This is a genomic window from Escherichia sp. E1V33, from assembly GCF_004211955.1.
Lineage (GTDB): Bacteria > Pseudomonadota > Gammaproteobacteria > Enterobacterales > Enterobacteriaceae > Escherichia.
The window spans coordinates 1-57,671 of the sequence record NZ_RHJI01000003.1; the positions used below are offsets into that span (position 1 = coordinate 1).

Below are 57,671 nucleotides of genomic sequence, written 5' to 3' on the forward strand. Positions count from 1 at the left end.
CAGTTTTTGTTGACCACTACAGCCAGACATCAAAGAAGGACAAGACGAGGTGTTCCTGATGATGGAGATCAGGAATTACGATACATCACCTCTGATGATTGTCTCTGCTGATGTTGACGGTAGCGGTAATAAGCTTGTTACCAAGGGCAAAGCAGGCTGGCAGTCTCGTTGTACCTTCAGCTCTGATGCGAACCGAAACGAACCTCTGACTGTTAGACCAGGACAAACCGTATGGGTAATGGTAGGGAATGCCGTACTCCTGAAGGGACTGAATGACCTGATGAATGGTCTTGATTTGAAAAGCCTACATAACTTCGAACCTGATGCCGGTGTTGGAATCTACGAGGTTGGTTTTGTAGATATCCTGAATGAAGCTTTGGAGAAGAAATACGGGAAGAATGCGGAGATTGTGGCTAGCCTTTATACAGGGCCGGATAAGAACAAGCACACCTTCTCTTTCCCTCTGAATCAAGGCAAAGATTTCTTTTCCAAGGATGGGAGTCTCCAACACGATTGGCTCTTGGCGAAATGGATCAAACCGGGCTACAAAACCTATCTCCAGTTAAGCAAGGACTGCGAATCAAAGTTGTGATGGAGATATAAGAGCCCTCTTTTTCAAAAGGTTAAAATGAGGTCCCTATATCTGATTACCGAACCTTAGTTAATAGGAAGTCGTTTTTGTTGGCCGAAACTTATAAGGCTTATTTAATTTTCCTATGCTTGTAAATTGCCTACCCCACGAATTAAGTGCTGCATCTACGGAGAGAGCAAGTGGAACTGAATGATTTAAAAAAACGACTTCAACAGCATCTGGGTGATGGCCTAGTTCTAATCGTTGGTTCAGGGTTATCTTGCGCAGAAGGAGTTCCTGGGATGGGAAAACTCGGGGACCATCTGATCGCCCATGTCGCAGACAATCTTTCCCCTGATGACCTGAAACTCTGGGATGAGATCCACCCCGCGATCGGAACTGATGGTTTAGAAGCAGCATTGCTCAAACGAGCCCCGACACCAGCCCTTGAAGCAATCATTGTCAAATCTACTGGGGAATACATAGCAGCAGCCGAAGCAACTATTATTTCTGAGGTGTTTAAAAACGAGAAAACACTTCGGCTTACAATGTTACTTCCTCATTTATTAAAACCAGATAAAGGCATACCCATTGTTACAACTAACTATGACCGCTTAGTTGAGCTTGCCTGTGAAGAAGCTGGATTAGGAGTTGATACAATGTTCAGCGGGCATTTTGCCGCTCGGCTAGTGCCTCTTGATAGCCATTGGGGATTTTGCCGTGGAGCTAAACTTGTTGGTAAGCATGTGTGATACAAGTTCACACCAAAAGTGAACGTTTTCAAACCGCATGGCAGCTTGGACTGGTATCACCGTAAAGGGAACCCGGTGCGATATACAGGGGATCTTCCTCTTCCTCGTCTAATTATTACACCTGGCTTGAATAAATTCAGGAGCGGCTACGACAGTCCCTTTGACAAGCACAGGGAAAAAGCTAATGACGCAATCGATAAAGCCCGTCGTTTCTTTATCATCGGTTATGGCTTTAATGATGATCATTTGGAAACACATCTCACTCCTCGTATTCGGTCTGGAGTCAGAACTGTCATTTTAACCCATACACTTTCTGCAAAAGCTAAAGAAATAGCTAAGTTAAATAAGAATGTAATTGCAGCGGAGTTTCATAGCGATGCAGGAACTACCGGTGCGCGCTTCATCGTCGATGGTAATGAGATATTTTTCCCTAGTGTTGATTACTGGGATCTTAAAGGATTCGTAGAAGGAGTCTTATCCGCATGACTAGTCCTGCTCTTAAATTTACAGAAAATGAACAAATAGGCCGTGTGGCTGGAGTAGATACCAGCCGTGTGGCTATTGATGTCACCAACTCAGAAATGCTGACACGTGTTGGAATTGGACAGCTTATAGCAATAAAAGGAGCAACACAGGCCGAATTCCTGATTGGAATGACAGATCGCGTTACTCGCTCACTACGAGAAGAACTACCTGACCCAGAAGAGGATGAGTCAGGGATGTTAACCGTATCACCGTCAGACCATATGCAGGCTTTCGTCATTGGCACTTATAGAACTGTTGATGGAGATAAAACGGACATTTTCAAACGAGGTGCCGATAGTTTTCCTCAGATCGATCGCGAATGCTTTGTGATAGAAGGTGTTAATCTTCAGCGTTTTATGGGCATACTCGGTGCCGGTTTACCCAACGAAGAACGCCTTAAATTAGGTACTTTCGTGGCGGATCGGAGTGCTGAGGCTATTGCTAGTGGGGATAGATTTTTCCAGAGGCATGCGGCCATCCTAGGAAGTACTGGTTCAGGTAAGAGTTGGGCTGTAGCCCTAATACTTGAGCGAGCAGCTAAGCTTAAATATCCGAATATCGTTGTGTTCGATATGCATGGAGAGTACGCCACACTTGCTGACAAAAGCAAAGGAGGTTACGCACAACGATTCCGTATCGCCGGACCAGGAGACCTTACTGCACCTAAAGATGATGCACTATTTCTGCCATATTGGTTACTGAATCGAGATGAAATGTTGTCGATGATTCTTGACCGTAGCGATCAGAATGCACCAAACCAGGCCTCTCGTTTCACTCTTCATGTTCGGGATCTCAAAGGCGCAACTCTGGACTCAGCTGGTAAGCCGAAAGTCAAAGAGACATTCACTGTAGACTCACCAATACCTTACGCTATTTCTGATTTAGTTGCTCTTTTAACCAAGGATAATATAACGAAGGGTGTCGGGAAAAATGGAGCTGCTGTAAAGGGGGACTGGGAAGACAAGCTGACACGTTTTCTTTCTAGGCTGGAAGCCAAACTTGATGATCGCCGATATGGTTTTATGTTTTCCCCACCTCCTGAAGCTCTCGATTATGGATGGCTTGCCAAACAGATTATAAAACTACTTCGAGCTGATTCTGGTAACGGTATTAAAATTATCGATTTCTCTGAAGTTCCTGCTGATGTCCTGCCAGTAGTGACAGGAACGTTAGCCCGCCTACTCTATGATATTCAGTTCTGGATGAACGCAAATTCTCGTACTCCAATCACTTTACTTTGCGATGAAGCACATCTTTATCTTCCTGTAAAAGATGACGCCGATTCAGTTCAAAGACAGGCGCTATGGTCCTTTGAACGCATTGCAAAAGAGGGGCGTAAATATGGTTTCTCACTATTAGTTGTAAGTCAGAGGCCATCAGATGTAAGCCGAACAATCCTTTCCCAATGTAACAACTTCCTTGCTCTCAGGCTAACAAATGACAGCGATCAAAATGTTATCAAGAGACTTATGCCTGATTCCCTCGCAGGTCTAACAGCTATGCTTCCACTTTTAGATACAGGTGAGGCTTTGTTGCTTGGGGATGCGGTTCTTCTACCAACACGCATTAAACTTGACCAACCGCAGGTAAAACCAGACAGCGCCACCCGAGATTTCTGGAAAGAATGGGGTTCTCTTAACCCTGATCTAGGCTTATTAGAGGGGGCCGTTGAATGTTTAAGAAGCCAGTCAAGAATTAATAAATAATGCAGTACTCGTCGAGCCTTTTGTAGGGCATGTTTATTTGATTTGAGAAAAATTTAATTGTCAAAAAGTGAATCTGGTAGGCCTGAATCTACCAGCCCAGAGAGTGGTCCATGTACTCGATCAGATAGCGGTAAACCTTGGCTAACCGATAATGCTAGACATGTATAATGGGCTGGATACTCATTCCCCGCTTGTGCAGGACTTTAATTTCCATACGAATCTCAAAAGTGATCATAAGCTCCCCTGTATTCAGAGGAGCAGATTAACCCCTGGATCAATTTTCAACCGCTGGGGTGGATCAGTTTTGCACCGTTGGTAACACTTGTGTGCTACCGGTGAAAACTGCCAAGTCAATTTTGAGCTAATACAATTCAGTCTTAATGACTAAATGGTTTGTTAGCGACAATACATGATGTTTCACATTCGGCAAGTTCGGAGTTACTGTCATAAGGATCTTACAACCACGATCAAATGCATATACTGATCTTCAAAGAAAATGTATGGCTTAAGTGCCTTCAGAACTTTTGTATTCTCTACACCGTCGAGAAAAAAGCTTCATAAACATGTCCACCCTGACTTTAAATAGGATTATATAAGAGTTCTTAGTCATCAATAGGTGAATATTTCCCTTTTTCAACTTTAATAAGATGCTTTTTATTGTAGCAAGTTGACAATGCACAGGCTAAAGCATTCCTTAATTCAGAGCGATCTAATTGCTCAAGATGAATATAGCGTTTACGTAGTGCATCTGTTATCTCATCCAATACTAGTATTTTATCTTGTGGTAATAATGCAACCCAAGCCTGGATAAAAGCTAATGCACTTCTGTAGAGAAGTTTTCCGCCAGGTAATGATTCGCTTAGTACTTTATTTCTATATGGTTTTTCAAATGCCACTCTTCGGGCACTAGCCGCCGCTAACGGTATGGGTAATAATCGTCTCTTTTCTTTTTGAACAGCTGAATTAAAATTATCCTGAGAAATTGTTAAATCAAGATCGCGAATTTTATTAATTTCATATCTGGTTGGGGACGATTCTTCAGTTTTCTTATTGCAAAGCATACAATTGTTCTCAGAATCAAAAGGTATCATCTTTTCACATATGGCACAAATTTTTATTGATAATTGTGTTCCTATGCCTAATGTATTTAATTCGAATTGTTGATTTGCAATGTAATAAACAACTCTCCGTGAATTGCTGAACCAATATATAATTGGGTAAGCGTGGTGGGAATATAAATAATCAACCCACATTTCCGCTGGAGAATTTTCTTCATCAAATTCAATAAGCCAAGAAGAAAGGTTTTTTGACCATGCTAATTTTACAGTGTTGAGTTTCAGATCCCCTTCGCTGAAGAAATTAGCCATAAGAACTTTGGAGGATGAGTTATGTTTTGCTTCATTAATTGCTCTCTGGATTTCCTCTCTATTAATCAGTTTATGCAGAAAGCTATTGTTTTCTCTCCATGCTAATTTCTCCGAATCATAAATTGCAATGAAAGCCGTTGTTGCTCTTGAATAAGCACAAAATAATTGAGCATCCTCCATGTTTTCGGAATCCAGTGTAATAACAACAGGTGATTCCATACCACGAAAACGAGATACAGTTTCAATATTTATATCAAAAGTCTTCATGTCTTTCTGGAGGAAGTTTTTCACTAAATCTGTAGGGACAAGGACGGTTATCTCATCAGATGGTACAGAACTTTCTTTCAGTCGTAAGATTTCATTAAGCAATGCGGAAAGTGGATCGATAACAACTAATTCTTTTAACGTATCTGGTTCGTTATTTCTAGGGGACGTAATTTGATATGATGAAGGCCTGATAGCCATTAAATAATCAGTAACGGCTTTAGGACATCTTAAAACAACAGTTAAGCTGAAGGAAAATTGGGAATTTATTATCCGTTGAAGATCAATGTGATTCGTCCCTTTTTCAAAAGAGAACGTTTGGGTTTCATCACAAAATGCAATAATTCTTTTATTTTCAAACCAACAAAATAAGGTTTCCAACCACGAAGAATGTAACGCCTGTGCTTCGTCAATAATTAAAGCATCATAATCCTTTAGCTTGTTTTTCTTTAATGCACTAAGCAAATCCTCGCAGCATCCTGATTCAAACCAGCCTGCTGGAGACTCGGGCGGCAGGGCTAATCTATTACGAGCCTGATGACATAGTTTGTGCCAGGTAAAAACGTCGCATAATGAAACTGGAGTTTGTTGTCGAATGTATTCAGAAAGACGGTTATTGAAAGTAATAAATAAAACTTTTTTTTGCTCTTTAACCAACCGCCTGGCGAATTCAATTCCAATTAAAGTCTTTCCTGTTCCTGGCCATCCAGTTACAACAAATCGTTGATATTCTGACAGCAGTTCAATGACCTTAATTTGTTCATGTGTGAGTCTTAACCAGAGTTGATTATCATAAATAATTCGGGTTCCCCAGTCAGGCGTGCCATCAAATTGCGGGCATATAGATTTTATTATTAACTGAAGTCGTTCACTTCCTAAATTATTATTTCCTAATGCAGATTTCCAATATTGCATTATCTCCATAGTGTACTTTGCAATTTCCGGGAGTTGGCTTTTGTCAACGAATATTTTTCTAAGTGGTCTTACAGACGTATCAACCATTGCTGTATTTATAACGTTATTATCGAAATAGCTATCAGGAAAAATAAAACCATAACCAATACGCAATCGTAACGTTGTTGCTCCTCCTAGCCAACGAGCTAATCCATGAACATTGTTACGTGTTTGCTTCACTACATCGACATTATTATTTGTTTTGAGATGTACAAAAATAGGGCCATCTACGCTATATATACCACTTTTTACCTCTAAAGCCAAAACACCATAGATACGATGGAGAACAAGAAAATCTATTTCTCCACTTGGAGGTAGTTTCATACCCAAATGTCGGGCCGCTGAACTCAACCACGGGAGACTATGAATCACGGTGAAATCATCGGACAGCCCTTCTTTTAACAGGGCATAGACCGTTTTTTCTCCATAACTATCATTATCAATGGGTCCGAATGCCGGAATCATTTTGGCCATACTAGTATTTCCTTATAACATGCTCCTGACAGAAATTTTCACTTGTCACATCGTCCAGTGATTCGAAATAACTTCCGCTTGTTTTAATATTAACTCCACCGCACCCGGTGTTTTATCTGGCGGATACTTATACCGACGCAGAGTCTGGCGAACCAGGATACGCAACCTCGCACGAACGCTTTCCCGTACCTGCCAGTCAACGGTAGTGGATTGGCGCAGCTTCAGCGTCACTTCTATCGCCAGTTTCTTAAGTACTTCATCCCCTAACTCCCGGACGGCGCTTTCATTTTCTGCAAGTGCGTCGTAGAAGGCGATCTCGTCAGGATTCAGGCCAAGCGCATCATCACGCGCCATTGCGGACTGAAAATCCTTCGCCATCTGGATCAGCTCTTCAATCACCTGCGCCGTCTCAATAGCCCGGTTGTTGTATTTAATCAACACCGCCTGAAGACGTTCAGAATACTTCTTTTCCTGCACTACGTTATTTTTAGTGCGGGACTGGATTCCATCATTAATCAGCTTTTCCAGCAACTCTACCGCCAGGTTGCGATATGGCATATCGTGGACTTCCTGCAAAAACTCATCAGAAAGTAAACCAATATTGGGCTTATCCAGCCCAGCCAGCGTGAAAATATCATCCACGCCATTAGCAATTACGGCATTATCCAGAATCTGTTTCAGCGCGGAGTTCTTCTCGGCCTGGCTTATTTTTTTGTCCACGCTGGTAAATTTGCTGATAGCGGCCTTCACCGCAGACAAGAAAGCAATCTCCAGTTTATAAGGCTGTGCCGCATCCAGCGTACAGCAAAGCGACCAAGCTTTAGTAATTGCCAATACGTTATCAAGAAAACGCTTCTTACCGTCTTCAAGGCCGAGCACGTAGTTTGCAACAGGCACCAACAGCTTTTGTGCGTGAGCTTCAAAGCCGGTGTAGTCAAAACCTGCTGACGTTGCTGTTTTGGCAAACATACCGTGGATGATGTCCAGCTTTTCCAGCATGATTGCCAGCGCTTCTTCGGCATTAATGGTCGCATCGCCTTTACCGTTTGCATCGGTATAGGTTTTCAGCGCCAGTTTCAGTTCATTGGCGATTCCGATGTAATCAACCACCAGCCCACCGGGTTTATCTTTGAATACCCGGTTGACGCGGGCAATGGCCTGCATCAGGTTATGGCCGCGCATCGGCTTGTCGATATACATGGTGTGACAGCAAGGGGCATCAAAGCCGGTCAGCCACATATCGCGCACAATCACCAGCTTCAGCGGATCGTTCACATTCTTGAAGCGGGATTCTAGTCGTTTTTTAGTTTGCTTGTTGTAGATATGCGGTTGCAGCATTGCCTTATCGGACGCTGTACCGGTCATCACAATTTTGATTTGTCCTTTTTCAGGATCGTCATTGTGCCACTCCGGGCGTAGCGCGATAATTTCATCGTAAAGATGGACGCAGATTTCTCGGCTCATCGCGACAATCATAGCCTTGCCGTCCATTACGGTATTGCGCTTCTCAAAGTGAGAAATCAGATCGGCGGCAACCTGCTGGAGACGAGGTTTAGCACCAACCAGTTTCTCCAGACGGCTCCATTCACCTTTGGTTTTTTCACGCAGGTCCAGTTCATCATCTTCAATAAGTTCATCAACCTGATCGGAGAGCGCCGCCAGTTCTTCATGATTGAGATCGAGTTTTGCCAGCCGGGATTCGTAGTGAATAGGCACCGTTGCGCCATCATCCACTGCGTCCTGAATATCATAAATCGATACGTAATCGCCAAATACAGCGCGGGTATCGCGATCCTCTGCCGAAACCGGTGTTCCGGTAAACCCCAGAAATGAGGCGTTGGGCAGCGCGTCGCGCATATGTTTAGCGTAACCGTATTTATAGACGCCGGTTTCCCGGTCCAGATTGGCTTTCATGCCGTACTGGCTGCGGTGCGCTTCATCGGAAATAACAACGATATTGCTACGCCCATTGAGAACCGGATGGGCGTTTTCCCCTTCCTCTGGGGAGAACTTCTGCACAGTGGTAAAGATAATGCCACCAGCATCACGCGTCGCAAGCAGTTCACGCAGTTCTTCGCGGTCATCCGCCTGTACCGGCATTTGCTTGAGCAGTTCCTGCGCCTGACAGAATGTGCCATAAAGCTGACCGTCCAGATCGTTACGATCGGTGACGACCACAATCGTTGGGTTGCCCATCTCCGGCTGTTGTAGCAGTTTGCCGACATAACAACACATGGAGATGCTTTTACCGGAACCCTGTGTATGCCAGACCACACCTGCTTTCTTACTGCCAGGCTGAATGTTGCTGTGCAGGAGCAGTTGCTTACCGGTAGCAGCGACAATTGTCGCCTGCACGGCCTCGCGCACCGCGTGGAACTGGTGATAACCGGCTATTTTTTTAATCAGCCTTTCATCGTTGTTTTCGAACAGGACGAAGTAGCGGATATAGTCGAGCAGCTGTTCCCGGTTAAAGAACCCCCGTACCATAGTTTCCAGTTGCCATTCCAGCAACGGCTTATCATTTTCATTGCTGATGGTCTTCCACGGCATAAAACGTTCTTCCGTGGCCGTCAGAGAACCCACTCGCGCCAGATAACCATCGCTGACAATCAGCGCTTCATTGCTGATAAACAGATCGCGAATTTCATCTTTATAGGTCTGTAACTGGTGGTACGCATCCCAGATATCTACTTTGTCGTCGATGGGGCTTTTCAGTTCAACAACCGCCAGCGGCAGCCCATTAATAAAGCAGATGATATCCGGGCGACGGGGTTGTTTCGTTCCGCTGATGGTCATTTGATTGACCACCATAAAACGGTTGTTTTGCGGCTGGTTAAAATCCACCAGCAGAGCGTGATCGTGGATAAGTTCTTCGTCGCGGCGGTACTGAACCGGTACCCCTTCCAGCAGCCAGTGATGGAAGGCTTTGTTACTGGCAATCAGATCCGGACTTTCAGCACGAGTAATACGGGATACAACCTGTTCGAAGACGTCTGCGGGCAGATGCGGGTTGATTTTTTGCAGGCAAGAGGTTAACACGGGCGTCAGGAACACTTCATGATAGCTGGCGCGTTGCGGGTTACTGCCATCAGGGGCAATATCCGGCCCGTGATGAATTTCCCAGCCTTGTTCGGCAAACCACCCCAGGCAAAGCTGTTCTAAGTCGTCTTCGGTTAGCATCGGTAACGTCCTGTGTTAAACGTGTTCGGCTTCTTCAGTGATAATTTCAGCTTCATCATGCCCGTTAAAGGTTCGCTTAATCAACTGATTAAGTTCCGGTAGACATGTTGAAAAGGCTTTTTCAAATGCCGTCATATGTTCTACCAACCAGTCAACCATCTCCGGCCACATTTCCTGATCTGCGATGCCATTGATGGGCTTTCTGTAAGTAATACGGCAGGATTTCTTATCCGGTAAGGCCTGCCAAACAATTTCATGCCCAAAGCGATTTTCGATTGCGGATTTGCGTTCATGAAGCCAGTCAAACGCGAATGTATTGGTTTGTGCTGAAGGCTTAGCAATCCAAAGCTCAACCCTAATTTCTTTTTTGCTGAAGATAAGATTGTACGAAACGCCACTGATGCCAGAACCTGCACTTAACCAGTGGTCGGTTGACGGGCTGATATTATTGTAGAGTGAACATGAGCTAACGCGGAATTTCTCCAGAGCTAGGGTCCAGAACGCCTTACGTAAATGGTGGCGAGCTTTGGATTCTCCAGTCGTGGACTGCTCCTCAGCCTCTTTCTGCGCCATACCGATCATGTATGATTCCGCTTCCGGCGTTGGGATAACCTGCTTGATATCAATAAACACATCGTTACCATAACGGTAAGGCGTGACCTTAAAGCACTGCACGCGAATATTGAACTGCATTAACCAGAGTGCGGTATTGGTTGCTTCTTTGCGGAAATTTGCTGCGACCATCATGATACGCTGTGAACGATTCTGGTTAATTTGCACCTCTTCCAGGCTATCGTGCTCAAGAAATTCAGCCAGCACGTCAGCCGCAGGACGCGTTTCTTCTGGTTCGTTCTGATCAAGGTAACGCTGGAAGATCTCAACAATATGTTCTTTGCGCAGATTCGCGCAGTAACCCGCATATTTCAGCGCCTGCCAGACGACATCGCGCCCGGAATCATCGAGCTTGTTCTCGATGATCACCAGATTACCGTCTTTGTCGATCGCCAGCAGATCTAATCGCTCTTTGGTGTCGTCAAACCCGGCAAATTCTTTCTGAATGATAAGTAATTCATCATCGCTGCTGCGGGTCAATGCCTGCGGATGCTTCGCCAACCATTCCTGTAAGTGGTAGCGTTCGGTGAAACCCGCGTTAGTGAAGGTGGTTTCCTGAAGCGGTTGCAGGCTATTACTGGGCTGATCGACTTTAAACATAGTCAGCTTCCTTGGCTATTTCCTCGGCGTCCGGTAACGTAATTTCTCCGGAGAGGAGTTTGGGGAGTAAGGTATCGCGGAGTTGTTCCAGTGATTTATTTTGTCTGAGATTGTTATGCTTATAAGCAAATAACTCTCTGACATAATAGTGGAAGCATTTTATTAGGTTTTTGCTGCTGCTATAATCAATAGGAATGATACACGGAGTAGATAGTACATCATCAGCATTAACTGCCGGATATGCTCCACCATCGGCTAAATGGGCCAGGCGTTCGATATTATCCTTAGACGTTGCACAAATATAAATAAACGAACTAAAGTGTTCATGTTTTGGCGTTAATACTGCAAAACCGGTGCTCCCAGTCAGGCCCTCTTCAGCAATAAAGGCATATGAACCATTTCCAGGCCTCACAGTTCCTACAATAGTGTCACCGTTTTTTAATATTCTACGGGCACGACTTGGCGCATCAGAAAATAAGAAATCTTCGGTTGAATGAATAATGCCCCATTTTGTGTTTGCTAAATCAACATACTTTAATGATTCTGGAGCATTCTTCTTTGACCAGGAAGAGTTATTAAGTAATGCAAGATACGATAAGTCCGTACAAAACCATCCAACAGGAATTTCTCCTAATTCACTGTCTTTCATCGCTGGCGGGAACAACTCTGCTATAGCTCTAAGTTCGGCATATTTTTCAGGATACTCTCGCTGAAATACAGCTAAAGAATCAGCATCTTTCCCAGAAATTGCTGTCATGGCAGCAAGTGTTGCATCTTCCTGAGAACCACCAACTTCCAGCGCCGCAAGCTTGGCTTTAACCGGTTCAAAATCTACAAACCAGCTTTTGAACAGGGCTTGTGCCATTTGTTCGAGAGTTTGGTTTATTCCATTGTTATGGAATACTTTCTCTTCCTGTGATTCAATAAACTTACTTATACGATAAGCATCGTCAACCGATAAAACATCAACAGAAATATTACTAATCAGATCTCTACTAACATTTGGAAAAGTTGAGCCTGTAGCCGCAGCCAGTAATTCAGGCAGACAGTCTTCTAATACTGCTTTAACATATGGGGTAGGATATCCGTTTCGTCCCCGTATTGCAGCAAGTCCTCGACCTATACAATATTTTCGGTCAGAATAGTTCATCTTCCCAGTTGTTGAACCACGAACACAAAATAAAATATCGCCTGGTAACGATGTTTTTTTTTCAAACGCAGTATGCTGCACCGGCAGGGGGTAGCGGTCGGTAAATTCAGTAGGCCCATTCAGTAAAGGTAATCCGATCCCCTCATTATTAACCTCTTCACCTTTAGGTGATTGACCCATAATTATTTCTGCGATGTGTGAGAATTGGACCTTAAAACTCATAACCCAGCCCCCCTAAATTCACCTTAATCTGCGCTTCCAGTTTGGCGCTCTCTTCTAACTGGTCTTTGAGCTGTGCCGTCAGTCGCGTCATTTTTTCTGCAAATGGCTCATCATCTCCTGCCTGCTCGGCAGCACCGACATAGCGCCCAGGCGTCAGGACAAAATCATTTTTCTGAATATCTTCAAAGGTTGCAGAAAAACAGAAACCAGCTTCATCTTCATAGTCTTTATCCGCCTGCCAGGCATGGAAAGTATCGGCAATCTTTTTGATATCATCCGTTGAGAAATCACGTAGTACGCGGTCTTTCATAAAGCCAATATGACGAGCGTCAATGAACAACACTTCACCTTTACGGTGCGCTTTTCCGTTACCGCCTGATTTATCTTTGGTCAGTAGCCAGATACAGGCCGGGATTTGGGTGTTGGTAAACAACTGTCCCGGTAAAGCCACCATACATTCCACCAGATCCGCCTCAATAATAGCCCGACGAATTTCCCCTTCACTATTGGTGTTAGAGCTCATCGACCCATTCGCCAACAACAGCGCCATCGAACCTTTCGGTGCCAGGTGGTGGATCATGTGCTGCATCCAGGCAAAGTTGGCGTTACCCTGTGGCGGTGTACCGTACTGCCAGCGCACGTCATCTTCCAGCTTCGCATTCCACCACTCTTTCATATTGAACGGCGGATTCGCCATAACAAAATCGGCACGTAAATCAGGATGCTGATCGTTCAGGAACGTATCGGCGTTCTGTTTACCGAAGTTAAAATCAATACCGCGAATCACCATATTCATCGCAGCCAGACGCCAGGTGGTAGGATTTGATTCCTGCCCATACACGGAGATATTGCGTTTCTGCTCGGCGGCGTTGTAATGCTTTTCATCAGCATGTGCTTCGATAAAGCGATCGCTGGAAACAAAGAACCCACCAGACCCCATCGCCGGGTCATACACGCGGCCATTGTAGGGTTGGAGCATTTCAACAATCAGCGTAACGATGCTTTTCGGCGTGTAATACTGGCCGCCCTGTTTACCTTCCGCCAGTGCAAACTGACCAAGGAAGTATTCGTAAACGTGGCCGAGAATATCTTTGCTCTTCAAATTGAGCTTCACGCCATTGTATTTGGGTTCGTTGAAACTGGTATCGGAGAAAACGTTAATCAGGCTGATTAGCAGGTCGTTACCAAGCTGATAGTGCCCGATACGGTTAAGGATGTTTTTCAGTTTCGGGTTGCTGTTTTCGATAGTATCCAGAGCGATATCAATCAGCTTCGATACTGACGTCATGACGATATCTTTGCCGCTATCGTCTTTCCCCAGAACCGTCCCTACAGGCAGAGCAGCATTGGTTTTAAGCGTTTCCCAGCGAGCCAGTTTGGGTACCCAGAAGACGTTTTTCTCAGTGTAGTAATCCTGAACCTCCAGCTCTTCTGCGATCGCCTGCTGGTACGCCTCTTCTGTGTCGTAATCGTCACGAGACAGCGCGTAAATGTTGTCCGGGTTGGACTTGTCTTCAAACAGTCCTTTCAGTTCCTTCTGGCGGGCGTCAAAGGCATCTGAAACATACTTCAGAAAGATCAGTCCCAGCACCACATGCTTGTAGTTGGCCGCGTCCATATTGGCACGTAGCTTGTCTGCGGCTTTCCAGAACTTTGTATCCAGATCGTTAAGAAATTGCTGTTCAGCGTTGTCCATCAAAACCTCAAAAAAATCATCTGTGCCTGGTTCGGTATCCAGGTTGCGTAAAATCAGGGGAGTTGCCAAGGATCATACCCTGACGTCAGAGCGATACCAAGATGAAGGGCTAGATTCCGCATCAATAACTTGTGGCAAAAGGTAATTACTCTTTTACACTTATGGCGCAAAATGACGGTATTTCTTGTTTCTCTACCGGAGTCTTTTACGCCCTATGACTACTCTCGTTTTTTCCTATTCTCATGCGGATGAAGCACAACGCAATGAGCTAGAGAAGCATTTGTCCCCGCTAAAGCGAATGGGGAAAATTACCACATGGCACGATCGCCGAATCGTTCCTGGGCAAGAGTTTGAACATCAGATTGACCACTATTTTTCGCAGGCAGATATTATCCTGTTGCTAATTAGCAGTGATTTCATCGCTTCTGATTATTGTTATCAGGTAGAGATGACCAACGCACTGGAGCGGCATAAAAAAGGCGAGGCGGTGGTCATTCCGGTGATTTTAAGAGAGTGTGCCTGGCATCAGTTGCCATTCGGCAGCATCATGGCAGCGACAATCGACGGTAAAGCCATAAGCAGGTTTGCCAGTCACGATGAGGGTTACGTTCAGGTCGCCGATGCTGTCTCCCGAGCCATTGCCAATTTGGAAGCGAAAAAGCCGCAGCAGATTGTGCACGCCCCAGCTCCGGCTAACCCAATGCTTCAGGTAACGGATACTGTCTTTACACCGCGTTCGAGCAATCTTTCTCTGCCAAAGAGCTTTACTGACCTTGATAAAGATCGTGCCCGTCGCGAGGGTTTTGAGTATGTCGCTCGTTACTTTGCTAACTCTCTGGACGAACTCAAAAAGCGCCATGCAGGGCTAGACGTTGATTTCCACCGACCTGATAACGATTCCTTCACATGTGCCGTATATTTCAACGGTGGCAAGGTTGGTCAGTGCGGAATCTGGTGTGGCAGTCGTAATATGGGATTCGGGGATATCTGCTACAGTCAAAGCGGTATGACTCGCAATAGTTGCAATGAAAGTCTTAGTGTTGCGGATAATGGGCAGACGCTTGGGTTCCGCACCTTGATGGGATTGGGCTACAGCAACTCAAGGGATTCGTTATTGACTAACGACGGTATGGCAGAGCATTTATGGGATATGTTCTTTAGCCCGATTCAACAGCGTAATCGATAAATGTAGTCCGTATCACCCAAACTGATACGGACTATGCTGATGATCAGCCAAAGCCCAACTCGGTTAAGGTAATTGCAGAATCCTATATTCTGACTCGGATAGCTACTCGTCGTATTTCTCGGTAATGTTATCTGCATGATATAAAAATTGTTGGTGGTTCTATTGAACATGAAATACTGGTTTTAATTTATTCTCGGGATTCATAAATACGACAATATAACCATTCTTCCAGATCGCTTTTTAACCAACGGGACGTTCTACCCAGCTTAATCGGCTTCGGGAATAAGCCATCCTGTATTAGTTTGTAAAACCATTTATCGCTCAGGCCAGTAAGCCGGGTAATGAATTTCATGTCAATAAACTGATCGTCCAGTAAAGCAGGTTTAGTTAGCATGTTGATGTGTCCCGGTAAGGTATATTAACCGGAGCGGTAGCAAACTATTTTACTACCGGCTCCTCCACATCAACGGGTTGTCCTGTAAAAAATTAGTACTGACGCGGTCTTCCACGATTACTTCTTAAAGGTATGTTGTTCTTGTCCACATACACACCTATACCTTTTTGACTGTTTTTTGCCAGATAACTAATAATATATCTCAGGTTGTTTATATCTTCAGGATTGCGATGATCGACAACACGCTCAACGCTGGCAACAAACTCTCTTTTATTTCTGCAATGATGGAAATATCCCTCATTATCGGTACATGCTGCCCACTCATCTCCAATCATCCGAATTAACATGTAAGGATTATTGTGTTTTTGTCCGTTCAGATAAAATACTGCATGGACATGTAGCCCTTTATCAGATGAGCATTCGATAACCCAGTAATAGCCGGTTATTGATTTGTTAGCTTTAATCTTATTAATTAGGTTGTGCATGTCTTTTGCCATTACATCGATACTCTGTTTTTGATATCGCACACTGTTCTTTCTCCAGCCGAAATCAATTCTTACAGCAAGTATTCGTGAGTAACGGTTAAACATCTCATCAAGATGCTCATTAATATCACTGATAATTAACGGGTGCATTTCGTAGTTAGGGTTTGCATTGTAGGTAGTTGTCATGATTTATCCTCTGTAGTGTTCAATAGACAGCGGTATCATGTTTTTTATCAGAAGATAGTTTCTTCAGAGATGAGTTTCATTCAAGCAGGATATATCTGGAATGGAGTAAGCAGGGTAAGGGAGAATACGTTAACACTTCTATAGATAATATTAAAAAACCTTAATTCGATTATCTCCACAGATTGTCCCCCCTTATCAGTCTTCTGACCGTTAAGTAAGGCATTAACTGCTCTTGCACCGCCTGCTTAATGACTCGTGCTTCTGCGCTAAAACCATCCTGCTTCATGACAATGTCACCTGTAATCCCAGATGAAGGTTCTGTCTCGTATAAAAAGATTTTTTATGTGGCAATGCTCATTTTCTGCAAAGTGTAAAGTTCGATTTTTTAGCGTGATAAACCCTATGAAACTGCGTTGTATGCGCAAAAATTGATCAATTTTAATTGCTAAAAAATTACGATTTTATCAGTGTATTATTAGTAATTAATTGACATTTTATCGCATGATTGGTTTAGTTGGTTTTGATAGTTTTAAGCCTTCTCGGGACGTGACAGGGGAACATAATGACGTTGATGGAGTATGAGCGTTGCAGGAAGTACTATCAGTATGTGAGGTATCTGACTGAGCATCTCGATGTGGCTGTTGATATGGAAGTCGTCAATTCCTTCTGTTCACCGGTGCAGTACGTGCAATTAATTCATTTGAAATTAGATCAGTGTTTTGATAATTTATCTCAGAAAAGAAAAGCTATAAGTGAAATGAAGTCGTATGCCACATTGCATATTGTGTCTGAAAAAAAATTCGACTGGATGAAATCAAACAGACGCGTTGCTTGTTTTTCGTGGTTTTGGATTTTTAGTAAACCTGGTTTAGAACTGAAAAAACTTAACTTAACAAATAATAATACTGCAGCATCTAATGCAATACCTTCATTCTTCACTGAGGAGATGTTGGGGCAGTATTCAAGCGATATAGACTTTGAAGCATTAAAGAAACATCAGAGCAAAAAGTTAGATGAAAATAACGTTAAACCGAATGACAGGACATACATAAATGATGCGAGAGCGCCGGGTACGCATGAGGTGAACACTATATCCCGCAGCGCAAATGGTATAAATTTCGAAAGGCTTACCCCTGTATATGACTCAAAAGAAAGTTATGTGCTGTCCTTGATGAAGGAAATTGATAGCTTTAGCTGCAGTGTAAATGAAAAAATTAAAATCATTAATGAACTCTATCATTCTTGGATAAATGTCTTTAATGAATTTCCTTTACCATTTTCATGGATTGATCTGGATGAAGATGAAAATATCTACTGGTTATGGAATTATATGTATAAGAGCTATGTCGGTTGTGATGTACAGCCAGCCACCAGCAGGCAAATGAAGGATTTTGCTATTGCGACCTTTGACTGCTGGACTGGCTGGAATGCAGAACAGGCTGGTATTATGGATGTTAAGGATGGTGATTTTACGCCTGGCAGGGAGATGAGCAGGCAGGAGTTCCTCGTGCGGGCGCGCAATTCCTGGATACAAAAACGCCATCGGGATAAAAAATCCAAAGATAGTTCAGGTATTAAACTGACAGCGCAATCTAAAAAGAAATTAATGTCTTTGCATAAAGCCACTGGCATTGAGCCAAATGTATTACTTAAATCGTTTATTGATGAAGCATGGAAAAAAATGACATCCGATGGAAAGGAGTGATTAAAAATATTATAGATATATATCATCTCCATGAAGACTAATCAGTTAAGGCAGGGCCACGAGGTTCTGCCTAATTATTTTATTTCTCCGGAGATGCTTTTATGCATAACTCAGATAATGTTCAAGCAATTCAACAAACACTGTCAGTTCTGCCTGATTGGGTATCGGAACGTATTTTACAACACATAAATAACCTGACAAATTACGAGCCGGTTATAGGGATTATGGGCAAAACTGGAGCCGGTAAATCCAGTCTTTGCAATGCACTCTTTGCTGGGGAGATATCGCTGGTCAGTGATGTGGTCGCCTGTACGCGTGAGGCACTGCGCTTTCGTCTGCAGGTCGGTGAACGTCTGATGACAATCGTTGATTTGCCCGGCGTGGGAGAAAGCAATGCCCGCGATGCCGAGTATGCTGCGCTGTACCGTGAACAACTACCCCGACTCGATCTTGTTCTGTGGCTGATTAAGGCTGATGACCGTGCTCTGGCGGTGGATGAACACTTTTATCATCAGGTAATTGGTGAGACTTACCGGCATAAGGTGCTGTTTGTTATCAGCCAGTCAGATAAGACTGAACCCACCAGCGGTAGTGGTCAACTGTCCACGGAGCAAAAGCAGAATATCAGCCGCAAAATCTGCCTGCTGCATGAACTGTTCCGGCCTGTACATCCTGTGTGCGCCATTTCAGTTCGGGCTAAGTGGGGATTGCGGATGATGGCTGAGCGGATGATTAAGTGTCTACCGCGAGAGGCCAGTAGTCCCGTGGTGGCGCAACTGCAGACTCCCTTTCGCACAACAGCAGTCCAGGAAAAAGCGCGTAACGATTTTGGTGAAACCGTCGGGGCGGCGCTGGATGCGGTGAGTGCGCTGCCGCTGATACCTGCTCCGGTGCGGGCAGTCATACGCGCGGTGCGCGATACAGTGGTGTCGGTTGCCCGTACCGTCTGGAACTTCTTCTTCTGAATATTTAATCCTGCCAGTAGTTTCCCGAGCCCTGTCGCCTTCATGCGACGGGGCTTTCTTTTATTTGTTTTCCCCATGTTGAGGAGTCTGCTTATGACCCGTCTGGCTTCGCGCTTTGGCGCTGCAAACATTATTCGTCGTGACCGTCCGTTAACCCGTGAAGAGCTGTTTCGCGTGGTACCCAGCGTATTCAGCGAGGACAAACATGAATCCCGTAGTGAAAGATACACATATATACCCACCATCTCTTTGCTGGACAGCCTGCAGCAGGAGGGTTTCCAGCCGTTCTTTGCCTGTCAGACCCGTGTGCGGGACCCGGGTCGTCGTGAACATACGAAGCATATGCTGCGCCTGCGTCGGGAGGGGCAGATCACCGGTAAACAGGTGCCGGAAATTATTCTTCTTAACTCTCATGATGGCACCAGCTCGTACCAGATGTTGCCGGGATTATTCAGAGCCGTGTGTCAGAACGGCCTCGTCTGCGGCGAATCGTTTGGCGAGGTGCGGGTGCCCCACAAAGGGGATGTGGTGAGTCAGGTGATTGAGGGGGCCTATGAGGTGCTGGGGATTTTCGACCGCGTGGAAGAAAAGCGGGATGCGATGCATTCGTTGCTTTTACCCTCGCCTGCGCAGCAGGCACTGGCAAAAGCCGCGCTGACGTATCGCTTTGGTGAGGACCACCAGCCGGTTACTGAAGCGCAGATACTCTCCCCGCGTCGCTGGCAGGATGAAAGCAATGACCTGTGGACTACCTATCAGCGGATTCAGGAAAACCTGATTAAAGGTGGGCTCAGTGGCCGTAATGCCAAAGGCGGACGGTCGCATACCCGTGCTGTGCGTGGCATCGACGGGGACGTGAAGCTTAACCGGGCACTGTGGGTGATGGCTGAAGCGATGCTCACGCAGCTGCAGTAGCTGCTTTATGTTACCACGTTGTTAATATCGGACATCACCTGTCCGCGTTGCGACGTGCTGGCGGTCCTCACTCCTCCGGGGATGCTCTGTAACCCCCGCCACAGCTGACATTTGCAGAAATGAAAAATAGTTACTGTGGTGTCCATACCCTGACCTCGCCCCTCTTTAAAGTAATCACATCATTTTCAGTCAGTTAACTACCACGGAGAACTTCTCATGACACAGGCAGAACGCCGCCATGACCGGCTGGCGGTCAGGTTGTCGCTGATAATCAGCCGCCTGGTTGCCGGGGAAACGCTGAGCGTGTGTAAGCTGGCGGCAGAGTTTGGCGTATCAATTCGCACCCTGCGGCGGGATTTTCGTGAACGTCTGATGTACCTGGACCTTGAGTATCAGTCCGGCTACTGCCGCCTGCGCACTGCTGGCAGTGAGATGCAGATGGTGCCGGATGTACTTATCTTTGCCCACCGCAGCGGGCTGGCCGGGCTTTTTCCGGGTTTTGACCGCCGACTGGTGAATGCATTGTTGATGTGTGATGAAGCACCCTGCGTTATACCGCCTGCCAGTCCGGCGTTCTCACCGTCAGAGCCTCTGTCATTCTGGCGACTGGTACAGGCAATTACTGACCGCAGAAAAGTCACGTTGCTTGCTGACGGGCAGCGCTGCGAGCGACTGGCTCCGTGCCGGTTACTCATCCACCAGCAGACCTGGTATCTGATTGCCGAGCATAACGGACATATTGCAGTGTTCACGCTGGATGAAATTCATCTGGTTCAGCCCCTGCAGGAGTCTTTCCGGCGTAACGACAGTTTATGTCGTCTGGCTGAAGACCCGGTGTTCATTCAGGCCTTACCCCATTTTCGATTTATTCAGCAGTCACTGCTTGCGTTTGTTCCGGCTGATAACAGGCCGGAATAGCGCAGCTTTTTATCCACCAGGCAGCAGAGAGGAAGTCCGATACCGTTGTTGTCATTGTCATCACCCTTAACAAAACCGGGGTATCCAGCCGCCGCCTCGCCCTGACGGTCTGTTGGTGTACCAGCAGGTACCATCACTGGCATTTATGTATTCACAAAAACTATTCATCTGATTTCAGTAAGGAAAAAAATGAAACTGATTAAATTATTACCTCTGCTGGCAATGGTTGCTGGCTCCAGCTTTGCTGCATCACCGGAGAGTACGGTCAAAGCATCAGGCTGTCTGGCGGTAAACGATATGCTTGAGAGCCTCAATTCGCGGGAGTCCTGTGTTTCAGTCGATATCACCAGAACATTATCTGAAGGCCGTTATCTGGCGGTTGCTAACCTGAGTAACGGCAACATCTACCCGGTCCGCATGACCCTCAGTGATGGGGTTATTACCGCACGTCCGGATACGGATGAAATTGATAAGCTCAATCAACAGCAGGCGCAAAAGCGCCGGGAAGAGCAGTTACAGAAAAAGCTCGATTATTACAAAGCCCACCCACAAAAAGAGAGCGAGTTCGTTAAAGCGAAAAAGGCACATCTTAATCTCACCCAATATCACTCAGCAGCCTGCAGTGCTATTGGTCGAAAAGTATGGGATTCCATTCAGGAAAATGTTTCATGTCTGATGATTGAAAATGCGCAGCAGGTCAGTGATGCAGAACAAACGGGAACGGCCATTCTGAGTGGACCAGGTGCAAGCAAATTTAAGCTCCCGGTGAAGTTCAGCGTGATTCAGGAAGATTTTATCAGTGTTGACGCTGATATAGCCCCGGCTGCGCTGGTACAGCTAAAGGCACAAATAGAAGCGTATAAAGAAAAACTGAATCAGCGCTAATGACATAAAAAGGATAACAGTATGAAAATTAAACCCTGTTTGCCTGTCCTGCTGTCTCTTCTGGCCCCAGCCTTCACTCATGCAACAGTGACCGAACAACAGTGGGGTGAATGGTACGGCAATACGGGTGGCATGGAGTTTGCGCTCAGCAGCGACAACCAGGCCGGAGAGAAACTGACCATCAGTTGCAGCAATAAAAAGATGGTTGTGGCCTGGCAGCTCCCGAAGGAGGATTACCGCGCCACCTCTGATGAAGGAATGAGCGAAGTGTATCTTCTGATAAACGATGAAAAATACTCGCTTGAGAATGAAACACTGCTACCGGGCGAGGCCGTTCCGGCTCAGGTGGCTTTTGAAGCACTGAAGCAAACAGGAGCAAAAGACAAACTGGCTTTCACCGCCTTTCAGTCAGGGAAATCGAAACCGTTCAGTGCCCGTGGTCTTCACGACGCGCTGAAAGATATCAACTGGCAGGATTGTCTCGATCAACCCTGACGGCTTTTCACATAAGTCATTCGACCAGCCCTGTAGCCCATGTGCAACAGGGCTTTTACTTTTTAAGGTGTTCATCATGCCTGAATCCCCGTTACTACCACCTGGTTCTTTTACCCGGCAGCAGGCCGAAGCCATTATCTGTTGGTACCACAACGTCACCATTGAAGATGACCAGAACACGCATTTTCGTCTGGTTGTGCGCGACGATGATGGCAGCATGGTCTGGCGGGCCTGGAACTTTGAACCCGATGCCGGTGCAGGACTCAACCCATATATCCGGCGCTATGGCATCCGCAGGTCGTTACTCACCGACTGAAAAACCTCATTCCCGACAGTCACATATCCCGGACCCTCCCTTATTACCTCATACGCCAGCCATCGCCGCTGGCGTTTTTTATTGACGGAGACATACCCATGACAACCGCGACACAAAGCAACCTCGCATCTGCTGCTAACGAATCTGATTTTGAACTGACCGTAACGCAGGTACCTGACGAACAGCGTATCTGCTTCTGGCCGCAGCACTTTGGCGCTATCCCGCAGTGGATAACGCTGGAACCCCGCATTTTCGCCTGGATGGGCCGCTTCTGTGCGGATTACAGCGGTGGTATCTGGTCATTTTACACCCTCAGCAATGGCGGCGCGTTTATGGCCCCTGATGCTGACAGTGACGATAAATGGCGTCTGTTCAACAGCATGAACGGCAATGGTGCTGATATGAGTACAGAAGCCGCAGGTATCGCGGTCTGCCTGATTGAATACAGCCATCACGCCTGCCGTACAGAGTGTGACGCAATGACCGCGCACTATTACCGCCTGCGGGACTATGTCCTGCAGCATCCTGAAGCCCACGCCATTTTGCGTATCATTGACTGACCGGAGGAGCAACGAATGAAACAGCTTTCCTTTTTACCTGGCGAGATATCACCACAGGACCGACGCCTCATTCAGCGGGCGCTCAGGGCTCTGGACCGGCACCTGCATGAGCCCGGGGTAGCCTTCACCTCCACCCACGCCGTACGTGAATGGCTGCGACTGCATATGGCCGCACTTGAGCGGGAAGAGTTCCGGGTACTGTATCTGGATAATCAGAATCAGTTGATTGCCCATGAGACGCTCTTTACCGGCACGATTAACCGCACTGAAGTCCATCCCCGGGAGGTGGTCAAGCGAGCCCTGTTTTTCAATGCGGCAGCGGTAATACTGGCGCATAACCATCCTTCCGGCGAGACGACGCCCAGCCAGGCCGATAAAACTCTCACGCAGCGACTGGTGCAGGTGCTTCAACTGGTGGATATCCGTGTCCCTGACCATCTGATTGTTGGTGGCAGGCAAATCTATTCTTTCGCAGAACACGGTCTGCTGTGAGGTATTACATGAAAATTATCAGTAAACGTCGGGCGATGACGATTTACCGCCAGCATCCTGAGTCCCGAATCTTTCGCTACTGCACCGGAAAATATCAGTGGCACGGTAGCGTCTGTCATTACACCGGCAGGGACGTTTCGGATATCACAGGAGTCCTGGCGGTGTACGCCGAACGCCGTCAGGACCGCAACGGACCGTATGCCTGCCTGATGAGTATTACTCTGAATTGACAATAAAGGAGGTTATCAATGAGTAACATCACATGGGGCCTGCAGCGGGATATCACACCACGCCTGGGAGCCCGCCTTGTGCAGGAGGGGAACCAGCTGCATTATCTGGCTGACCGGGCCAGCATCACCGGTCAATTCAGTGACGCCGAATGCCGGAAGCTGAATGAAACATTCCCGCACTTTATCAGCCAGATGGAATCGATGCTTACCACCGGGAAGGTGAATCCCCGACAGGCCCACTGCGTCATCCTATACCACAACGGTTTTACCTGCGAAGCCGATACCCTTGGCAGTTGCGGCTACGTATACATCGCAGTTTATCCCACTCAACACTAACTAATTTCACGAGAGCAAGCATGAAACCTCAACCTGCTACAATTTCGCGGGCGGCGAAGCCTTCTCTGTCGCCCCTGACTGTCTGGCAAATCTTACTGACACGCCTGCTTGAACAGCACTATGGCCTGACACTGAACGACACGCCATTCAGTGATGAAACTGTGATTCAGGAACACATTGATGCCGGTATCACACTGGCTGATGCCGTGAATTTTCTGGTGGAAAAATACGAGCTGGTCCGTATCGACAGGAAGGGATTTAGCTGGCAGGAACAATCTCCTTATCTACGGGCTGTAGATATTCTGCGGGCAAGACAGGCAACTGGCCTGTTGCGACAAAGCTGTAACAACGCAGTACGGTAAATATTGCGTACAACCTTCCCGATTTACATTTCTGATCTTCCTCCCTTGTTTTCATATTGCATAATGCGCCTGCCATTACCCGGCGGGCGCGTTTGCTTTTTACGGACAAAATGTCATGCAAACTGAAGCTGAAGTATTAACCAATCATAGCGAGCTAATTTGCTCGACCAGTATTGAACGTATTGTTACTGGTCGTGATACCGCGCTTAAGGAAATTGAATCTCTGATTCTTCAACTTGAAGAAATCTCCCGGCTGACTTCCATGATTGGTGGCAATACTGTGGATCACTGGGCGATGAGACAGGGTGGCTCCTTTGACTGCTGGTTGATGCAACCAGTGGGCAAAGCGATGCCAGTCATCACCCGGAATATCGACCGTAGCATCTGGCGTGACCTGATGCTGAAATCCGGGATGTTGGCCTTGATGGATGCCGAAGCCCGCAGTCAGTGGGCGAAGAATCTAGAGGAGGGCGATCTCCCGGCTATTAGCGAAGCCAACATCCTGAATACCTTTGAACAACTCCACCACAATAAGCAAGACGTTTTCGAACGTGGGATTATCAATGTATTTAAAGGGTTAAGCTGGGACTACAAAACCAATAATCCCTGTTATTTCGGTAAGAAGATTATCGTCAACAATCTGGTGAAGCATGACAGATGGGGCTATAGCCTGAACTGGGGCTGGCGACGCGACCAGCTTGCCGATCTGGAAAGGATGCTCCGCCTACTGGATGGTCAAACCATTCCAGATAGCCGACATGATGTATCCATCAGGTTTATGGATTTTATCCGCGATAATCCTCGTGCGCAGATATTTGAGGACGACCTCTTCATTATTCGCTATTTCCAGAAAGGGAGTGGGCATATCACGTTTAAGCGTTTGGATCTGATCGAAAAGATGAATGATATCGTGGCAAAGCACTATCCGAAGGCTTTGCCAGCAAGATGAAATGTGACGATTTTATAAGCAGGTGGGAGGTCAAAAAATGTGATTCAAAGACTACTGGCTCCCTGATAGGGCTATCTACACCATACATATCTGGCATAAAAAGGAGAATGATGAGGGAAGTACTTTTTACATTAGTGAGTGTTGCTCATCACTATTAAACTCGTTTTTGTGTTTTTTACTCAATACTGTGTTTTAATGGCATCCGTCACATTTATGTCGGAGGTATGCCATCTTGCGAAACAAAATCAAAGAACTTCGTACCCAACTATCAATCACTCAGCGTGAGTTAGCCGATATGGTTGGTACCAGCCAGCAACAGATTCAACGTATCGAAACAGGGAAAGTTGCGGCTAAGTTAGGGTTGGCACAAGCGATCAGTGCTGTTTTAAAAAAGCCGTTGAACGCTGTTTTTCCTGATAGTGATAACCTGCTACAGAAATTGCGTAATCAAAGTAGTCGTAGTAGCGACGAACTGAAAGATATTGCCGCAAGCGGTATTGAAATGGATGGCCGCTTTTGGACGGTAAAGCTCTGGTTACGGGGGCAGAAAGATTATTTGCTGCTACCCATTTCTCCGGCTGATAAGCGTCGTTTTTACTCATACTTTGAAGAAAGCACCGTCCCAGATCATGAGCGTTTTTTTGTTTTCGATTCAGAGCAGCATCGTTATGCCATAAATGTCCGAGAAGTCATTTTCCACCAATTTTTGTTTGATGGTTTTCCACCTATCCCAGATGAAGAGGACAGCGATGCCAATGAAGGTAGCTATGGTAATGTCCATATTACAATGGTGAACGGTGGCCCAGTCATTGATCTATGCTGTGAGTCCGAGGTATCGGAGAACGATGAATTTGACGATATTGGTCAGTTGAACGCATTGTTTGATACTTTGGAGCTAGAGCCTGAATCAACAGAGCGATACCAGATAACCGATGAGGATGGAGAGGATGCTTTCATCCGTATTGGCTCTGTTGCGATGGTCCGAATTTCGCTTGATGTGCTGGATTCGGTTGAGGAAGATAATGACTGACAGAGGTCGGCATCTTAACCTTGCATACTTGTTCGGGTTCGAGGCCGAAAATCAATGAAATTATGTGTTGGTATCTGTGTTGGTATAACATTGAATTGTTTTTTATTAATTATTTTAAATCATGGAGTTAAATTAAATGTGCGAGTCCGGCCTTCGCACCAAAAGTATGTAAATAGACCTCAACTGAGGTCTTTTTTTATGCCTGAAATCCGCGCTAAACAAATCTTTTCCGCTGTTTTTTTCCACCTGGTTCAATCCATATTAATTCCCTTAAGAATACCGAACCAAGTATGTTTGCGTTTATCTATTAAGGATTCGGCTCTTTCAGAAAATCTAATCCATCCTCCAGGCACAATATTTATTGCGATCGTGCTCGCATCGTGGACAATGTTTAATCATAAGTAATATTTACATCAATGAAATCAATGATTTCTATTATGTCACGGAATGGAAAATGGACAGCAATACATTGGGATTCACTTCATACTGGCGCAACTCCTTAGCTGACGCCGAATCTGGTAAAGGAACGTTTTCACGTAAAGATACAGATTCATTCATTCGATGGATAAATATCACCGCAGGGCAGTTGGATGACGAGACTATTCGGGCATTTTTTGACGGTGAAGGGGAGTCGGTAAAAACCGTTGAAGTCGTGTTACGGCCCCAAGTGTGGAACCGCATAGTAAAGCATGGCAAAGAGCAAATGGCAGGTGCACCCGCAATTATCACGCCACTGGTTACCTCCGCTCTTCTGAATAGGGAAGGTTTTTTGTTTCCTGCCGCTTCAGCCACTATTCCCCGCGATCTGCTTGAACCTCTCCCTTCCGGTCATTTTTCTATTGGTGAGTTGGCGCAATATGACAAATACAAAACCACGCATAACACAGCCACCATTAATGAAGATGAACCAGAACATTACGAAGAAACTGACGAAGAGAAAGCGGAACGCCATGCCAGGTATCGTCAGCATTGGCAAAATTATCTACAACAGTCAGATAACCTTTTAAGAAACGTCGCTGGAAATTGGGTCGCTACATCTGAGCCATACGAACGGGCTGGATACGGTTATATTGTTAAAGCTAGCCAGCATGTAGGGGCCAGCGTTCATATCCTGCCTATGTATGACCATCTTCTGATGAGCCAGGTTAAGGTTCCGCTATTAACGCGTTTTGCCTCAAACGAAATGGCTCCAGTGGAGCCACTTCTCGCTAAGAATGCGATGTTCTGCGAACGTCTGGGGCATTCCGGCGATAAGTTTCCGCTGGCAGTGGCGCAGCGCGATGCCCTGAGCCATTATCTGACTCAACAGCAGGGTGATATGCTCGCTGTCAACGGTCCTCCGGGAACGGGTAAAACTACGCTGGTGCTTTCTATTATTGCCACCGAATGGACAAGAGCCGCACTTAATCAAACTGAACCTCCTGTAATTATTGCCACATCGACTAACAATCAGGCCGTCACCAATATTATTGAAGCCTTTGGAAAAGATTTCTCTACTGGTTTTGGCGTAATGTCTGGGCGTTGGTTGCCGGAAGTAATAAGCTATGGCGCTTATTTTCCGTCTAAAAGCCGTCAGGTTGAGGCAGCGAAGAAATACCAGACTGAAGATTTTTTTAACCGCGTTGAATCCCTGGAATATCTGGAAAAAGCCCGGGCCTTTTACCTTGAAAAAGCGGAGGCGGCGTTTGGAGCTGGAGAGTGCAATTCGCCAGAGCATGTAGTGACGCTTTTGCATGAACGTTTAACTTCACAGGTTATGCAACTTCAGCAAATCGAACCTGCATGGCGCAGACTCAATGATATCCGCCATGAACAGCGAGTCATCAGTGAGAATCTCGACCAGTATCTTCAGGACAAAAACACACTTCTTCTCAATATTGGCAACGAAATTTCACTTTTAGCCAGAGGTAAAAAGCAGTGGCAGCAATACCGTGCCGATGAGTCGCTTATGTATGCATTTTTGTCATGGCTCCCTGCTGTTCGTGCTAAACGCCATTACCAGATTAACCTCTTCCTGGACTCTACGTTCGGCGCAAGAATGACAGCGTTCCAGGGAAATTGTCCCGAATATATTGATAAATTTATCGATAGTTTGATCGCTAAAGCGCAACAAGAGCAGGCGGCGTGCCAACAGAATATCAACTTTGCGCAGGACATAGCCCGAAGCGAAATGGAAGCAGCAAAACAATGGCGCGGGTTGACTTATGCTCTGGGCTACAGGGGAGACGATGAGCTGAACCTCGCCGGAGCGGACGAGCTTGCCGATACTCAGATTCGTTTTCCAGCGTTCTTGTTAGCGACTCATTATTGGGAAGGTCGCTGGCTGATGGATATGGCGGCAATTGATAACCTGCAAAAAGAAAAAGGAATTACCGGGACAACTATCGCCGAGGCTCGTTGGCTAAGAAGAATGAAACTTACTCCTTGTGTGGTAATGACCTGCTACATGTTGCCTTACCATATGAACAGGAGAAAATCTTTTGGTGGGGACAGAACATCGGATAATAATTATTTATATAACTTTGCCGATTTACTGATTGTCGATGAAGCAGGACAGGTACTCCCGGAGGTTGCTGCGGCCTCTTTTGCATTGGCGAAGAAAGCACTGGTGATTGGCGATACGGAGCAAATAGCTCCAATCTGGAATTGTCTACCCGTTACTGATATGGGCAATATGCTTGAGGAGAATATTCTTTCTGGTGGCACTCAGGAAGAGTTAATAAATACATATTCTCATGTGTGTGGGTCTGGAAAAAGTGCAGCATCTGGCAGCGTAATGCAGGTTGCCCAGTTCAACTCCCGCTACCAGTATGATCCCAAGTTCGAGCGCGGAATGTATCTGTATGAGCATCGTCGCTGTTTCAATAACATCATCGGCTACTGTAACTCACTTTGCTATCACGGTAAGTTGCAGCCTAAAAGAGGGATGGAAAAAGGGACGATTTTTCCCGCAATGGGATATCTGCATATTGATGGCCGAGGCATGAAGCCAAATGGGGGGAGCCGTTATAACCCTCTTGAAGCTGAAACAATAGCAGCATGGCTGGCGACACATAAGGATGATATAGAGCGCCATTACGGGGAGCCTCTGTACAAAGTTGTTGGTGTTGTGACGCCATTTTCGGCGCAGGTTAATGCCATCAAAACGTCATTGCGTAAGCTGGAGATTAATGACAAAGACGAAGAGGGCTCACTGACAGTGGGGACAGTGCACTCCTTGCAGGGTGCGGAAAGGGCGATTGTTCTCTTTTCCCCAGTCTACTCAAAACATGAAGATGGCAGGTTTCTTGATAGCAACAGCAGTATCCTCAATGTTGCTGTCTCACGCGCTAAGGATAGTTTTCTGGTCTTTGGCGATATGGACCTTATTGAGATGCAGCCCGCATCTTCGCCGCGAGGGTTATTGGCAAAATTTCTATTTGCTTCAGATAATAATGCGTTGCAATTTGAGTTTCAGAAACGACAGGATTTAATTTCCGCACAGACACAAATTTCAACGTTGCATGGTGTGGAGCAGCATGATGAATTCTTGAATAATGCTCTGGCCGCAGCTCAACAGAAGATCACGATTATTTCCCCCTGGTTATCCTGGCAAAAAGTGGAGCAAACGGGGTTTCTGACGTCAATGGCTCTGGCCCGCTCCCGAGGTATTGATATTACCGTGGTAACGGATAAAAACTGCAATATTGCGCATATCGATGATGATAAGCGCCAGGAGAAACTGCATCTTCTAAATGATGCAGTCGAAAAGCTCAATAATATGGGCATTGCTACAAAATTGGTGAATCGCGTTCACAGCAAAATTGTGATTAGAGATGAGGAGTTGCTGTGCGTTGGATCTTTTAACTGGTTCAGTGCTGCGCGAGAAGATAAGTATCAACGTTATGATACGTCTTTGGTGTACTGTGGCGAAGGCGTAAAAAATGAAATAAAGGCGATATATAGCAGTCTGGATCAACGTCAGCTATAAGTGTGATGAACAGTTCACAACACAGGAGTGGTAAGGGATATATTTTAACAATGTGAAAGCGACTTTCAGATTTATTGCGAGTCGCCTTCCTGATTTTCAATCTTATTGTTTACTAATCATTCTCCTTTGCGTAATGCGTCTGGCATTAACGGCAGGGGCTTTTAGGAATGAAAGCGAATGCAAGTAATAACGGAAATCTAAACCGATCATAACGGTCTAATTTCTTCGCCCCGTATTAAGCATATCATGGCTGTTCATGATGCCGAATTGAATCAGATAGAGACGTTAAATCAGCAAAATAAGTATTACCTCACCCCCTAAAAACCTCTTTCCGATGCCACTCTACAAACCCCTCATAAGGGTAATTTTTACGCACCTGTGGCAACGCAATAGTTTTCCCATCAAAATCCCAGAATAATCTCTCAACGATCCCTCCGCCGTTTACCGCATCCGATACCAGTACCCGCATGTTTTCATCCAGGCCAATCGATCCTTTATCAAAGGCTTTATGGTGTATTGCACAAAGCGCCAGACCATTGGGGATTTCACAAGGGCCGCCGTGCTGTTTCCATTTTATATGTGCCGCTTCCAGCGCGACGGTAGTGTCATCGTGGCGCATATTAAAGCCACATATCGCGCACTGGTAGTTATAGGCACGTAATACAAGTCTGCGAAATAACGGGTCGCGTTGCTTACGGATTTGCTGGAGGTCAAAACCCAACTCGTCAGCGATTTCTTCCTGAATACTCTCGGTGAAGTGCGCTTCGAGTATCTGTTGTGCCAGAGTATTAATGAGTTTTTTATTGCCGGTTACCAGGGCGTAGTGCTGTTCATCGAAACCGCCTGCAACGTGGTATTCAGTCAGTTCCTTCACTGGCGGTTGTCGGCTGCTCCCTGCTGTTGAGCAAAGCTCGGCATTGTGTAATTGCCAGAATCCGTCGCCTTGTAATCGCCAGAACGGCATATCAGGTCGGTACTGTGAACGCTGTGGCCCAAAACGTTCCAGTAAACTGTGCAGAGGTTCGTAGATTTCCGAGCCATAATCGAAAAGGCGCGGATGTCCATTCAGGTATCCCGCTAATATGTATAGCAATAACAATGGCTTATGCGGAGCGCGCTGTTCACCCTTGTGCCAGATTTTTATGTTGGCAATTGCCTGCTGTAGCGATTTACTGGAAGCCATTGATATCCCTGGCAGTGAAATAATTGCGATCATGCTCGCAAATTTTCTGCTGTTCAAGCCTGCAAGCGAAGATATATTACCTTGATCTCATTTGTTTTTTTGCTGCCTGTTTGCCCTAATTGCCATGCGATGCTGCACCGGCGCAAACCACCGTTTACGCCGGAAGAGTTAAAAGCGTTGATGGATGCAAATAAATCAAATTAATGAACGCTCATCTTTCGCGCCAAAACTGCAAAATAGCGTCAACAAATTTGTCTACAATCATCCCCCGACTGAAATGACGGCTTCGTAGCGCTGTCGTCTTGTTCTCAGGAATTCGTTACGCTGAACCGTTATATCCCTTGCTCAAATTATTTGGATTTTCATCAGGCGCGTTTGTCAGTTCTCTTTTAAAGTGATATGGCGGGCGCAGGATGTATCTGCGCAAACCGCGCCAGTTATTTTATTCCGGGATGAACAACATCTTTATTTTCAGGCAATGGATACCCTGAAAAGTTAGTTTTGCACAGTAACTTTATTATCTCTCACTGAGAGCAACACTGAATCTGCCACAGCTTTACCACCCGCAGTTTCACCGCCAATAATCAATAGACTATTATTCCAGGGCAATGATACTCCGTAGGCTCGACCTTGCGTCAGTTCGCCAGATTTATCCCATTTCCCGTTATGCCAAAGATGAATATCAGCGCTATATGATTTTTTCAGGCCTTCATGCGCATAGTTCTTACCGTTTTGGTAATTTTCCCGTGAACCTTTAAATCCGGCACCTCCGGCAAATATAAGAAAATCATTGCTTATCCCCGCAAAACCGCCAGCGACGCCATCTGGTGATGAGACGGGAGGAAGCTTATTCCATTTTACGTTATTGCCGGTAAGATCAAGTTCAAATACGGCATCCGTTCGCAATCCTGGTTTGGCTTCGCCATTAATAATCCAGGTTTTATCACCTTTATTCACAACCGCCGCACCAGCCGTCCCGTACCAGGGCGATTCGCCAGCGTAACTCCATTGCTGTGTTGAGGGATCAAAAGACAACAGAAACTTATTGAAGAAATAATTTTCTGCTTTTTTGTCAAAATAGTGGGCGTTGATTTTATCTATAGTTGCTGAATCTTTTCCAGCCTCGTTGAGATCTTCAAAATAGCCATTGAAGATATTTTGGTTAACACCGCCAGTAACATAAGCCTTGCCGTTGTGTACAAATGTCACATGACCCGCCATGCCCATCGGTGCGTGTGACATCAATTTAATCCAGGTATTAGTTGCTGGGCTATATTTGTACACATCGTTGAACACCCTAGTTAAACCTTGTTGGTTTTTGCCAACACCGCCAAATACATACAAATCACCATCAATAAATGCGGACGTTGCTTGATCTCTTGCGCCACCGGGGAATTCAGCCAGAGCTGTCCATTTTTTATCTTTGGCCTGTGTGTCCAGCTTGTACCATGCCGTTCCTGCACTACCTAAACCAATGTAGACAGTGTCGTTATCAATTGCACCAGTACCACTTTTAAATGGTACTGGAATTTCCGGTAATACAGACGCGTTCGCGGCAAATGATGCCATCATGATAGCAAGCGCCGTTATTGTTTTATTCATTGTGACTGTCTCCTGTCTACCAAGCTTTAACCTTCACCCGTATGAGGGAAGTTTTAAGTATGAGGCTAACCATAGCATATGCCTTTATACCTATTACACCATAAAAACCAGACAAGTTATGCCATAAACTACTTTTGTAATTTGAGTCACAAATCAGGAAAATTTCATTTATCCTCCGCGAAAGTCTTAACTTTCACGGAGTGTTAGAATTTACAAAGTTGCTGGCATAAAGGCTCCGGTTTGTATTTCTTTAACCAGCTCACCCACGGTATATATTCTCCATCCTTCGACTTCGGCGGGAGTAAGGTTAACTGCAATTTTAAGGCCTGGCCATGCAGCTTCTACGGTTGCAATAATTTCATGTTCTGAGTTTTGAAGATCTAACCCAGGAACAGGAGGTTGAAAGCCTTTATGTTGCATCATATTAATATCACCATGCACTGATGGATCAGTCAGGTCATATATTTCATTCCAGGATTCTGCTTTTAATAACCCTTGTTGGGAACGTAAACGTTGAATGATAGCCATCTCTGCTTGGGTAACGAATATACCTTCGTGGAGAGGCTGTTTTCGATGGCAATCCTTGCACAGAACCAGCAGATTTTCATGGTGATTATCATATTTGATGCCATTTTTATGATGGACATGGCACAAGTTTTTGGCGGTTGATAAATTCACGCCACAATCATTACAAACATAATTTGCCTTTTCTCGTATTTCTTTAGATATTTCCTTCCAGTTTTCGACATACCCACTATTTGTTTTGTCATAGATACCCTTAGGCATATGACGAAAACAGGTACTATAATCTGAAAAAAACTCATTTAATGAGAATGATTTAAAAATCTCTCTTTTTCGTTGTTTATCAATACTTCCTTTATAATTAAGTCGTTCTAGGCAATTCATACATACCCGTAAATCAACATCCTGGCTCCGACCTGAACCATCATCAATTTCGAATAAACCATCTATGCGGTTAGTTGCATGATACCTTTCAAATCGATTTTTATGGCGCATTTCATCAAGAGTTCTGCACCAGGCGATATGAAAACGTTTTCCTTTTTCGCCATCTACGATAGCCGCATCATAACGCCCTGAATGGTCCCGAATATATAAAAGAACCTGGCGGCCATGATAAGAGATAAGCCCGCTACCAGGGTCAAGATCTTCGATACTAACTTCTTTACCCGTGGATAACTCAATATCTATAGGATCAAAGTCAATAGGGGATTCATCCAGAAAAAAATCGACTCCTTCAGGTAACATTTTCTTCCCTAATTGAATAAGTTCTGAAATGTCGATAGATAATTTCATCTCTTACTCCTGAATAATCTTTCTAATCTGCAACTCGGCATTTGTTACAACTTTGAAGGTGACACGACGAGAGCGATTAGGATCCTCCTTGCCGGTTTTATCAAGAATGGGATGTGCAGATGAATAACCTACTGCGGCAAATTTACTTTTAACCCATTGTTGGTGTGTCGCGATATTTTTTATGTCATAAACGTATTGTAATACTGCACGTGTACGACCTTGCGATAGTGCCATATTATTAAAATAAGCAATATCAGGATTCGTTGTTCCTGTCCAGTCAGTACTTGTGTGACCTTCAATGCGGACTTCAGTAATATGTTCCTGATAATTATCTAGAACTTTTAGGTAGCGAGGAAAGAAGTCGTCAAGAATGAGTTTAAACTTTGGTTTTAGCTCTGTGCTTCCTAAGCCAAATAAAACATCCGGTGATTTAAATCGAACCTCCAGAGTCTGTTTATCGATCTCTGCATCCCAGTCTTGTAAATCCTTTGCAAACTCAATATCCAGAGCATTATAAAGCTGTAACTGAGCATTCTCGTAGGCTACGGCAACTTCTTTAATTTTTTCTTTTTCAATACGTACGTAGTGCATATAAGCAATAGATATGAACATAAAAACCATCATCAGCCCTGCCATTAGGTCTGACATGGATACCCAATGTTCATTATCTTGATCTTTTTTAGGTAATTGTTTCCCTATAATCTTATCCATGATCGATTACCCGCGATGTTTATTAGCAGAAATTAATGCTTGTAACTGCCCCATAACTATTTGGTAATCTTTAATAAGTTTTTCATAGTTACCGACAAAACCTTTGCTGATTGAAAGCAGAGCATTACCTAATGATTGCATTTCACGGTTCATTTCACGTTCAGTTGCTTGCTCAAAAGCATGTAACTGCTCGTTGATGGATAGAGCAAATTTTTCAATTGATTCTCTGACTTGAGAAGTCAGCCCTGCACTTGCCTTATCAAATGATGTCTGGATTGAATCAAACATATTATCGGCATTACTGGATAGTTGATGGTTAATCTTTTCACCAGTCTTACTGAACATATCAATCACATTAGTCGTATTTTGTTCCATATTTCTATGCAATTCTTTCGAGTGCGACTCTAGTGATTTCAGGAATTCTTCACCACTTTGTTTCATTTCAGTAATTGTTTCACCTAACGTGCTGGTTAGGGTTTCGGAGGAATTGCTGACATCATGAGCCATCGAGGCAAATGCTTGTTGTGTTTGGGTAACCGATTGTCTGAATCCTTCGGTACCTTCATCCAGGGCCACGCGCATTGAATCTGCATTAAGAAGTATTTGCTGGCTGGTTTGCTCAAGAGATGCACTAACATTTGCAGCTCCAGATTTCAGCAGTTCACCCACTTCAGCCATTTTGTTTTGTATTTCAGGTAATACGGTTGTAGCTTTATCGCGGATGGCGACAAAGGTTTCTAAATGGCGGGAGAGTTCGCTGATTTGATGTTGGTTCACCTGAAGCACTTCACGCAGTTCAGACATAGCCAGAGGAATTTCTTTACATTCTTCCCAAATCCCGGCAACCGCAGTTTTTGTTTCAACCAGGGACTCGACACTTTGTTGATATTGTTCTGACATCTGCTCAACTTGCGTTTTATAATTTTCCTGCCACTCAACAAGTTTTTTTACAGAGGTATCAAGTGCTTTAAAATTTTCGCCAAACTGTTCAGTTAAATTTTCATTAAAATCAATAATAACTTGTCGCAAAGCATCAATAATTTGTTCTGTAGCACCTTTTGCCATTAGATCTGCAAATTTTTCCAGTTGTTCCCAAAGCTTATTACTGAAATGAGTGTGATTAGTTAATTGTGCTTGCGAGGAATCGCTAATCTCAGTACGTAGTAATTTTATTTGAGCAATAAGAGAACCTTCACTATCACCGTTAATACCCGAGACTAATTTAGTCAGAGTCTGATTCTGCTCTTTTAATTCATGATAGATATGTTCAGGTGTAACAGATTCAGGGGTATTTTCTGCTAACGCACTTCGTTTATTGGCAAAAAAGAAAGCATCCATTCCATTAAATAAAATGGCAAAAAACATACCTACAATGCTTGTAATGAACGCTGTTTTTAGACCACCTAATAATACGGGAATGCTGGTATCAATACTTTCGGTATTAAAATTGAGTAATCCAATAATAATACCAATGAAAGTACCCAGAATACCTAATGCTCCCATTAAGGTTGGAGCATATTCTCTAAACTTACTATGTATATTTTTTTTGTCACACCACCACGCTGATAAAAATACGAATATAACAGCCCAGATGAAAATATTGGTGATCAGTGTAGAGTCTATCGATTGAAACAACTGCTCAAAAAGCTGCGCTAACATTTTGATACCTGTGCAAATAATGGATAGTTGTAATTGCTTAAAAAACAGACAAAACGCACATAATTTATATGGTTAAGTCCGGTGTAGCGCTCATGATTGTAACAAGTTTTTTCGAGATATAAATGATTTGTCTCATTTTTAGCGAGTTCATCGGGTTGAGCTTTTTTATGATGATAGTAATCTGTTACGAATTGTATCAAAGGAAGGCAGGTTGCTTGTGAAAACTCCAGTTAACCCACTTTTGCAATGGCTTAACATGTTTTTTAGTCGCCGTTCATTATCCGGAGCTGATGGAAGGGCGTTATATGCTTACCGTTGTACTGATACAGAGTACGAAAGTTTGGCAGAACTACTGCGTACTTATGCCCCCCGTAGTTATCCCAGAACGATATTCATTTCCTATAGCGATGTTCTATTTAGCATATATGCCGCAGAGTTTATCCGCCGGACTCATACGGTCGGACACCCTAAATGGGACACAATTTTAGATTCTATTGGCTGGAAAGTTCCGTATGTTCATCGACAGAAGCTGGTTAATGATGGCATTCGCTACTGGAAAAGAAAGATAAGAAACCTGGGACAAGCTTCGGGTTATCTGCATACACTGGCTTGTGAAGGTGGTTTGCCTATCCGCATGATTGAAAATGAGAGCGGTTATTTGATTACCTATTTCAGAAGGATATATCAGGCGCTTCGTGGGCAATCATCTCAATATCCTGCCGCTAAAATTGCACAAGAATTAGGCGATACGATTCCTGTCACAATGCAAAACGAACTGGTCTATGAAATAGCAGGTGAATTCTGCGAGACTCTCTGCCGATTACTTAGTGAGCATCCTCCTCAAAGCAGTGATCCCGTTTCTGCATTACGTAAGCTCTCTCCAGACTGGCATCTTCAACTTCCACTCGTTCTCCCCGAAGCGAATGCTGCAGAGATTGTAAGGCGATTACTATCTCAATCTTCTGAAATACGCAGTGCAAGTAGTCTTCAGGTTGAAAGAATCTGGGTCGATGTTGATGACAGTTGGTATTGCGATGCCCGGTTCCGATTCCCGGCCACAATGCGTACAGAACAGTTAACCTCTTTGTTTGAATGCCATATTCAGCCGGAGCAGACCCGACTCATCATTTCAGGAAAATGGAAAAATGGCGGGGCAAGGTTGGCAATGCTAAGCCGTTATGAGCAGCAAGATTGGCGGGTCGAGTTATTACCTATTGCGATGCAAAAACTCTCTGGTGCAGATGCAATGGCCGAAATCTCATTGTCGCTTCATGAAGGTCCAATTCTGTTAGGTCACACAATTCCAAAAGGCGGTTATGAACTTACTGAAGAACTTCCCTGGGTTTTTGAAGCGATGAATGAGAGTGAATCGCAGCTAAAACTTGTTGGTATGGGGTCTGTGAGTTCCAGGCTAAATGCTCTGTTTATTTCGCTACCGAAAAATAGCCATTTAGATATTAGTGGAGAAGGTGAGTTTGATATCCCAAGGTTGCTGAAAAACAGTGAACGCAGCTTAACTAAAATAAGTGGAGTATTTAGCGTTGTTTTACATGATGGTGCAGTTTGTACAATTCGCACCCAGCAACTTTATGATTCTGCGATTGAATATTATATTAAATCGACAGAAGTTGAACTGGTTAAATCGGATTATCCTGTCCATCGAGCCTGGCCGAAGATCGGTTGGAAAAAGGATCTGCAATATGGCATTGTACCGGAGAAAGAACTTTTTTGGCGTTCCATTCGTTCAGGTAACAATGCCTGGTATTCTGTCGCATCAGAAATGCCAAAAGGACAGATAGAAGTCCGGCGAATAGTTAATGATGAGGTTTTATTTAGCGGTAAAGTTGTAGTTTTACCAGCAGACTTCGATATTAATATTATACCTGAGAGTGCTCAGCAAGGCATTATTATGCTTTCTGGTATAACGGATACTAGAATTGATAAATATTCAAACAATGAAAAAGTAACACTTAAGTCCGATTATTCACAAAACGAGTGTGCTATTTATTATAATTCATCGCAGATGCTGGAAAATACCGTTGATTTACGGGTCTCCTGGAAAGATGGTTCTAATCTTAAACTATTATTACCTAAGCCGGTTAGCGGTGGCCGATTTGTAACTAATGATGGTTCTGTTCATTTTGATGGTGTGGCATCTATAGCACATTTGCATGGAATAGATGCTGAGTTATTAACCATATCATGTGCTGGAAGAGGATATCTTAATATCGAGTTATTGGATGAAAATCCAGTAGCTGAAAAATTCCGCTATTTACATGCCGACCTTCCTCTTTTATCAGGACGCAATGACAAATTACAACAAATTTCACTTTATGAGAACTATAATTTGCTAAATGCTATGCTGGCATGTGCATGGAACAGCAATAGTACATTATGTGTTGATTTTTACTCTGACAGATTTGGAAAGGATAAAGCAACACTCAATATTAAACGCTACGATGGTAGTTTTATTGAACACGAACAAGGGTTACTGGTTGATATAAAAAATTCTGTTGTTTTTCCTGCAAATAGAATAGACGAACTGGTTGTTGATGCTATTTCTCTTAAGAATCCTGGCTTACACATATCATTGTTAAAAAAAGATGAGTTTGCTTATGATCTTTCAGCTCTGAATGTTCAGGATAGTCCATGGTTAATTGTGGGAAAACTTGATGGTACAGCTCGCATTGCACCAGTAATTAAATGGATGCTACCTGTATTGCAGACAAATGATTTATTACTAAATGCTCTATGCGAAGCAGACCCAGAACAGCGCAAAAAAAATTTTAATGAGCTAATTTTTGAAATAGATAACAACCCATTGCAAAATTATTGCTGTTTATTAACAGAGTATATTAAGAAATACAAAATGAATAATGGCTTATCCTTGCTGGATCTGGATTTGTTCAGAGGTATTTCGAGTAATTACCGCGTGGTTGTTCAGTTGTTAATATCATCATGTCTTTCTGGTGATAGCGATACGATTTATGATATACAGGAAGAATTACCCTTTTCATGGGGATGGATTCCTGTTTCAATCTGGAAAGGTGTTTTTCAAAAGTGTTGGACTTATCTGGAAAAACAGATTAACGATAAAACATTAGCATTACATATATTGCAACCCTTTATTGCTTTTATGAACCATCGTGCACATATCGATCGTCGGCTGGCTCCCATTGCGAATATGTTACTTACATATAGCGAGAGCCTACCAGTCGGTTGTAATGTCTTGCCAACTGTTAGTCGTGAGCAGTTTAATGAAGCTAAACAGATGCTATTAAGGAACCCCGACAGCTTTGGGCGTATCAGTATCTTCCCTAAAGAACTTTGGGCTAGTGCTATTACTCCAGAGTTAAAATCTGTTTTTAATAATCTTTGGATTGAAGATAAATATCACTCACGGCTTGAAAAACGTTTTAATTTGATGTTAGTCGCAGCGCTGTTAACCCAAAAAGATAATAACCTGATACATCAACTGTCTGCGCTTTTTGAATTTCACTATCAGCAAGCCCCGCAGCAATTAGGGGTAATCTATCAATATTATTTTGAACAAGCAGGAGTATGTCATTGATGGACGTTCAGCAACTGCATTATGCGCCACTTCTAAATCAGCTTCATCAGCGTGCGGTGAGGTCGGTGGTAAGTCAGTTGGCGTTGCGGAGCAAGTCGTTGACTCATTATCTGGAATCACAATATTTTCAGCCTCCCGGTCAGGAGGGGTCACTGCTTGCAGACCCGGTATTCGAAAGTACATTCGGCTGGATGCCTGCGGATGAAACAATGGAGGATTTGCGGGACAAGCTGATCTCCAGCCCGCTGGTTGATGCATTGAGCAAAGCGCCAGTGCCATTTCGTCATCAACTTACTGCGTGGCGAACGATTCTGGAAGACAAAAAATCCTTGTTAGTGAGCAGCGGTACGGGATCCGGGAAAACAGAATGCTTTATGGTACCGGTTCTGGAAGATCTTATTCGTCAGCAAAAATCGACCCGCCAGTCACTAACAGGGACACAAGCTATTTTCTTGTATCCGTTAAATGCATTAATTAACAGCCAACAGGAGCGACTTCGCGAATGGACGCGCGGATTTAAGGGGAAAATACGCTTCGCGCTATATAATGGCGAAACCCGGCATACCAAATACGAAGTTCAGGAAGATCAGTTGAAAGTACCTGAACAAGCTTTGAGTCGGGAAGCCATTTATGAAGCACCACCTTCCATCATGGTGACGAATACCACCATGCTGGAATATATGCTGATTCGTCGTAAAGATGCCCCAATCATCGAAAAGTCTCAGGGGATGTTAAAGTATATCGTCCTGGATGAAGCCCATAGTTATATTGGTTCTCAGGCTGCTGAGTTAGCGCTGCTTTTACGTCGTGTTATGCAGGCTTTCAATGTTGGACCTGGCACAGATAAACCTGTGCAGATTATCGCGACCTCTGCCACTATTGGTGAAGACTCTCCTGAAGGTAATAAGGAGCTTGCTAAATTTGTCGCTGATCTCGCGGGCGTTACAGAACGTGATGTCAAAGTGGTTCGCGGTTATCGACAAATACCGCGGGTATCGGAGTCGCTGATTCGTCATGAATACCCCACATCTTTAACTTCTCTTAAATCCCTGAGCCCTCAGGATCTTTACCAACAGCTTTGTCATTACCGTGTGGCCCAGCAATTGCGTCAGGCGTTAACTCATCCCGGACGGCAGGCAGTACGTTTGAGTGAGTTGCTCAATGTTGCCAGAAGAACCTGGCCAGATATTAATCACCGTGAGCTACTGCAACTCCTCGATCTAATGGCAAGATCGCGAGAAGGTGAACTGGCTTTTACGCCATTACGTATGCATGGGTTTATCAGAACACTGGCGGGTCTATGGGCATGTTCAAACAAACAATGCTCACATAAAGCACATGAATTAAATCAGAGTGACTGGCCATTTGGTCAGGTATGGTTTGAGCAGCGCCAATATTGTGACTGTGGTGCGCCGGTATTTGAAGTTTTACGTTGCTCCGGGTGTGGTTCAGCTTATTTGTCTGCCAAAGAGGAGATGCGCGGTGATGGAACGAACTGGTTGGTAGCGCAACCCGCCGCTGCCGAAGTGGATGAGTTTGCTCTTGATGTAGATGTTTATTCTGAAGATGAAGACAACGACGAATTAGACAATAACTCTCAATTTGATCGTCTGATTGCGAGCGATGGTGAAAAATATATCATTTCACTGGAAGAAACGACGGCGGGGAAAATTGATAGTGAAGCGCAAAAGCACTATGAAATAAACCTGTTAAGACCGGAATCTCGAGGTGAGGGACGCAATAACTCCTTTGCTTGTGTTTGCTGTGGTGACACTCAACGGAAAAATAATCCTTTATTCCGTCCGCTTCGGCTCGGCGCGCCCTTTTTTTTAAATGAAATTATTCCTACTCTGCTGGAGTTTTCTCCATTACCGCAAACAAGAGAAGAGCAGTTAGGACCGTTTAATGGTCGACGCTTGCTCACCTTTACGGATTCGCGTCAGGGTACCGCTCGCATTTCAGCCCGCTTACAGCAGGATGCCGATAAAGCGACGTTGCGAGCTCTTTGTTACCAGGAGCTGGCAAATATTACAGAGCCTTCAGCAAAACTCAGCCCGGCACACTGTGCACTGTTAGAGAAAGTTATTAGCCAGTTTTCTGTCCTCCCTTTAAAAAATTCCATCGACGCGCTGAAAAAAGCGATGGCTGCGAATGAGGAGCTTAGCCCGACGGACATTCAGGCACTTAAAATTATTGAGCCGATGGTGAGTTCCTTAAGCCCGGATCATGCTGAAGCGATGCAAATACTCCAGGCTAACTCAGGCAATCAGCAGAAGAAAACCATGTCATGGCAAACACTGTCTGAACAGCTGGTTGGCAGTGTGGACCTTGCCGATAGAATGAGAGGCAGTTTTAAAGAATTGTCTGGGCTTGATCTTACTAAACAACAGTTTGCAGATTTTTGTTTATACAGTGAGTTTGGTCGCCGCCCTAAAAATGCCTGGACCCTCGAAAGTCTGGGTCTGGTAGCCATTCACTATCCATTTATTGATAAAGTTACAACCTGCCCGCAGGACTGGAAGACATTATTACCCGATCCCGATAAGCAATTAGCGGAATGGCGTAATTTATTGAAGATTACTCTTGATTTCTTTATCCGTGAAAACAGTGCCGTTTTTTACGAAAACGAGCAATACCCTCGCTGGATGGGGGCACGTTTCCCGGTAAAAATGCTCCAGGGGCCAGATAAAAAAAACAAAGGGCAGAAACGTGATCAACTTTGGCCACAAATACGCGATCGCCATTATAACCGGGTCATTAAGCTATTAATCGCAGTCTTTCCGGCAATACAACCTGAGCAGGCTCACTGGAAATCGTTAGTTAACCACTTAATGATTGAGGTCTGGGATGCAATTCGACCCTGCTTACGTCAGTTTGAGTCGGGTTATCAGCTGGATATTAAACAACAGGCTGAATTTTACAGTCCAAAGCAAGTGTGGCGTTGCCCCTATACTCGACGTGCGTTAGACGTCACGTTGCTGGGATACTCTCCGTATTTGCCGGGTAGCAAAGAAATTGCACCTGAAAAAGCAGTGTTGATTGAAATGCCTGAGCTTCCTGTACGTCACTGGCGTTTGTCTGGTGGTGGAGAAATCGCCCGAGAAGAACGTCTGGAGTGGCTGGAAAGTAATGCGCTGATTCAATATGCCCGCGAGGAAGGATTATGGTCTACTCGCAGCGACCGACTGGCCCTGAAAGATAGCTGGTATCGTCTGGAGGAACACTCTGCGCAGAGAACGCCTGAGCAGAACCAGTTTAATGAAAAACAATTTAAGTCAGGCAAAGTTAATGTGCTGAACTGTTCCACGACCATGGAGATGGGGGTGGATATTGGTGGTATGAGTTTGGTGGCAATGAACAACGTTCCTCCAGCTCCGGCAAATTATTTGCAGCGTGCAGGTCGCGCGGGGCGTCGTGGAGAGAGTGCATCTGCTGCCATTACGTTATGTAAAAACACGGCGCATGGAATGGAGGTATTCAAAGACCCCCTCTGGGCGTTCAACACTACTGCCAGTGCGCCACGGGTTCGTTTTGGGAGCAGTAGCATTGTTCAACGACATGTTAATGCCCTGGTTTTAGGTCTGTTTTTACGAGCTGAAGTTCCTGATGCGACAAAACTGAGTTGCAAATGGTTCTTTGAAGGTGATGAGAGCCAGTGTCTTCGTTTTCTTCATTGGTTAAATCACCAGGCCGATCAGCTGGCGGATAAACTTAAACGCCTTACTCAGGGAACCGTCCTGATGTCATTGACGGCAACCCAGCTCTTGACCCGCACACAAGCAATGATGCAGCAGGTTGATATCCGCTGGAGAAGCCAACTTGCGATACTGTTGGAAAATATCGAAGCGTTGAAAGCGGATAACAGCGCGTGGGAAGAAACGCCAGCAGGTAAAGCCATCGCTTATCAGCTTCGTGATTATCGCGGTGCATATCTGTTTTCTAAACTCATTAGTGAAGCGTTCCTGCCGGGGCATGGTTTCCCGGTTGGCGTCGTCAATTTCAATTATCTGACGGCAGATGAGCTGGAAAAACGTCGCGCAATAAAAGCTACTCAGGCTGACCCTAATGAAGGGGGAGAAAGCTTTTCTCGTCGTATTGAAAAATTGCCCAGCCGTGATCTACCTACAGCATTACGCGAGTATGCGCCTGGTGCAGATGTGGTATTGGGCGGAAAAGTATATCGTTCCTCGGGCATTATGCTTGGCAAGGTACTTGCCAGCGGGCAGGAGCTGTCAGGCGATCATCACATTCCGTGGTTCTGGCATTGCCGTAAATGTGGTGCGGGGGCAACCAGTACTACCCGTCCTGTCGAATGTAGTCACTGCAAAGCGGATATACAGCAACTTGATGTGAAGCGTTATTTACAGCCTGTTGGTTTTGCGACAGATATTCGTTATCAGGCACATAATGATGTATCCATGCCTGCACAACTTCCCTGGAAAGATCCACGTGTTCTTGTACCGTCTTCGGTGTGGGTTTCTTTACCCGATGCTGGGCTAGGACGTTACCGTTTTAGCCATAGTGGGGAATTGTTCCACTTCAGTGAAGGGGAATTTGGGCACGGCTACGCAATTTGCCTCTCATGTGGTCGGGCAGAATCTCAAACTCAACCCCAGCGTACCCCTGAAAATCTAAAGAACCCAGAGCGGGAAAATACGCATTACCTGTTGCGAGGGGGCAGTAACGATCGTCAGGGGAGCAATAAATTGTGCCACGGTCATGTGCATAAAGATCTGTGGTTGGGATATAGCAGTCGTACAGATATGGTTGAGCTGCAACTCAATGATGATAATGGCCTGTTGATCCGTGATGAGGTTGCCGCGCGTTCCCTTGCGGTCGCTTTGCGTGAAGGGTTAGCGCATAAATTGGGTATCGAAAATACTGAGCTGGGCGTGACGACGCAGCAAGCGCGCGATATCAATGGCTATACCGGATATTCCATCTTCATTTACGACAATAATGCGGGTGGTGCAGGTTATGCAGTGCAATTGATCGACCATTGGGCTGATGTCTTTAATTACGCCAGAAAATTGCTCGATTGCAGTTGCGATAAATTCTGTCACCACTGCTTGCTCAGCTACGACAGTCAGCATTATGTCAACAGATTAGATCGTCACCATGCATTAACCCTGCTTACCAATGTACGGTTGCAGCGACTTAACCTCGCGCCAGAATATCAGTACTTCGGCGATGGTAGCCGGGTTGAAACTAACCCTCTGAGTTTACGTATTGCGCAATGCCTGAACAGCGAGATTTATGACTCCTGCTCGCTGGTTCTTGCGGGGCCGCAGGAACAGTGGGACTTTGCCCAATGGCCATTATTTAAAGAGTTGCTCCAGTTTGCCTCCTCCGGTGGGAATGTTGAGTTGCTGGTGGCCACGCCGCTGGCAAACTTAACTGATAGCTCCAGACATCAGCTTTCCGCGTTGGCGGCGATGCCGGGAGGTCGCTTACAAGTGAAATCCATTGCCACTGCGCAGCTCATGCAAGGAAAGGGGCGCTGGCTTGCGCAGGTGACTCGCGAAGGGCAAAGCCAACAGTGGGCCGCAGACGACAGCGCTACCGTTGCCCCTGGTGAATTATGGGGACAAAGTGCGTCTTCACCAGTAGTGACACTTAAAGGAACGTCCGGAAAAACCTTCTCGGGTCAGACCTTAAGTGCAGAAGATTTACTGCCCGCCTTACCCACCGGGGCGGTGCGCATCAATCTCTGTGAACAACTGGACGGGCCGCTGGAAGGTTTTGGTTCGCGTTTCTGGTCGTTAGTCACGCAACAGCACGCTGGCTGGAAGCAGGCATTTACCCGCCACAAAGAGATAACGCATGTTGAGTACAGCGATCGTTATCTTAATAGCCCATTCACGGCGCGTTTGTTAGGTGAAATCTTAACCGAGCTGGTTGAACAGGGAATGGCGGAACGCGCCAGCCTCACTGTTTGCGTCAAAAAATTGGATTACAACTCTCGCCAACACGACGCTCTCTATAACGCGTGGCTTAATGAGGAAGATCGTCAGCAGGTTGTGACCACTTTACTTGAAGAAGGATATCTGGGGCCTGCGTGGCCGGGAGCAATTAGCTGGTTAACGGGGGATAACCAGAGTACGGAGCATGGACGAGAGCTGACAGTCACCTTCAGCGATGGCAGTCAGCATTATGTCCTGCTCGACATGGGGCTTAGCTACTGGCGCTGTATTGAAGATACCTTCTTTGATTTTGCCCTGCGAGTACCGCAGCAAGTTGAACGGCTGGCAAACACGCGAGCGCGAGCTGTTGCCCCGGGTAATGACCTTAGGAGTTATATTATCGCTGGATAAATAATTGCTCCCCTGGGGATATCTTCCAGGGGAGTTGACCCAGCTCACTTTTTAATAATTTTTGTTTGAAAATCATGCGCAATTTATGCGCATTCCCTCCCATTTTGTCACTTTGCCGGGGGCCTTCATGATATCTTTAAGGCCCTCTTTTTTATCGCAGTGTGCCGCGCCACATTTTTCAGGATGACGTTACCGCCACTGCCCCAAATAGACAGAAAAACCGATGAATAAGCAAAATTATGCACCTGGTATGCGGGTGGTTATTCGTGATGCCGAATGGCGTATTCGCCGGGCGGATGACAGTGGTGATGGTGGGTATTTGCTGACCTGCGATGGTATTTCAGAGCTTGTGCGCGGTAAAGAAGGGTTATTTCTGACCAAACTGGAACAAAAAGTAGAGATCCTGGATCCCGCAAAAACGCATTTGGTGGAAGATGAATCCGCCAATTATCAAGCGGCACAGTTGTATATTGAAAGTCAGTTACGCCAACGCGTACCGACAGACAGTAAAGTCCATTTTGGTCATCTGGCGGCGATGGATTCCATGCCGTTTCAGCTCGATCCTACGCGGATGGCGCTGGCACAACCGCGTCAGCGGATACTCATTGCCGACGCTGTTGGTCTGGGTAAAACGCTGGAAGCCGGTATTCTGGTTTCGGAACTGATCCGTCGTGGGCGCGGAAAACGTATTCTGGTTCTGGCGGTTAAATCGATGCTGACACAATTCCAGAAGGAGTTCTGGAGCCGTTTTGCGATCCCATTGACCCGCCTGGATTCTGCTGGTTTACAAAAGGTGCGTAACCGCATCCCAACCAACCACAACCCGTTCCACTATTTTGACAAGACCATTATCTCCATCGATACGCTGAAACAAGACATTGAATATCGTCACCATCTGGAAAATGCCTGGTGGGATATTATTGTCATTGATGAGGCCCATAACGTCGCAGAACGTGGAACCAGTTCGTTACGCAGTAAACTGGCAAAACTGCTCGCCGGGCGCAGCGATACGCTGATTATGCTTTCAGCAACACCGCATGATGGTAAGGCTGAAAGTTTTGCCAGCCTGATGAACATGCTTGACCCGACGGCGATCGCCAACCCGAAAGAGTATGAATACGCCGATTTTGCCGATAAAAATCTGGTTGTCCGTCGCTTCAAAAAAGACGTGAAAGATCAGATGTCCGGCGAGTTCCCCGAGCGCAATATTGTCAAATTGACTCGCCTGGCATCCGGTGCCGAAGAAGAAGCATACCGTCGTCTGGTTGAGAGCCAGTTCCGTGATGATGACGATGAACAGGCCCAGTCTAACAAAGGTCGTCTGTTCAAGATAACCCTCGAAAAAGCGCTATTTTCCAGCCCGATGGCGTGTGCCAGCGTCGTGGCGAATCGTCTGAAGCGTCTTGAGAGCCGTAAAGATCATAATAGCCAGAGCCAGATCAACGAACTGGAGTCATTGCTGTTGGCGCTGAATAACATTGATGCCAGCCAGTTTAGCAAATACCAGTTGCTGCTCGACACCATCCGAAAAGACCTCGCCTGGAAAGCCAATAACACGGAAGATCGCCTGGTGATCTTCACCGAAAGTATTAAAACGCTGGAGTTCCTCGAACAGCAACTGCGAGCGGATCTGAAATTGAAAGATGACCAGATCGCCACGCTGCGCGGCGATCAGGGCGATACGGTATTGATGGAAACCGTAGAAGCCTTTGGTAAAACGCAGTCGCCGTTGCGTCTTCTGGTTTGTTCGGATGTGGCATCTGAAGGGATCAACCTGCATCACCTTAGCCACAAAATGATTCACTTTGATATTCCGTGGTCGTTGATGGTATTCCAGCAACGTAACGGGCGTATTGACCGCTATGGGCAAAAACATCAGCCCCAAATCCGCTATCTGCTTACCGAGGCCAGCGAACCACAGATCAATGGCGATATGCGCGTACTGGAAGTGTTGATCAACAAAGACGAACAGGCGCAGAAGAACATTGGGGACAGTTCGGAGTTTACCGGCAAATTTACCCAGGAAGAGGAAGAAGAGCAGGTTGCAGAGTTCATGATGCAGGATGATGGTGCCAGCCTGTTTGATCAACTGCTGAACAGCAACGTCTCGGAAAGCGCCGAACACGATCTGTTTGGCGAAATATGCAGTGCGGTTTCCAGCGATGCCTCAATGGTCACCGAAACAGACACCAGCTTGTTTGCCAGCGAACAGGCGTACTGCGAAAGAGCATTGGGTTACCTGAAAGCCAGTGGTCAAACTATCCAGTATGAAACCTTGCCTGATAATACCTTGTCGCTGGTGGCACCGGAGGAGTTACGCCGCCGCTTCAACCAGCTACCGCCTGAAATTGCCCCGGAGAACTGGCAGCTCTATTTAAGTCAGGATAAAACCGTCATCACCGACGCGATTGCGCGCGCTCGCGGTGAGCAACATGCCTGGCCCGATGTGCAGTATCTCTGGCAAATCAACCCGGTAGTGCAGTGGCTGGACGATAAAATCTCTTCGGCTTTTGGTCGTCATCAGGCTCCGGTTATCCGGCTGCCATACCTGCTTGAACCCGATGAAGATCACTTCATTCTTTCCGGGTTATTCCCGAACCGTAAATCACATCCGATGGTGAACCCGTGGATAGTGGTGAGCTTTAACCGTGAATCGCTAATCGGCAGTCAGCCTTTCGCTGAGTTTTTACAACGTCATCCGCAGTTGAGTAACAAGCTGACTAACAGCGGCGGTAAAGATCGTAATCACCAACGCCAGCAGGATTTACTGGAAGCGGCTATTGCTCATGCCCGGGAGGTATTCATCCATGATCGGAATGCGTTTGAAACGCACATTAACCAGCAACTGAATGAGCATCTGCAAAAGCTGGACGTTTTGCGTGGGCGGCAGTTGAGCCAACTTGAGCTGGATTTTGCCGATAACAAACAGCAATTGTCAGTCAAGCAGAGCCGTAAAGAGCAGAGACAACGCGAAATCGAACACAATTTTGACAGCTATATCGAATGGATTGAGGACACCATGACGACTGAAAAAGAACCCTACATTCAGGTAATTGCTGTTATCACCGGAGCGGAGGGTTAATCATGGCGCTGGTCGGTATTAATAACGAAAACGAATTTTACTCTAACCACTATTTGGGTGAGGTTTTCACCAGTGATATCCGCGATGTGCTGGAACCCTGGATAGCCCAGGAAAATGCAGCGCGTGAAGCGGAGCGTGCCGCTCGTGAACAGGGCAAAGACGTGGAGCCGGGATACCGCGCTCCGTGGAACCAGTTTAACAGTCTGGCGACTGAGTTTTTCCGCAAACTTGCCGAGCACGAAAAACAGCGTCAGATCCCGCAGCGTCTGGCCGATCAACGTAATCGCTGGCAGCCATTGTTAAAGGAGCTGGGCTACGAAATTACGCCACAGATCCAAATGCTGGATGACGATACACCGCTGCCGGTACTGGCGCGTTACAACAGCACTGACGGTAGCCCGTGGCTGTGGATTGTTGAAGCACACGATCAGGAAGAAGGAACGCTGGATCCGCTGGCGCTCTCCTTACTGACCGCGCAATTCCCGGCGGATACCGACAAACATAAGCGCGACAGCCTGCGCAAAAAAGCCAATGGTGAATATCGCAGCTGGCAGGATCTGCTCTCTACGGCGGTCTTCACCCAAAATGAACCGCCGCGTTTTGTGCTGCTGCTCGGTAACCGTCAGCTCTTGTTGTTGGACCGTACCAAATGGGCGCAAAACCGTCTGCTACGTTTTGATTTTGAAGAGATTTTAAGCCGTCGTGAAACGGATACGCTGAAAGCGACTGCGGTGTTGTTACATAAAGATTCTCTGCTGCCGGGCAGTGGGGCACCTTATCTTGACTCGCTGGATGACAATTCGCACAAACATGCGTTTGGTGTTTCGGAAGATCTGAAATATGCCCTGCGCGAAAGCATTGAGTTGCTGGGCAACGAAGCGATGCATTATCTGATCGACCGTGGCCTGGCAAACTATACCGGTAACCGTGCGGTGGACCCGGATGAACTGAGCCGCGAATGTCTGCGTTACATGTACCGCCTGCTGTTCCTGTTCTACATTGAAGCGCGCCCGGAGCTGGGTTATGCGCCAATGACCGCCAAAACCTATCTGCAAGGTTACAGCCTGGAAACGTTGCGCGATCTGGAGATGATCCCGCTGACCAGCGAAGAAGATCGCAACGGGCGCTACTTCCACGACAGCCTGAATATGCTGTTTAAACTGGTGCGCGAAGGCTACAACGGCGGCGTGAAAATGCAGAGTGACCTGGAGAGCGGCGACCGGATCACCATCCATAGTCATCAGTTCAGCGTCCCGCGTCTTGAAAGTCATCTGTTCGATGCCAACAACACGCGCATTCTTAACCGCGTGGTATTCCGTAACGAAACCCTGCAACAGATTATCCAGGCGATGTCGTTAAGCCGCCCGGGCAAAGGGCGCTTTAACCGCCGCGGACGTATTTCTTATCGCCAGTTGGGTATCAACCAGTTGGGGGCGGTGTATGAGGCGCTGCTCTCCTATCGCGGATTCTTCGCCAGCGAAGATCTCTACGAGGTGAAGAAAGCCGGGGAAGAGTTTAACGAGCTGGAGACGGGTTACTTCGTCAGTAAGGATGAGATTGGCAAATACCACGAAGACGAGAAGGTCTACGAGAAAGACGGCAGTCTGCGCATTCACCGCAAAGGCAGTTTTATCTACCGTATGGCCGGGCGCGACCGTGAGAAATCTGCCTCTTATTACACCCCGGAAGTGCTGACCCGCTCACTGGTTAAATATGCCCTGAAAGAACTGTTTAAGGAGCAGATTGATCCCATTAGCGATCCGCACGCCAAAGCTGATGCCATTTTAAACCTCACCGTTTGCGAACCGGCGATGGGCAGCGCGGCGTTCCTTAACGAAGCCATCAACCAGCTGGCAGAAGCGTATCTGTTCCACAAGCAGCAGGCGGAAGGTCGCCGTATTCCGCAGGATCGTTATACCCAGGAGTTACAGCGGGTGAAAATGTACATTGCCGACAACAACGTTTTCGGCGTGGACTTAAACCCGGTGGCGGTGGAACTGGCGGAAGTGTCGCTGTGGTTGAACGCCATCAGTGGCGATGCCTTTGTACCGTGGTTTGGTTACCAGCTGCACTGCGGTAACTCACTGGTGGGCGCGCGCCGTCAGGTGTTCAACAAGAGTGAACTGACCTACAAAAAAGCCAAAGATCCGAGCTGGCTTAACAGCGAGCCGGTCGAACTGGCGATGAACACGCCGCGTGAAGAGACGCAGATTTTCCACTTCCTGCTGCCCGACGGCGGTATGGCTAACTACAGCGATAAAACTGTTAAGCAGCGTTATCCGGATGACTTCAAAGCCCTGGACAGCTGGCGCAAAGAGTTTATTAAAAGCTTTGCCGGGCATGAGATTGCTGATGTGCAGCGTATCAGCGAAAAGGTGGAAGCACTGTGGAACACCTATCGCCAGCAACTTAAAGCAGAACGTCTGAAAACCGCCGACAGCTACCCGGTGTGGCCGGCAGAAAACAGCGAGCAGACGCGTTCTTCGCTGAGCAGTAAAGATGAAACCTTTAGCGGTCGTCTTGAAGATAACAGCGCCTACCAGAAGCTGCGTTGGGTAATGGACTACTGGTGCGCGCTGTGGTTCTGGCCGATCGACAAAGCCGATGAGCTACCGGATCGCGGCACCTGGTTGTTTGAGATTGAAACCCTGCTCGACGGGATTGTAATCACGGAAAAAGTCACTGAAGTTGCGGAGCACACCACCGGCGATCTGTTTGCCGAAGAAGGCCTGCTGCGAGAAGAGTCTTCGCTGTTTTCTGTTGCTGGTCGTCTGAAAACCGAGGTGTTGTTCCGTCATTTGCCGCGTCTGGCGATTGTCGATGCCCTGAGAAAGCAGCACCGTTTCTTCCACTGGGATCTGGAGTTCTGCGACCTGTTTGCCGAGCGCGGCGGTTTTGACCTGATGCTCGGAAACCCGCCGTGGCTGAAAGTGGAATGGCAGGAAGCGGGCGTGCTGGGTGATTATGAGCCGGAATTTGTGCTGCGTAAGCTGAGCGCCTCGAAGCTGGCAACGTTGCGTGTTGATACCTTTAACCAGATCCCGGCACTGGAAGCGGCCTGGCGCAGCGAGTATGAAGGCTGTGAAGGGATGCAAAACTTCCTCAATGCGCAGCAGAACTACCCGGTACTGCGTGGGGTACAGACCAACTTGTATAAATGCTTCCTGCCGCAGGCCTGGCGCTTAGGAGCAGAGAAAGGTGTGGCAGGTTTCCTGCACCCGGAAGGGATTTATGATGACCCGAAAGGCGGGCAATTACGTGCGGCGGTATATCCGAGGCTGAGGGCGCATTTTCAGTTTCAGAATCAGCATATGCTTTTCCCTATTGGTCACAGGGTTAAATTCAGCATTAATATTTATACGGCTTCACCGAATCAATCTGTCGGCTTTATCAATATTGCAAACCTTTTCTCAGCCAAAACGATCGAGCTTTGTCTTGCGCATGATGGTTCCGGTGAAGTTGGTGGCATTAAAGATGACGAAACAGGTTCCTGGAATGAAGCGGGGCATCAAAGCCGTATTTTGACCGTTGGAATGGAACGGCTTGCACTATTTGCCACTCTTTATGATGAAGAGGGAACGCCGGCTCTTGAAGCTCGACTCCCAGTGCTTCATGCTGAACCTCTTGTTTCTGTACTTGAAAAATTCGCTAAGCAACCTAAACGGCTGGGGGATTTGCAGGGGGAATATTTCTCCACCGTCATGTTTGATGAAACATATGCTCAAGCTGACGGAACAACTAAACGGCATACCCAATTCCCGGAAGACGCATCCCAATGGATTCTGTCTGGTCCGCACTTCTATGTTGGAACACCGCTTTATAAGACGCCGAGAGAAATTTGCACAGAGAAAGGACATTATGATTGTCTGGACTTGCTAACTCTGCCCGACGACTATTTGCCGCGCACTAACTATATTCCGGCATGTGATGCACAGGAGTATGCAAAGCGCACCCCACGGGTTTCGTGGAAAGAGCAGGATGAAGACGAGCCGAGGAAGGTGACGGACTATTATCGTTTTGTTGCTCGCTCAATGCTCAGTCAATCGGGTGAACGAACCTTGATTCCTGCTATATTCCCGGCCGGTGTTGCCCATATCGATCCATGTTTCAGCATCGCATTTAATGAAGTAGAAACTTTATTATCTTTTACTGGTCAATCAATGTCGATTTGCCACGACTTTTTGATAAAAAGCACAGGAAACCCTCGTTTCAGGGAAAATTTGGCAAGATATTTACCTATTGTTGAAAAATATAAAACCAAAATTCAAATACGAGCACTCTGTTTGGTTTCACTCACTAATAATTACAAGCAGCTGTGGGATAGTGTTGATTTACAACTGGCAATGCACCAACGCTGGAGCCGTAACCTCCCACAATTACCTCAAGATTTCTTCGCCAAACTGACCCCAGAGTGGCAGCGTAACTGCGCCTTACGCTCTGACTACAGTCGCCGTCAGGCGCTGGTGGAAATCGACGTACTGGTGGCGCAGGCGCTAGGGTTAACCCTCGAAGAACTGCTTACCATTTATCGCGTTCAGTTCCCGGTGATGCGCCAGTACGAAGCGGATACCTGGTACGATCAAAACGGTCGCATTATCTTTACCCCAAGCAAAGGGCTGGTGGGCGTCGGTCTGCCGCGTACCGCGCGTAAAGCTGACCTGAAAAACGGCTTTGTCTTTAACGTCGACAGCCCGGAGTGGACCGGCGGTGACTGCACCGATCAAGCCATCGGTTGGGATGATGTCAAACATCTGCAAACCGGTACCGTCAGCGTCACCTTTGATGACTATACCCGCAGCGACGAAGGCGAGCGCCGTACCGTCACCTGGCAGGCACCGTTTATCAAGCCAGATCGCGAAGATGACTACAAAGTGGCCTGGGCGTTCTTTGCACAAGATAAGGAGAGCGCCTGATGTTGCCGTCCGTTGTCAGTCGGCAGGTCGCCGACAGCGTTGCCGCCTTTTTACGGGCGGCGTTCCCGCTAAACAGCCCGCTGTTTAACGGTGAGAATAACGATAATGTCTCAATGCTGGAGCAATTTCTGGCCCAGCCCGAAACGCTGCTGAAAGGACCATACCTTTCCGCCCAGTTGCCGTTTCGTAAAAGTGACTTACCGCTGAATTTTTTCCCTAATCTGACGCTGCCGTTCCCGCCGCACGCGCATCAGGCCCGGGCATTTCAGCGTCTAGGAAGCGACGCGCCACAGCCGACACTGGTCGCTACCGGTACCGGCTCCGGTAAAACAGAATGCTTTATGTTCCCGCTGCTCAACCACTGCGCGGGCGCGTCACAAGCCGGGGTTAAAGCGATTATCATCTACCCGATGAACGCCCTGGCAACCGATCAGGCCAGCCGTTTCGCCAAAACCATCGCCAGCGATCCACAACTGCATGGCAAGGTGACCGTCGGATTGTTTGTCGGCGACAGCGAAATCGAACCCAGCAAAAAAATGTCAGCAGAAAAGGTCATTACCTGCAAGCACACGCTGCGCGAAAGCCCGCCGGACATCCTGTTGACCAACTACAAAATGCTCGACTACCTGCTGATGCGCCCAGGCGATCAGCCGCTCTGGCGTTACAACCAGCCCGGTTCATTGCGTTACCTGGTCGTGGATGAATTGCATACGTTTGATGGCGCGCAAGGGTCGGATCTGGCCTGTCTGGTGCGACGTCTGAAGCATCACATAGGTGTAGATAACCAACGATTCGCCTGCGTCGGGACATCAGCTACCGTCGGCGACGAGCTGGGGCAACTGCTCGATTACGCAAAAACAATCTTTGACCAGCCGTTTACCGATGACGCCGTTATTCGCGAAGATCGCTACACGGCAGCGGAGTACTTGCAGGATTACACCATTGCGTACAGTCAGTATCCGGGGCCGGAGGTCGCTTCGGCCCTGGACCCGCAGAGTTACGCTACCCCGGTAGCGTATCTTAACGGGCAAATCCCTTTGTGGTTCCCCGACAGCGACTTGCAACTCCCGGACGATCTGGAGAGCGACGACGGGCGTGAAAAGCGTATTGCGCTGGGGTCACTGTTACGCCGCCACAGCGTGATGCATGTCTTACTCCATGATCTGCAAGGCGGGATCCTCTCTGAACGAGAGTGTCTGGAAAATCTCCAGGTCATGCTGGCAGAAAGCGCCGACCATGCCCGACGCGTGCTGCAAAGCATTCTGGCACTGATCGCGCAGGCACGTCTCGAAGTACCGGAAACGGAACACGATCGGCAAAAACGTCTCCAGGCGAAGAAAGCGCGTCCGGTGCTGCCGTTTGTGCAACTGCGCTCCCAGTTGTGGCTTCGTGAGATGCGTCGTCTGGTCGCCAGCGTGGCGAAAACGCCCCGACTGGTGTTTGCCGATGATGTGGCGGTGGAAGATCGCGAACACTATTTGCCGGTTATCCACTGCCGTGACTGCCACGCAACTGGCTGGGCCAGCCTGCGTCATGGGCAAAGCGTTCAGCTGGAAACAGACCTCGACGGCATTTATCGCCAGTTCTTTGAAAAAGGACGCTCCATCGTCCTTGCTTTCCCGGATAACAACGAAAAAGCGGTCAGTGGCGCACACCAGAAACTGTGTCCTACCTGTCTGAAACTGAACCGACAGTCCAGCGTCCAGTGTGGACATTGCGGTCATACGGAACTGTTGCAGGTACTGATCCCGGATATGCTCAAAGAGCGTAAGGACGAGCTGGAGTTTGCTAATGAATGCCCGTACTGCAACAGCAAACAGGGGATTTCGATCCTGGGGTCACGGGCTGCCAGTTTGTCGGCGGTGATGATTCACCAGCTTTATGGCAGCCAGTTCAACGAACATAAAAAGCTGATTACGTTTTCTGACTCGGTACAAGACGCCGCGCATCGTGCCAGCTTCTTTACTGCCCGTACCTGGCCGCTGATGATTCGTGGGCAAATCGCCAGTGTTCTTGGCGAAAAAGAGACATTACCGCTGGATGCGTTCGCGGCGCGTGTTTGCCAACAAACGCGTGAACGTTCACCGGACGATGCTCATTTTGCAGCGAACTTCATCGCACCAAATATGCAGTGGCTGAATGATTATCAGACACTGAAAAATGAAGGCAAACTGGCGGAGAACTCCGATCTGCCGGAGCTAGTTTCCCTGCGCCTCGACTGGGAGGTGTACAGCGAATTTACCCTGCGCGCGCGTATCGGACGTACGCTGGAAGCCACCGGTTATGCCGTTGCCGGAGTGGATAAAGAACGCTTTAATCCGGCAGTTACCGCCCTGCATCAACAGCTTTGTGAAGAGCTGGGTGATGAGATGTCCGGTGTGAGCGTCGAGCAGGTAGCGCACCTGGCGCTGGGGGTTATCTGGTATCAACGCCAGGCCGGGGCTGTTATGCATCCGGCGTTCGAAAGTTATCGCCGTGATAGCACGACCTTTATGATGACGCAAAAAGAGCGTACCTCGCGCTATATGCCTTCTATCGGTCCGAAAACGCGTAAACCGGCTTATGCGTCGTTTGAAAAAATTAATGGTTTCCATCGCCTGATTGGCGCGAAGTCTAACCCCAGTTGGTATCAGCATTGGATCAATCGCACGCTGAGTAACGGCAATAATCTGTTTATCAGTAGCGTTGCGGAAACAGTGTTACGACGCCTGTTTACGGCGTTGAAAATAGCCGGAGTAGTAAAAGATTTTGACACCAAAGGGCGTGAAGCCTGGGGACTGGTGCCTTCGGCGCTGGTGGTGAGCCGTGACGTCGTTCAGCTTAATTGTTCATGTTGCCGTGAGGTTGTCCGGGCTCCGGCCGATCAAGGC

General features: G+C 46.5%; 38 protein-coding genes and 1 pseudogene (1 of these 39 running past the window's edge). 27 read left to right on the plus strand and 12 right to left on the minus strand.

Going from position 1 to position 57,671, the window contains the following annotated elements:
• Window positions 1–58: 58 nt before the first annotated feature.
• The 4 genes from D9742_RS01785 to D9742_RS01800 all read left to right on the plus strand — a co-directional run bounded on the left by D9742_RS01785 (window position 59) and on the right by D9742_RS01800 (window position 3,554).
• Entirely contained in the window at window positions 59–592 is a 534-nt protein-coding gene (locus tag D9742_RS01785) for a hypothetical protein (RefSeq protein ID WP_130235793.1), read from the plus strand.
• Window positions 593–771: 179 nt separating this feature from the next.
• Entirely contained in the window at window positions 772–1,323 is a 552-nt protein-coding gene (locus tag D9742_RS01790; protein ID WP_130235794.1) for a hypothetical protein, read from the plus strand.
• A 75-nt stretch (window positions 1,324–1,398) separates the two neighbouring features.
• Window positions 1,399–1,809 carry a hypothetical protein gene (locus D9742_RS01795; protein ID WP_130235795.1) on the plus strand — a complete coding sequence of 137 codons (411 nt, stop codon included), beginning with the start codon at window positions 1,399–1,401 and terminating at the stop codon, window positions 1,807–1,809.
• A complete protein-coding gene (locus tag D9742_RS01800) occupies window positions 1,806–3,554 on the plus strand; it encodes an ATP-binding protein (RefSeq protein ID WP_130235796.1) in 1,749 nt (582 codons plus the stop codon). The genes D9742_RS01795 and D9742_RS01800 overlap by 4 nt, the downstream gene beginning before the upstream one ends.
• Before the next feature lie 602 nt (window positions 3,555–4,156).
• On the opposite strand, the gene D9742_RS01810 is transcribed toward D9742_RS01800, so the two are convergent.
• The 5 genes from D9742_RS01810 to D9742_RS01830 are packed head-to-tail and all read right to left on the minus strand — an operon-like array spanning window position 4,157 to window position 14,073.
• Complete coding sequence (locus D9742_RS01810) at window positions 4,157–6,613, minus strand: AAA family ATPase (protein WP_130235797.1); 2,457 nt, start codon at window positions 6,611–6,613, stop codon at window positions 4,157–4,159.
• Between the two features lie 45 nt (window positions 6,614–6,658).
• Complete coding sequence (locus D9742_RS01815) at window positions 6,659–9,793, minus strand: type I restriction endonuclease subunit R (protein ID WP_130235798.1); 3,135 nt, start codon at window positions 9,791–9,793, stop codon at window positions 6,659–6,661.
• A 15-nt stretch (window positions 9,794–9,808) separates the two neighbouring features.
• Window positions 9,809–11,005: a DUF4268 domain-containing protein gene (locus D9742_RS01820; RefSeq protein WP_130235799.1), complete on the minus strand. Its 1,197-nt coding sequence runs from the start codon at window positions 11,003–11,005 to the stop codon at window positions 9,809–9,811.
• Entirely contained in the window at window positions 10,998–12,377 is a 1,380-nt protein-coding gene (locus D9742_RS01825; RefSeq protein WP_130235800.1) for a restriction endonuclease subunit S, read from the minus strand. Before D9742_RS01825 ends, D9742_RS01820 begins: the two co-directional genes overlap by 8 nt.
• Window positions 12,367–14,073, minus strand: coding sequence for a class I SAM-dependent DNA methyltransferase (locus tag D9742_RS01830; RefSeq protein WP_130235979.1), 1,707 nt, complete (start codon window positions 14,071–14,073; stop codon window positions 12,367–12,369). The genes D9742_RS01825 and D9742_RS01830 overlap by 11 nt, the downstream gene beginning before the upstream one ends.
• Before the next feature lie 214 nt (window positions 14,074–14,287).
• On the opposite strand from D9742_RS01830, the gene D9742_RS01835 reads away from it, so the two are divergent.
• Window positions 14,288–15,259, plus strand: a complete 972-nt coding sequence (locus D9742_RS01835; protein ID WP_130235801.1) for a toll/interleukin-1 receptor domain-containing protein — start codon at window positions 14,288–14,290, stop codon at window positions 15,257–15,259.
• A gap of 187 nt (window positions 15,260–15,446) precedes the next feature.
• On the opposite strand, the gene D9742_RS01840 is transcribed toward D9742_RS01835, so the two are convergent.
• Complete coding sequence (locus tag D9742_RS01840; RefSeq protein WP_130235802.1) at window positions 15,447–15,653, minus strand: AlpA family phage regulatory protein; 207 nt, start codon at window positions 15,651–15,653, stop codon at window positions 15,447–15,449.
• A 92-nt stretch (window positions 15,654–15,745) separates the two neighbouring features.
• Window positions 15,746–16,324: an inovirus-type Gp2 protein gene (locus D9742_RS01845; RefSeq protein ID WP_130235803.1), complete on the minus strand. Its 579-nt coding sequence runs from the start codon at window positions 16,322–16,324 to the stop codon at window positions 15,746–15,748.
• A 562-nt stretch (window positions 16,325–16,886) separates the two neighbouring features.
• On the opposite strand from D9742_RS01845, the gene D9742_RS01850 reads away from it, so the two are divergent.
• The 15 genes from D9742_RS01850 (at window position 16,887) to yjhR (ending at window position 30,452) form a co-directional block, all read left to right on the plus strand.
• Complete coding sequence (locus D9742_RS01850) at window positions 16,887–18,029, plus strand: hypothetical protein (RefSeq protein WP_130235804.1); 1,143 nt, start codon at window positions 16,887–16,889, stop codon at window positions 18,027–18,029.
• 101 nt (window positions 18,030–18,130) lie between these two features.
• Window positions 18,131–18,994: a GTPase family protein gene (locus tag D9742_RS01855; protein ID WP_130235805.1), complete on the plus strand. Its 864-nt coding sequence runs from the start codon at window positions 18,131–18,133 to the stop codon at window positions 18,992–18,994.
• Between the two features lie 93 nt (window positions 18,995–19,087).
• A complete protein-coding gene (locus D9742_RS01860; protein WP_130235806.1) occupies window positions 19,088–19,909 on the plus strand; it encodes a DUF932 domain-containing protein in 822 nt (273 codons plus the stop codon).
• Window positions 19,910–20,125: 216 nt separating this feature from the next.
• Window positions 20,126–20,827, plus strand: a complete 702-nt coding sequence (locus D9742_RS01865) for a WYL domain-containing protein (protein ID WP_130235807.1) — start codon at window positions 20,126–20,128, stop codon at window positions 20,825–20,827.
• A 189-nt stretch (window positions 20,828–21,016) separates the two neighbouring features.
• The gene (locus D9742_RS01870; protein ID WP_130235808.1) at window positions 21,017–21,712 is read left to right on the plus strand and encodes a hypothetical protein; all 696 of its coding nucleotides are present in this window, start codon (window positions 21,017–21,019) and stop codon (window positions 21,710–21,712) included.
• A 21-nt stretch (window positions 21,713–21,733) separates the two neighbouring features.
• On the plus strand, window positions 21,734–22,207 hold the full coding sequence (locus D9742_RS01875; RefSeq protein ID WP_130235809.1) for a hypothetical protein: 474 nt from the start codon (window positions 21,734–21,736) through the stop codon (window positions 22,205–22,207).
• Between the two features lie 76 nt (window positions 22,208–22,283).
• Window positions 22,284–22,523 carry a DUF905 domain-containing protein gene (locus D9742_RS01880; RefSeq protein ID WP_063923345.1) on the plus strand — a complete coding sequence of 80 codons (240 nt, stop codon included), beginning with the start codon at window positions 22,284–22,286 and terminating at the stop codon, window positions 22,521–22,523.
• 98 nt (window positions 22,524–22,621) lie between these two features.
• Entirely contained in the window at window positions 22,622–23,083 is a 462-nt protein-coding gene (locus D9742_RS01885) for an antirestriction protein (RefSeq protein ID WP_130235810.1), read from the plus strand.
• Window positions 23,084–23,098: 15 nt separating this feature from the next.
• The gene (locus D9742_RS01890) at window positions 23,099–23,575 is read left to right on the plus strand and encodes a RadC family protein (RefSeq protein ID WP_130235811.1); all 477 of its coding nucleotides are present in this window, start codon (window positions 23,099–23,101) and stop codon (window positions 23,573–23,575) included.
• Window positions 23,576–23,583: 8 nt separating this feature from the next.
• Window positions 23,584–23,805 carry a DUF987 domain-containing protein gene (locus D9742_RS01895; RefSeq protein WP_130235812.1) on the plus strand — a complete coding sequence of 74 codons (222 nt, stop codon included), beginning with the start codon at window positions 23,584–23,586 and terminating at the stop codon, window positions 23,803–23,805.
• An 18-nt stretch (window positions 23,806–23,823) separates the two neighbouring features.
• The gene (locus D9742_RS01900) at window positions 23,824–24,141 is read left to right on the plus strand and encodes a type IV toxin-antitoxin system YeeU family antitoxin (RefSeq protein ID WP_130235813.1); all 318 of its coding nucleotides are present in this window, start codon (window positions 23,824–23,826) and stop codon (window positions 24,139–24,141) included.
• A gap of 20 nt (window positions 24,142–24,161) precedes the next feature.
• Window positions 24,162–24,503 carry a TA system toxin CbtA family protein gene (locus D9742_RS01905; protein WP_130235814.1) on the plus strand — a complete coding sequence of 114 codons (342 nt, stop codon included), beginning with the start codon at window positions 24,162–24,164 and terminating at the stop codon, window positions 24,501–24,503.
• A gap of 115 nt (window positions 24,504–24,618) precedes the next feature.
• Complete coding sequence (locus D9742_RS01910) at window positions 24,619–25,452, plus strand: DUF4942 domain-containing protein (protein ID WP_130235815.1); 834 nt, start codon at window positions 24,619–24,621, stop codon at window positions 25,450–25,452.
• Window positions 25,453–25,684: 232 nt separating this feature from the next.
• Window positions 25,685–26,482 (plus strand): helix-turn-helix transcriptional regulator, encoded by a 798-nt coding sequence (locus D9742_RS01915; protein WP_130235816.1) that lies wholly within the window; start codon window positions 25,685–25,687, stop codon window positions 26,480–26,482.
• Between the two features lie 454 nt (window positions 26,483–26,936).
• Window positions 26,937–30,452: a helicase YjhR gene (gene yjhR / locus D9742_RS01925; protein WP_130235817.1), complete on the plus strand. Its 3,516-nt coding sequence runs from the start codon at window positions 26,937–26,939 to the stop codon at window positions 30,450–30,452.
• A gap of 310 nt (window positions 30,453–30,762) precedes the next feature.
• On the opposite strand, the gene D9742_RS01930 is transcribed toward yjhR, so the two are convergent.
• Entirely contained in the window at window positions 30,763–31,635 is an 873-nt protein-coding gene (locus D9742_RS01930) for a phosphorothioated DNA-binding restriction endonuclease (protein WP_130235818.1), read from the minus strand.
• A gap of 99 nt (window positions 31,636–31,734) precedes the next feature.
• Here D9742_RS01930 and D9742_RS01935 point away from each other — a divergent pair.
• Window positions 31,735–31,839, plus strand: a pseudogene (locus D9742_RS01935) (HNH endonuclease); the annotation flags it as partial.
• Entirely contained in the window at window positions 31,830–31,916 is an 87-nt protein-coding gene (locus D9742_RS23310; protein ID WP_225102890.1) for a hypothetical protein, read from the plus strand. The pseudogene D9742_RS01935 and the gene D9742_RS23310, both read left to right, overlap by 10 nt.
• A 214-nt stretch (window positions 31,917–32,130) precedes the next feature.
• Here D9742_RS23310 and D9742_RS01945 read toward each other — a convergent pair whose 3' ends face one another.
• The 4 genes from D9742_RS01945 to zorA2 form a co-directional block, all read right to left on the minus strand.
• Complete coding sequence (locus tag D9742_RS01945; protein WP_130235819.1) at window positions 32,131–33,237, minus strand: N-acetylneuraminate epimerase; 1,107 nt, start codon at window positions 33,235–33,237, stop codon at window positions 32,131–32,133.
• A 210-nt stretch (window positions 33,238–33,447) separates the two neighbouring features.
• Window positions 33,448–34,551, minus strand: a complete 1,104-nt coding sequence (gene zorE, locus D9742_RS01950; RefSeq protein WP_130235820.1) for a type II Zorya anti-phage system protein ZorE — start codon at window positions 34,549–34,551, stop codon at window positions 33,448–33,450.
• Between the two features lie 3 nt (window positions 34,552–34,554).
• Complete coding sequence (gene zorB2 / locus D9742_RS01955; protein ID WP_000357807.1) at window positions 34,555–35,262, minus strand: type II Zorya anti-phage system protein ZorB2; 708 nt, start codon at window positions 35,260–35,262, stop codon at window positions 34,555–34,557.
• A gap of 6 nt (window positions 35,263–35,268) precedes the next feature.
• Window positions 35,269–36,921, minus strand: a complete 1,653-nt coding sequence (gene zorA2, locus D9742_RS01960) for a type II Zorya anti-phage system protein ZorA2 (protein ID WP_130235821.1) — start codon at window positions 36,919–36,921, stop codon at window positions 35,269–35,271.
• Between the two features lie 211 nt (window positions 36,922–37,132).
• On the opposite strand from zorA2, the gene D9742_RS01965 reads away from it, so the two are divergent.
• From D9742_RS01965 to D9742_RS01985, 5 genes are all read left to right on the plus strand, one after another.
• Window positions 37,133–40,492 (plus strand): STY4851/ECs_5259 family protein, encoded by a 3,360-nt coding sequence (locus tag D9742_RS01965; RefSeq protein ID WP_130235822.1) that lies wholly within the window; start codon window positions 37,133–37,135, stop codon window positions 40,490–40,492.
• Complete coding sequence (locus D9742_RS01970; protein WP_130235823.1) at window positions 40,492–46,806, plus strand: DEAD/DEAH box helicase; 6,315 nt, start codon at window positions 40,492–40,494, stop codon at window positions 46,804–46,806. Before D9742_RS01965 ends, D9742_RS01970 begins: the two co-directional genes overlap by 1 nt.
• A gap of 223 nt (window positions 46,807–47,029) precedes the next feature.
• Window positions 47,030–49,888, plus strand: coding sequence for a DEAD/DEAH box helicase (locus D9742_RS01975; RefSeq protein ID WP_001041505.1), 2,859 nt, complete (start codon window positions 47,030–47,032; stop codon window positions 49,886–49,888).
• 2 nt (window positions 49,889–49,890) lie between these two features.
• Window positions 49,891–54,801, plus strand: a complete 4,911-nt coding sequence (locus D9742_RS01980; RefSeq protein ID WP_130235824.1) for a class I SAM-dependent DNA methyltransferase — start codon at window positions 49,891–49,893, stop codon at window positions 54,799–54,801.
• Window positions 54,801–57,671, plus strand: the beginning of a protein-coding gene (locus tag D9742_RS01985; RefSeq protein ID WP_130235825.1) for a DEAD/DEAH box helicase. 3,471 nt of this gene lie beyond the right edge of the window; the window shows 2,871 of its 6,342 coding nt (coding positions 1–2,871); its start codon is at window positions 54,801–54,803; the stop codon falls past the right edge of the window. Before D9742_RS01980 ends, D9742_RS01985 begins: the two co-directional genes overlap by 1 nt.

Coding starts and splice junctions, on each gene's coding strand:
- D9742_RS01810 (WP_130235797.1), bottom strand. CDS start 6,613: ATGGCCAAAATGATTCCGGCATTCGGACCCATTGATAATGATAGTTAT.
- zorE (WP_130235820.1), bottom strand. CDS start 34,551: ATGAAATTATCTATCGACATTTCAGAACTTATTCAATTAGGGAAGAAA.
- D9742_RS01900 (WP_130235813.1), top strand. CDS start 23,824: ATGAGTAACATCACATGGGGCCTGCAGCGGGATATCACACCACGCCTG.
- D9742_RS01910 (WP_130235815.1), top strand. CDS start 24,619: ATGCAAACTGAAGCTGAAGTATTAACCAATCATAGCGAGCTAATTTGC.
- zorB2 (WP_000357807.1), bottom strand. CDS start 35,262: ATGGATAAGATTATAGGGAAACAATTACCTAAAAAAGATCAAGATAAT.
- D9742_RS01830 (WP_130235979.1), bottom strand. CDS start 14,073: ATGGACAACGCTGAACAGCAATTTCTTAACGATCTGGATACAAAGTTC.
- D9742_RS01905 (WP_130235814.1), top strand. CDS start 24,162: ATGAAACCTCAACCTGCTACAATTTCGCGGGCGGCGAAGCCTTCTCTG.
- D9742_RS01885 (WP_130235810.1), top strand. CDS start 22,622: ATGACAACCGCGACACAAAGCAACCTCGCATCTGCTGCTAACGAATCT.
- D9742_RS01865 (WP_130235807.1), top strand. CDS start 20,126: ATGACACAGGCAGAACGCCGCCATGACCGGCTGGCGGTCAGGTTGTCG.
- D9742_RS01800 (WP_130235796.1), top strand. CDS start 1,806: ATGACTAGTCCTGCTCTTAAATTTACAGAAAATGAACAAATAGGCCGT.
- D9742_RS01860 (WP_130235806.1), top strand. CDS start 19,088: ATGACCCGTCTGGCTTCGCGCTTTGGCGCTGCAAACATTATTCGTCGT.
- D9742_RS01845 (WP_130235803.1), bottom strand. CDS start 16,324: ATGACAACTACCTACAATGCAAACCCTAACTACGAAATGCACCCGTTA.
- D9742_RS01820 (WP_130235799.1), bottom strand. CDS start 11,005: ATGTTTAAAGTCGATCAGCCCAGTAATAGCCTGCAACCGCTTCAGGAA.
- D9742_RS01970 (WP_130235823.1), top strand. CDS start 40,492: ATGGACGTTCAGCAACTGCATTATGCGCCACTTCTAAATCAGCTTCAT.
- D9742_RS01850 (WP_130235804.1), top strand. CDS start 16,887: ATGACGTTGATGGAGTATGAGCGTTGCAGGAAGTACTATCAGTATGTG.
- D9742_RS01785 (WP_130235793.1), top strand. CDS start 59: ATGATGGAGATCAGGAATTACGATACATCACCTCTGATGATTGTCTCT.
- D9742_RS01945 (WP_130235819.1), bottom strand. CDS start 33,237: ATGAATAAAACAATAACGGCGCTTGCTATCATGATGGCATCATTTGCC.
- D9742_RS01825 (WP_130235800.1), bottom strand. CDS start 12,377: ATGAGTTTTAAGGTCCAATTCTCACACATCGCAGAAATAATTATGGGT.
- D9742_RS01855 (WP_130235805.1), top strand. CDS start 18,131: ATGCATAACTCAGATAATGTTCAAGCAATTCAACAAACACTGTCAGTT.
- D9742_RS01815 (WP_130235798.1), bottom strand. CDS start 9,793: ATGCTAACCGAAGACGACTTAGAACAGCTTTGCCTGGGGTGGTTTGCC.
- D9742_RS01980 (WP_130235824.1), top strand. CDS start 49,891: ATGGCGCTGGTCGGTATTAATAACGAAAACGAATTTTACTCTAACCAC.
- D9742_RS01870 (WP_130235808.1), top strand. CDS start 21,017: ATGAAACTGATTAAATTATTACCTCTGCTGGCAATGGTTGCTGGCTCC.
- D9742_RS01840 (WP_130235802.1), bottom strand. CDS start 15,653: ATGCTAACTAAACCTGCTTTACTGGACGATCAGTTTATTGACATGAAA.
- D9742_RS01890 (WP_130235811.1), top strand. CDS start 23,099: ATGAAACAGCTTTCCTTTTTACCTGGCGAGATATCACCACAGGACCGA.
- D9742_RS01975 (WP_001041505.1), top strand. CDS start 47,030: ATGAATAAGCAAAATTATGCACCTGGTATGCGGGTGGTTATTCGTGAT.
- D9742_RS01895 (WP_130235812.1), top strand. CDS start 23,584: ATGAAAATTATCAGTAAACGTCGGGCGATGACGATTTACCGCCAGCAT.
- yjhR (WP_130235817.1), top strand. CDS start 26,937: ATGGACAGCAATACATTGGGATTCACTTCATACTGGCGCAACTCCTTA.
- D9742_RS01875 (WP_130235809.1), top strand. CDS start 21,734: ATGAAAATTAAACCCTGTTTGCCTGTCCTGCTGTCTCTTCTGGCCCCA.
- D9742_RS01930 (WP_130235818.1), bottom strand. CDS start 31,635: ATGGCTTCCAGTAAATCGCTACAGCAGGCAATTGCCAACATAAAAATC.
- D9742_RS01880 (WP_063923345.1), top strand. CDS start 22,284: ATGCCTGAATCCCCGTTACTACCACCTGGTTCTTTTACCCGGCAGCAG.
- zorA2 (WP_130235821.1), bottom strand. CDS start 36,921: ATGTTAGCGCAGCTTTTTGAGCAGTTGTTTCAATCGATAGACTCTACA.
- D9742_RS01835 (WP_130235801.1), top strand. CDS start 14,288: ATGACTACTCTCGTTTTTTCCTATTCTCATGCGGATGAAGCACAACGC.